This window comes from Acidovorax sp. CCYZU-2555 (assembly GCF_018413525.1).
In the GTDB taxonomy this organism is placed as follows: Bacteria; Pseudomonadota; Gammaproteobacteria; order Burkholderiales; family Burkholderiaceae_C; genus Comamonas.
Genome location: NZ_JAHCDD010000008.1, coordinates 1 through 56068 on the forward strand (window position 1 = coordinate 1; position 56068 = coordinate 56068).

56 protein-coding genes and 1 riboswitch (1 of these 57 cut by a window edge) are annotated in these 56068 nt (G+C 64.8%); of the genes, 33 read left to right on the forward strand and 23 right to left on the reverse strand.

Going from position 1 to position 56068, the window contains the following annotated elements; translation table 11 throughout:
• Positions 1–536 (reverse strand): gamma-glutamyltransferase (locus KHY18_RS04170; RefSeq protein WP_213294644.1); only part of this gene is annotated, 536 nt, incomplete at its 3' end.
• Between the two features lie 339 nt (positions 537–875).
• On the opposite strand from KHY18_RS04170, the gene gntA reads away from it, so the two are divergent.
• Positions 876–1571 carry a guanitoxin biosynthesis heme-dependent pre-guanitoxin N-hydroxylase GntA gene (gene gntA, locus KHY18_RS04175; RefSeq protein ID WP_213294647.1) on the forward strand — a complete coding sequence of 232 codons (696 nt, stop codon included), beginning with the start codon at positions 876–878 and terminating at the stop codon, positions 1569–1571.
• Positions 1564–2169, forward strand: coding sequence for a DUF1989 domain-containing protein (locus KHY18_RS04180; protein WP_213294650.1), 606 nt, complete (start codon positions 1564–1566; stop codon positions 2167–2169). The genes gntA and KHY18_RS04180 overlap by 8 nt, the downstream gene beginning before the upstream one ends.
• 11 nt (positions 2170–2180) lie before the next feature.
• Here KHY18_RS04180 and KHY18_RS04185 read toward each other — a convergent pair whose 3' ends face one another.
• Complete coding sequence (locus tag KHY18_RS04185) at positions 2181–2663, reverse strand: GreA/GreB family elongation factor (protein WP_213294817.1); 483 nt, start codon at positions 2661–2663, stop codon at positions 2181–2183.
• Positions 2664–2805: 142 nt separating this feature from the next.
• Complete coding sequence (locus tag KHY18_RS04190) at positions 2806–3711, reverse strand: LysR family transcriptional regulator (protein WP_213294652.1); 906 nt, start codon at positions 3709–3711, stop codon at positions 2806–2808.
• A 105-nt stretch (positions 3712–3816) separates the two neighbouring features.
• On the opposite strand from KHY18_RS04190, the gene KHY18_RS04195 reads away from it, so the two are divergent.
• A complete protein-coding gene (locus KHY18_RS04195; RefSeq protein ID WP_213294654.1) occupies positions 3817–4446 on the forward strand; it encodes a glutathione S-transferase family protein in 630 nt (209 codons plus the stop codon).
• A 20-nt stretch (positions 4447–4466) separates the two neighbouring features.
• Positions 4467–6533 (forward strand): 2Fe-2S iron-sulfur cluster-binding protein, encoded by a 2067-nt coding sequence (locus tag KHY18_RS04200; RefSeq protein WP_213294656.1) that lies wholly within the window; start codon positions 4467–4469, stop codon positions 6531–6533.
• A gap of 26 nt (positions 6534–6559) precedes the next feature.
• Here the strand turns inward: KHY18_RS04200 and KHY18_RS04205 are convergent, their stop codons facing one another.
• The 3 genes from KHY18_RS04205 to KHY18_RS04215 form a co-directional block, all read right to left on the reverse strand.
• Positions 6560–7450, reverse strand: coding sequence for a lipid kinase (locus KHY18_RS04205; protein ID WP_213294658.1), 891 nt, complete (start codon positions 7448–7450; stop codon positions 6560–6562).
• A 170-nt stretch (positions 7451–7620) separates the two neighbouring features.
• Positions 7621–8748, reverse strand: a complete 1128-nt coding sequence (locus KHY18_RS04210) for an oxidoreductase (protein WP_213294660.1) — start codon at positions 8746–8748, stop codon at positions 7621–7623.
• A gap of 1 nt (position 8749) precedes the next feature.
• Positions 8750–9145, reverse strand: a complete 396-nt coding sequence (locus KHY18_RS04215; protein WP_213294663.1) for a RidA family protein — start codon at positions 9143–9145, stop codon at positions 8750–8752.
• A gap of 155 nt (positions 9146–9300) precedes the next feature.
• On the opposite strand from KHY18_RS04215, the gene KHY18_RS04220 reads away from it, so the two are divergent.
• Both KHY18_RS04220 and KHY18_RS04225 read left to right on the forward strand, forming a co-directional pair.
• Positions 9301–10185, forward strand: a complete 885-nt coding sequence (locus tag KHY18_RS04220) for a LysR substrate-binding domain-containing protein (protein WP_213294666.1) — start codon at positions 9301–9303, stop codon at positions 10183–10185.
• A 4-nt stretch (positions 10186–10189) separates the two neighbouring features.
• The gene (locus KHY18_RS04225) at positions 10190–10357 is read left to right on the forward strand and encodes a hypothetical protein (protein WP_213294668.1); all 168 of its coding nucleotides are present in this window, start codon (positions 10190–10192) and stop codon (positions 10355–10357) included.
• Between the two features lie 140 nt (positions 10358–10497).
• Here KHY18_RS04225 and KHY18_RS04230 read toward each other — a convergent pair whose 3' ends face one another.
• Both KHY18_RS04230 and KHY18_RS04235 read right to left on the reverse strand, forming a co-directional pair.
• The gene (locus KHY18_RS04230) at positions 10498–11343 is read right to left on the reverse strand and encodes a LysR family transcriptional regulator (protein WP_213294670.1); all 846 of its coding nucleotides are present in this window, start codon (positions 11341–11343) and stop codon (positions 10498–10500) included.
• Positions 11340–11489, reverse strand: coding sequence for a hypothetical protein (locus KHY18_RS04235; RefSeq protein WP_213294672.1), 150 nt, complete (start codon positions 11487–11489; stop codon positions 11340–11342). Before KHY18_RS04235 ends, KHY18_RS04230 begins: the two co-directional genes overlap by 4 nt.
• On the opposite strand from KHY18_RS04235, the gene KHY18_RS04240 reads away from it, so the two are divergent.
• The 5 genes from KHY18_RS04240 (at position 11490) to KHY18_RS04260 (ending at position 19548) form a co-directional block, all read left to right on the forward strand.
• Entirely contained in the window at positions 11490–12494 is a 1005-nt protein-coding gene (locus KHY18_RS04240; protein WP_249728905.1) for a Bug family tripartite tricarboxylate transporter substrate binding protein, read from the forward strand.
• Between the two features lie 49 nt (positions 12495–12543).
• Positions 12544–13719 carry an alpha-hydroxy acid oxidase gene (locus KHY18_RS04245; RefSeq protein ID WP_249728906.1) on the forward strand — a complete coding sequence of 392 codons (1176 nt, stop codon included), beginning with the start codon at positions 12544–12546 and terminating at the stop codon, positions 13717–13719.
• A gap of 44 nt (positions 13720–13763) precedes the next feature.
• Positions 13764–14699, forward strand: a complete 936-nt coding sequence (locus KHY18_RS04250) for a dihydrodipicolinate synthase family protein (protein ID WP_213294819.1) — start codon at positions 13764–13766, stop codon at positions 14697–14699.
• 347 nt (positions 14700–15046) lie between these two features.
• A complete protein-coding gene (locus tag KHY18_RS04255; protein ID WP_349630246.1) occupies positions 15047–18955 on the forward strand; it encodes a Pls/PosA family non-ribosomal peptide synthetase in 3909 nt (1302 codons plus the stop codon).
• Positions 18943–19548: a 4'-phosphopantetheinyl transferase family protein gene (locus KHY18_RS04260; RefSeq protein ID WP_213294680.1), complete on the forward strand. Its 606-nt coding sequence runs from the start codon at positions 18943–18945 to the stop codon at positions 19546–19548. Before KHY18_RS04255 ends, KHY18_RS04260 begins: the two co-directional genes overlap by 13 nt.
• Before the next feature lie 34 nt (positions 19549–19582).
• On the opposite strand, the gene KHY18_RS04265 is transcribed toward KHY18_RS04260, so the two are convergent.
• On the reverse strand, positions 19583–20314 hold the full coding sequence (locus KHY18_RS04265; protein WP_213294682.1) for a response regulator transcription factor: 732 nt from the start codon (positions 20312–20314) through the stop codon (positions 19583–19585).
• Positions 20315–20551: 237 nt separating this feature from the next.
• On the opposite strand from KHY18_RS04265, the gene KHY18_RS04270 reads away from it, so the two are divergent.
• From KHY18_RS04270 to KHY18_RS04290, 5 genes are all read left to right on the forward strand, one after another.
• Positions 20552–22639 (forward strand): ATP-binding protein, encoded by a 2088-nt coding sequence (locus KHY18_RS04270; protein ID WP_213294684.1) that lies wholly within the window; start codon positions 20552–20554, stop codon positions 22637–22639.
• 134 nt (positions 22640–22773) lie between these two features.
• Entirely contained in the window at positions 22774–23118 is a 345-nt protein-coding gene (locus tag KHY18_RS04275; RefSeq protein ID WP_213294686.1) for a hypothetical protein, read from the forward strand.
• Between the two features lie 71 nt (positions 23119–23189).
• Positions 23190–24077 (forward strand): tetratricopeptide repeat protein, encoded by an 888-nt coding sequence (locus KHY18_RS04280; protein WP_213294687.1) that lies wholly within the window; start codon positions 23190–23192, stop codon positions 24075–24077.
• 48 nt (positions 24078–24125) lie between these two features.
• The gene (locus KHY18_RS04285) at positions 24126–24587 is read left to right on the forward strand and encodes a hypothetical protein (RefSeq protein ID WP_213294689.1); all 462 of its coding nucleotides are present in this window, start codon (positions 24126–24128) and stop codon (positions 24585–24587) included.
• 8 nt (positions 24588–24595) lie between these two features.
• Positions 24596–25024 (forward strand): hypothetical protein, encoded by a 429-nt coding sequence (locus tag KHY18_RS04290; protein ID WP_213294691.1) that lies wholly within the window; start codon positions 24596–24598, stop codon positions 25022–25024.
• A 206-nt stretch (positions 25025–25230) separates the two neighbouring features.
• Here the strand turns inward: KHY18_RS04290 and KHY18_RS04295 are convergent, their stop codons facing one another.
• Positions 25231–25926, reverse strand: coding sequence for a FadR/GntR family transcriptional regulator (locus KHY18_RS04295; RefSeq protein WP_213294693.1), 696 nt, complete (start codon positions 25924–25926; stop codon positions 25231–25233).
• Between the two features lie 185 nt (positions 25927–26111).
• Here KHY18_RS04295 and KHY18_RS04300 point away from each other — a divergent pair, with 185 nt between their 5' ends.
• Genes KHY18_RS04300 through eda form a run of 9 tightly spaced genes read left to right on the forward strand, consistent with a single transcriptional unit; the run spans position 26112 to position 34393 of the window.
• The gene (locus KHY18_RS04300; protein ID WP_213294695.1) at positions 26112–26795 is read left to right on the forward strand and encodes an amino acid ABC transporter permease; all 684 of its coding nucleotides are present in this window, start codon (positions 26112–26114) and stop codon (positions 26793–26795) included.
• Between the two features lie 13 nt (positions 26796–26808).
• Complete coding sequence (locus KHY18_RS04305) at positions 26809–27459, forward strand: amino acid ABC transporter permease (RefSeq protein ID WP_213294699.1); 651 nt, start codon at positions 26809–26811, stop codon at positions 27457–27459.
• On the forward strand, positions 27443–28171 hold the full coding sequence (locus KHY18_RS04310; RefSeq protein ID WP_213294702.1) for an amino acid ABC transporter ATP-binding protein: 729 nt from the start codon (positions 27443–27445) through the stop codon (positions 28169–28171). Before KHY18_RS04305 ends, KHY18_RS04310 begins: the two co-directional genes overlap by 17 nt.
• A 36-nt stretch (positions 28172–28207) precedes the next feature.
• Entirely contained in the window at positions 28208–28975 is a 768-nt protein-coding gene (locus tag KHY18_RS04315) for a transporter substrate-binding domain-containing protein (protein ID WP_213294705.1), read from the forward strand.
• Positions 28976–29035: 60 nt separating this feature from the next.
• Positions 29036–30046, forward strand: coding sequence for a zinc-binding alcohol dehydrogenase family protein (locus tag KHY18_RS04320; protein ID WP_213294708.1), 1011 nt, complete (start codon positions 29036–29038; stop codon positions 30044–30046).
• A gap of 5 nt (positions 30047–30051) precedes the next feature.
• Positions 30052–31197 carry a mannitol dehydrogenase family protein gene (locus tag KHY18_RS04325; RefSeq protein WP_213294711.1) on the forward strand — a complete coding sequence of 382 codons (1146 nt, stop codon included), beginning with the start codon at positions 30052–30054 and terminating at the stop codon, positions 31195–31197.
• A gap of 29 nt (positions 31198–31226) precedes the next feature.
• Positions 31227–32765: a UxaA family hydrolase gene (locus tag KHY18_RS04330; RefSeq protein WP_213294714.1), complete on the forward strand. Its 1539-nt coding sequence runs from the start codon at positions 31227–31229 to the stop codon at positions 32763–32765.
• 8 nt (positions 32766–32773) lie between these two features.
• Entirely contained in the window at positions 32774–33724 is a 951-nt protein-coding gene (locus tag KHY18_RS04335; protein ID WP_283771283.1) for a sugar kinase, read from the forward strand.
• Positions 33725–33730: 6 nt separating this feature from the next.
• Positions 33731–34393 (forward strand): bifunctional 4-hydroxy-2-oxoglutarate aldolase/2-dehydro-3-deoxy-phosphogluconate aldolase, encoded by a 663-nt coding sequence (eda, locus tag KHY18_RS04340; RefSeq protein ID WP_213294820.1) that lies wholly within the window; start codon positions 33731–33733, stop codon positions 34391–34393.
• 42 nt (positions 34394–34435) lie between these two features.
• On the opposite strand, the gene KHY18_RS04345 is transcribed toward eda, so the two are convergent.
• The 3 genes from KHY18_RS04345 to KHY18_RS04355 all read right to left on the reverse strand — a co-directional run bounded on the left by KHY18_RS04345 (position 34436) and on the right by KHY18_RS04355 (position 37381).
• Positions 34436–35416, reverse strand: coding sequence for a tripartite tricarboxylate transporter substrate binding protein (locus tag KHY18_RS04345; protein ID WP_213294719.1), 981 nt, complete (start codon positions 35414–35416; stop codon positions 34436–34438).
• 30 nt (positions 35417–35446) lie between these two features.
• A complete protein-coding gene (locus tag KHY18_RS04350; protein ID WP_213294721.1) occupies positions 35447–36106 on the reverse strand; it encodes a flavin reductase family protein in 660 nt (219 codons plus the stop codon).
• A 366-nt stretch (positions 36107–36472) separates the two neighbouring features.
• Complete coding sequence (locus KHY18_RS04355; RefSeq protein WP_213294722.1) at positions 36473–37381, reverse strand: LysR family transcriptional regulator; 909 nt, start codon at positions 37379–37381, stop codon at positions 36473–36475.
• A gap of 148 nt (positions 37382–37529) precedes the next feature.
• Here KHY18_RS04355 and KHY18_RS04360 point away from each other — a divergent pair, with 148 nt between their 5' ends.
• Together KHY18_RS04360 and KHY18_RS04365 are read left to right on the forward strand one after the other, a co-directional pair.
• Positions 37530–38513 (forward strand): DUF1852 domain-containing protein, encoded by a 984-nt coding sequence (locus KHY18_RS04360; RefSeq protein WP_213294821.1) that lies wholly within the window; start codon positions 37530–37532, stop codon positions 38511–38513.
• Between the two features lie 90 nt (positions 38514–38603).
• The gene (locus KHY18_RS04365) at positions 38604–39629 is read left to right on the forward strand and encodes a methionine synthase (protein WP_213294724.1); all 1026 of its coding nucleotides are present in this window, start codon (positions 38604–38606) and stop codon (positions 39627–39629) included.
• 26 nt (positions 39630–39655) lie between these two features.
• Here the strand turns inward: KHY18_RS04365 and KHY18_RS04370 are convergent, their stop codons facing one another.
• Positions 39656–41071, reverse strand: a complete 1416-nt coding sequence (locus KHY18_RS04370) for an ATP-binding protein (protein WP_349630247.1) — start codon at positions 41069–41071, stop codon at positions 39656–39658.
• Positions 41068–41835, reverse strand: a complete 768-nt coding sequence (locus tag KHY18_RS04375) for a response regulator (protein WP_213294726.1) — start codon at positions 41833–41835, stop codon at positions 41068–41070. Before KHY18_RS04375 ends, KHY18_RS04370 begins: the two co-directional genes overlap by 4 nt.
• A gap of 102 nt (positions 41836–41937) precedes the next feature.
• On the opposite strand from KHY18_RS04375, the gene KHY18_RS04380 reads away from it, so the two are divergent.
• Positions 41938–43923, forward strand: a complete 1986-nt coding sequence (locus KHY18_RS04380) for a TonB-dependent receptor domain-containing protein (protein WP_213294728.1) — start codon at positions 41938–41940, stop codon at positions 43921–43923.
• 355 nt (positions 43924–44278) lie between these two features.
• On the opposite strand, the gene KHY18_RS04385 is transcribed toward KHY18_RS04380, so the two are convergent.
• Positions 44279–44746, reverse strand: coding sequence for a nuclear transport factor 2 family protein (locus tag KHY18_RS04385; RefSeq protein ID WP_213294731.1), 468 nt, complete (start codon positions 44744–44746; stop codon positions 44279–44281).
• Between the two features lie 86 nt (positions 44747–44832).
• Between KHY18_RS04385 and KHY18_RS04390 the strand changes: the two genes are divergently transcribed.
• Both KHY18_RS04390 and KHY18_RS04395 read left to right on the forward strand, forming a co-directional pair.
• On the forward strand, positions 44833–45402 hold the full coding sequence (locus KHY18_RS04390) for a TetR/AcrR family transcriptional regulator (protein ID WP_249728907.1): 570 nt from the start codon (positions 44833–44835) through the stop codon (positions 45400–45402).
• Between the two features lie 1091 nt (positions 45403–46493).
• Entirely contained in the window at positions 46494–47114 is a 621-nt protein-coding gene (locus tag KHY18_RS04395; RefSeq protein ID WP_213294736.1) for a flavin reductase family protein, read from the forward strand.
• 988 nt (positions 47115–48102) lie between these two features.
• Positions 48103–48194: riboswitch (cyclic di-GMP riboswitch) on the reverse strand.
• Positions 48195–48685: 491 nt separating this feature from the next.
• Here KHY18_RS04395 and KHY18_RS04400 read toward each other — a convergent pair.
• Together KHY18_RS04400 and KHY18_RS04405 are read right to left on the reverse strand one after the other, a co-directional pair.
• The gene (locus tag KHY18_RS04400; protein WP_213294738.1) at positions 48686–49093 is read right to left on the reverse strand and encodes a GFA family protein; all 408 of its coding nucleotides are present in this window, start codon (positions 49091–49093) and stop codon (positions 48686–48688) included.
• A 152-nt stretch (positions 49094–49245) separates the two neighbouring features.
• Positions 49246–49500 carry a P-loop NTPase family protein gene (locus KHY18_RS04405; protein WP_213294739.1) on the reverse strand — a complete coding sequence of 85 codons (255 nt, stop codon included), beginning with the start codon at positions 49498–49500 and terminating at the stop codon, positions 49246–49248.
• 175 nt (positions 49501–49675) lie between these two features.
• Here KHY18_RS04405 and KHY18_RS04410 point away from each other — a divergent pair, with 175 nt between their 5' ends.
• The 3 genes from KHY18_RS04410 to KHY18_RS04420 are packed head-to-tail and all read left to right on the forward strand — an operon-like array spanning position 49676 to position 52892.
• Positions 49676–51073 (forward strand): aldehyde dehydrogenase family protein, encoded by a 1398-nt coding sequence (locus KHY18_RS04410; protein ID WP_213294740.1) that lies wholly within the window; start codon positions 49676–49678, stop codon positions 51071–51073.
• A 51-nt stretch (positions 51074–51124) separates the two neighbouring features.
• Complete coding sequence (locus tag KHY18_RS04415; RefSeq protein ID WP_213294741.1) at positions 51125–51886, forward strand: SDR family NAD(P)-dependent oxidoreductase; 762 nt, start codon at positions 51125–51127, stop codon at positions 51884–51886.
• A 28-nt stretch (positions 51887–51914) separates the two neighbouring features.
• A complete protein-coding gene (locus KHY18_RS04420) occupies positions 51915–52892 on the forward strand; it encodes a Bug family tripartite tricarboxylate transporter substrate binding protein (protein ID WP_213294742.1) in 978 nt (325 codons plus the stop codon).
• Positions 52893–52993: 101 nt separating this feature from the next.
• Here the strand turns inward: KHY18_RS04420 and KHY18_RS04425 are convergent, their stop codons facing one another.
• The 5 genes from KHY18_RS04425 to KHY18_RS04445 form a co-directional block, all read right to left on the reverse strand.
• A complete protein-coding gene (locus tag KHY18_RS04425) occupies positions 52994–54292 on the reverse strand; it encodes a HAMP domain-containing sensor histidine kinase (RefSeq protein ID WP_349630248.1) in 1299 nt (432 codons plus the stop codon).
• A 56-nt stretch (positions 54293–54348) separates the two neighbouring features.
• Entirely contained in the window at positions 54349–55041 is a 693-nt protein-coding gene (locus KHY18_RS04430; RefSeq protein ID WP_213294746.1) for a response regulator transcription factor, read from the reverse strand.
• Positions 55042–55051: 10 nt separating this feature from the next.
• A complete protein-coding gene (locus KHY18_RS04435; RefSeq protein WP_349630249.1) occupies positions 55052–55366 on the reverse strand; it encodes a hypothetical protein in 315 nt (104 codons plus the stop codon).
• A complete protein-coding gene (locus tag KHY18_RS04440) occupies positions 55359–55829 on the reverse strand; it encodes a Spy/CpxP family protein refolding chaperone (RefSeq protein WP_213294749.1) in 471 nt (156 codons plus the stop codon). The genes KHY18_RS04435 and KHY18_RS04440 overlap by 8 nt, the downstream gene beginning before the upstream one ends.
• Positions 55830–56033: 204 nt before the next feature.
• On the reverse strand, positions 56034–56068 hold the 3' end of the coding sequence (locus tag KHY18_RS04445; RefSeq protein WP_213294752.1) for an FAD-dependent oxidoreductase. 1321 nt of this gene lie beyond the right edge of the window; the window shows 35 of its 1356 coding nt (coding positions 1322–1356); its start codon lies beyond the right edge, outside the window; it ends in the stop codon at positions 56034–56036.

Genomic DNA, 56068 nt, shown 5'->3' on the forward strand with positions numbered 1-56068 from the left:
CCGGGCTGGGGCGCCGTACGGTCGGCATCGCTGACCCAGCGCAGGTAATTCTCGGTGGCGGCAGCGGGCGCGGTTTCGCGGCCGTCGTAGGCTTGGACTTTCTTCTGCGTGGCGTCGTAGTGCAGCATGAACGCGCCGCCGCCCAGGCCCGAAGATTGTGGCTCCACCAGACCCAGCACCATCTGCACCGCCACGGCGGCATCGACGGCCGAGCCGCCGGCCTTCAGCACGTCGCAGCCCGCGCGTGAAGCCAGCGGATTGGCCGTGGACACCATGTATTGCTTGGCATAGACCGCTGTCTTGCCCAGTCGGTAACCCGATGCGGGTTCGGGCGCGGCCGGATCACCCGGCAAGCCCGAACCTACGACCACCGATCCGGTGTTGCTGACCACGGCGCAGGCGCTTTCGGGGCTGCCGGTACCGTTGTCGGCATTGTCACTGCCGCTGCCGCCGCAGGCAGAAAGCAGCAACAAACAGGCCATGACCGTGGCCGTAGGGCGCCAGGTGGGCATTGATGCAGGAGTGGTGTGGTTCATGAACGTTCCTTTATAGGCTTTGGGAAGGAAATCGCGTGCCGCTGTCTCTTCGCGGCAGCTTCAGCATAAGCGCCTGGCGGCGCCGGCAGTGACATGCGCGCGACCTGAATTCACCGATGTGGTGCGTTATGGCGTGTACGCGCCATAGCTTGCAAGAACCACGCCACAAGGCACAGACGGCCCACGCAAGAAAGTGATGCCCGCGCAAGGATTGCAGGCTGGGCCTGCGTTTGGCTGCTGTGGCAAGGGGATTCCCTACAATGCCGGAGCCCGCGCTCCCACGGTGAGGTCGGCAATGGGCGCACCGAGGACGCTCGAGGATGGGCTTAACTTAGCTGCATGCACCTCCACCCCTGCGAAAATGAACCGAACGCACCTGCTGCCGCAGGCCTCCTCAAGGAATTCATCGCCGACAAGTCCTTTCCCTGCGTGGGCGCCAAGTCGGCGCTCAACAAGGGGCGCATGCAGCTGCAGGAATTCGGCGAACTCGGCGATGAATCCCTGACGCCGGCCTTGCATGCGGCGCTGGTGGACTATTCGCGCCAGTACCCCGATCCCGGCATGGTGCCCGTGAGCTTCATTGCCGTGTTCCGCGCGCCCCAACTCGATGAATTGCGCTTCGAACAGCGGATGTGGCGCCAACTGCGCGCGCTGCACGCACACGATTGCGCGCACGGTATTCCCTGGGCAAGCGGTGTCGGCGATGATCCCCTGCGCGAAGACTTTTCGTTCAGCGTCGGCGGGCGCGCGTTCTTTGTCGTCGGCATGCACCCCGGTGCCTCGCGACTCGCGCGCCGCACGCCCATGCCCTGCCTGGTGTTCAACTTCCACGAGCAGTTCGAACAGCTCAAGGCCAGCGGCAAGTACACCCTGCTGCAGGAAGCGATACGCACGCGCGATATCGCGCTTCAAGGTTCGATCAATCCGGTGCTTGCACGTTTTGGCGAGGCCTCCGAGGCGCGCCAGTATTCAGGCCGGGCGGTGGAAGCCGACTGGCAATGTCCATTCCATTCGAAAGCCCAGAAAGATGCATGAAGTTCCGCACGCCTGCACGCGTATTCCTCCCCAATCGGGCGTTGCCTTTCGCCTGCGCGCCGGCGAGATCCTGCGTATCCATGACCCCATGGGCGAGCAGGTGGCCGATTTGTTTGCGTTCAAGGACGGCGACCATGCCTGCAGCCTGTCTTCGGGGCGCAGCATCGACTACGCGTCCAAGATCTATCTGAGCAGCGGCGATACGCTCTATGCCAATGACAGCCGGGCGATGTTCGTGATTCTCGAAGACCAGGTCGGCCGCCATGATTTTCTGTTGACGCCCTGCAGCCAGGAGATGTTCGAGATTCTCTACAAGCACCAGGGCCACCACCCGAGCTGCTTCGAAAATCTGTACACCGCGCTGGCCGAATTCGGCATACGCCCGGAGCAGATCGGCACCACCTTCAATGTTTTTATGAACGTCGAAGTGGGGCCCGACGGCGTGGTCGCGGTCAAGCCGCCCAAGTCGCGGCCTGGCGACTTCATCGAACTGCGCGCCGAGATGGACCTGGTCTGTGGCCTGACTTCGTGTTCGGCGGAAAACTCCAACAACGGCAGCTTCAAGCCCATTGACTACGAAATCCTGCAGCGCGCCTGAGGCGCATGGGCTCAATCAACCCGCAGCACCTCGAACCGTTGGCGGATTGAACCTACCTGTATGGACACCTCATCGCCCTCGCCTTTACCCAGCATGGCCCTGGCCAAAGGGGCTTCGCTGCTGATGACCTGAACGAGCTGCGTGCCGCTGAGCAACTTCATGCTGCCCCCGGCCGGTCCGAGAAACAGCTGCTGCTCTTTGTCGTTGGAATCGACCAGGCAGACCAGCGCGCCAAGCTGTATGCCTTTGCTGGCGTCGTAGGGCAGCGCACGGAATTGGCGCCAATGGGCCAACGCCTCACGCATGGCTTCGGCGCGCCGCGCCTGGCCCGAGGCCAGGTAGGCGGCTTCCAGACCCAATGTGTCGTATTTGTTTTCGGCGATGTTCTCTTCGTGGGTCGCCGTTTCATGCGCCGTACGCACTGCCTGTTCGGTTTGCCGCAGATCTTCTGCGAGCTGTTCCAGCACCTGCTGCTGCAGCAAGAATTTATCCATCATGAAAGCTCGGCATCTCGCCACAAAAAAGACCGCATCGCAGCACGCGCCTGCCGGCTCGATTCCACATCGAAAGTTGGAAAAAGCCTGGAGTCTAAACCTTGGGCGCCCAGAGGCAGCTGTTTATCTGCACACCGCCGTTTCAGTCCGCATGCACCAGCGCGGGGTTGCTGCGCAGGCGCTCCACCGCCAGATCGATGAAGGCCCGTGATTTCGCCGTGACCCTGCGGCCTTCCGCATGCACCACATGCACCGGCAAGGCGGGTTCTTCGAACTGCGCCAGCACGACTTCCAGCCTGCCCGAATGGATGTCCGCCGCGACCTGATAGGACAGCACGCGCGAGATGCCCCAGCCTTGCAGCGCGGCGTCTATGGCGGCTTCGTTGGTATTGCAGAACAGGCGCGGCCGCACCTGGAGGCTGATCTGATGGTCCTGCCCAAAGCGCCATTCGAGCGATGACCAGGTGCCGACAGACGCGATGATGTTGTGCTGGCCCAGGTCGCTGGGGTGCTCAGGGCGACCTGCGGCCGTGAGGTAGCTTGGAGACGCGCAGACGACACGGCGCACGCTGCCCACCTTGATGGCGTGATAGCCCGAGGACGGCAAATGACCGATGCGCACGGCGACATCGATGCCTTCTTCGACCAGGTTGGTGTTGCGGTCCACGAACAGCGCCTGCCCGGTCATCGCCGGATGGCGGTCCAGGTATTCCGTGAGTATGGGCAGCACGTGCATGGTGCCGAATCGCGTCGATGCCGTCACCGTGAGGGTTCCGCTGGGCGTGCCGTGCGCGCCCGCGGCGCCGGCGTCGGCTTCGTCCACCTCCAGCAGTATGCGGCGGCAATCTTCCAGGTAGCGCGCACCGGCTTCGGTCGGCTTCACGGAACGCGTGGTGCGCTGCAGCAGGCGTGCGCCTATGCCCTCCTCCAGCATGGCGATGGCCCGCGTCACGGCGGGCGGGCTCATGCGCAGCGCCCGCGCCGCGCCGGCAAAGCCACCCAGTTCCACCACCTTGACGAAGACTTTCATGCACTGCAGCTTGTCCATTGATTGTTCCGATTTTTGGAATGCCGGATTCTATATTTTCTGGATTATCAATTCGACATGCAACTATCAGAATTCGGGCTGTCAACCACCACAGGAACCCATTCCATGAAGCTCTACCACTTTCCCCTGTCCGGCCATGCCCACCGCGCACGCCTGTTTCTGGCGCTGCTGGACGTGCCGCATGAAATCATCGACGTAGACCTGGCCAAGGGCGCGCACAAGACGGCCGCGTTTCTTGCCATGAACGCCTTCGGCCAGGTACCGGTGCTGGATGACGATGGAATCATCGTCAACGACTCCAATGCCATCCTTGTGTACCTCGCCAAGAAGCTGGGCCGCACCGACTGGCTGCCGGAAGACGCGGTGGGCGCGGCACGGGTACAGCGCTGGCTGTCGGTGGCGGCAGGCGAAATCGCCTACGGACCCTGCGCCGCCCGCTTGATCACGGTCTTCAAATCTTCGCACCGCGCCGAAGAAGTCATCGCCCGCGCCCATGTGATCTTCGAACGCATGGAGCAGGCGCTGGAAGGCCGCGACTGGATCGCCAGCGAAAAAACGGGGACCGCCTCGACTCCGACCATCGCCGACGTGGCGCTGTACAGCTACACCGACCGTGCGCCCGAAGGCTTTGTGGACCTGGCGCCCTATCCCAACATCCGCGCCTGGCTGGCGCGTGTGCAAGCCTTGCCGGGCTTCGTTCCATTCCAGAAGACGCCCGCCGGCCTGGCCGCTTGAACCAGGAATAAGGAATCGCCATGCCTGCATCAGTCCCCCTTCCCTCCGATAAGGCCTCTGCCTGGCACGCGGGCGAGCTGGCCATACAGCGCCAGGCCGGCGTGGTGGCGCAGGTGCATGCGTTAGGGCACCAGTACGTACGGACTTTCATGCCCGAACAGCACCGGGAATTCTTTCCGCTGCTGCCCTTCGTTCTGCTGGGCGCGGTCGATCCAGGCGGGGCTGTGTGGGCCACCATGCGTGCCGGCCTGCCCGGGTTTCTGGGCGCGCAGGACGCGCAGCATCTGAGCGTCGATACGCTGCGTGAACCCTCAGACCCCGCAGACGCCGGCATGGAAGACGGCAACGCGATCGGCTTGCTGGGCATGGACCCGATGACGCGCCGCCGCAACCGGCTCAACGGCATCATTCGCCGCAGCGCGGGCGAGCAGGGGTTTGCCATCGAAGTCGGGCAGAGCTTCGGCGCCTGCCCGCGCTACATCACCAACCGCTCCTGCGTGCCGACCAGGCCCGCCGGTCAACCATCGCCGCAAGCGGCCTACATCATCGACGTGCTCGACGACAAGGCGCGGCGCATGATACGCAGCGCCGACAGCCTGTATGTCGCCTCCTATATCCAAGGCAAGGACAGCCGCGACGGCCAGCGCCAGGTCGATGTGTCGCACCGCGGCGGCAAGCCCGGCTTTGTGCGCATCGACGCCGATGGCAGCCTCACCGTGCCGGAGTTCAACGGCAATTTCTTTTTCAACACCCTGGGCAACTTCGTGCTGAACCCCAGGGCGGGCCTGCTGTTCGTCGACTATGCGACGGGCGACATGCTGCAGATGACCGGCGTGGTCGAAGTCATCCTCGACTCCCCCGAAATCGCCGCATTCCAGGGCGCCGAGCGCCTGTGGCGCTTCATGCCCAGCAAGGTGGTGCACCGCCCAGAGGGCCTGCCGCTGCGCTGGGACCAGCGCCCGGACGGCGCATCGCCCAGCGTCTTCCTGACCGGCAGCTGGGACGAAGCGTCGGCGCGCCTGCAAGCGCAGGCGCTGCCCGGCCAATGGCGGCCGTTTCGCATCACGCGGGCGATAGAGGAAAGCAGCACCGTGCGTTCGCTGGTGCTCGAAGCGGCCGATGGCGCGGCCATGGTGCCGCATCTGGCGGGCCAGCATCTGCCGCTGCGCCTGATCGGCGGCACATTGCCGAGCCGCACCTACACCCTGTCCTGCGCGCCCGGCGACAAGGCCTATCGCATCAGCGTCAAGCAGCAAGGCCTGGTATCGCAGCGCCTGCACCGGCTACAGGAAGGCGACCTGGTCGAAGTACAAAGCCCTGCGGGCGCGTTCACGATAGACGCTGCCCAGCGGCGCCCGGCGGTGCTGCTGGCGGCGGGCATAGGCATCACGCCCATCCTGTCCATGCTGCGCCACCTGGTGCTGGAAGGCGTGCGTACGCGCCATCGCCGACCGGCGTGGATCTTCCATTCGGCAAGAACCAAGGCCGAGCGCGCGTTCGACCAGGAAATCGCCCAGCTGGTCGGTGCCGCCGAGGGCGCCGTTCGCCAGGTGCGTGTGTTGGGCTCCGACCAGGGCGCCAAGGCCATCGACGACTACGACGCCATAGGCCGCATCGACCTGGACCTGCTCCAGGCCTATCTGCCGCTGGCCGACTACGACTTCTACCTGTGCGGCCCCGCGGGCTTCATGCAGTCGCTGTACGACGGCTTGCGTTCGCTGAACATTGCAGACGAGCGCATTCACGCCGAGTCGTTCGGTCCGTCCGGCTTGAAACGCTCGGGCTCATCCGCCCTCCCCGGCCGTGCGGATGCAGCGCCTTCGGCGGTCACTGCCCAGGTGGTCTTTTCGGCAGCGGGAAAACAGGCGACGTGGAATCCGGGCGATGGATCGATCCTGGAAATCGCCGAACAGGCGGGCCTGGCGCCGGCCTATGGCTGCCGCAGCGGCAGTTGCGGCACGTGCAAGGTCAAGATCAGCGAAGGAAAGGTGGCCTATCTCACCACCCCCACAGCCCAGGTCGGCGCCGACGAAGCCCTGATCTGCTGCGCCGTGCCCGCCAGCGCGCGGGTTTCGGTGCTTTGCTAGGGCATCCGCGTGGTTGCCCTGGGTGGCTACGGCGTTTGCGGAACAAACACTTTCACGGCGCGCTCTGCGAGCTTGAACACGACCGGCGTCTGCGTGCGCAGCTCGCCGTCGAGATTGACGGGGCGCTCGGTGCGGGTGCGGATGGTCAGCGCCTTGGTCGAAAACGCCCTCACTTCATCCCATTGGCTGTGGGTGCCTTTTCTTATGGCGGGAAGAAGCCACAGAAGCCGCCACCAGTGGGACACCTCCAGACTGTAGAAATCCAGCAGCCCGTCCATGGCTGTCGCATCGTGGTGCACGGCCATTCCGCCGCCATAGTACCGACCGTTGCCCACAGAGACCTGAAAAGTCCTGAGTTTCTCGACGGTGCCGTCATGCTCCAGCGTTGCTTCAAACAAATTCGACGCCGCGAGTATGCGTGCCGCCGTGATCGCATAACCCAACTTGCCCCAGCGGCGCTTTGCACTGGCCGTAAGCGATGAAGCAAGGTCTGCGCTGAAGCCTATGCTGGCGACGTTGAAGAATGGATTGCCGTTCGCCAAACCCAGGTCCACGCGCACCGTGTTTTCACCGCAGGCGACGCGAACGGCGCTTTCCATGTCCAGAGGAATGCCCATGGTACGCGCGAAGTCGTTCGCCGTTCCCAGCGGCAGAACGCCCAGGGGAAGACCTGTCTGGATGATGCCCGCAGCCGCCCCGTTCAAGCTACCGTCGCCGCCGCCCACGATCACGCGGTCTACCTGGCTGGCATAGGCCTGGATCACATTGCTCGCCGAGACGCCTTCGGGCACTTCCGGCTGAAGCACCTCCAGCCCCGCACGCTGCAGCAGTTGCCTGCAGGGCTCGGACTCCAGCGCGCCACGGCGTGAATAGGGGTTGATCAGCAGAAGGGCTTTGCCTTTGTTCGGTGGGTTCATTGCAGTAAGTAGGACACGAGTAGACCCGCAGTCTTGACCAGATAAGCGCTCATAGAGCGAAACTGCGATTGTCAGAGGGCCATCAAGAAAAGCTCATAAAAGACCCTTTATCTTTGCAGTGCAAGCGCAAGCCCCCTGCGCGTGCGGTTGTTGCTTCTCAGCAGGAGTCTTCATGTGCGGAGCTGGGCATGGCACGCGGGAGCGTCTCGAAGACCGCGCAGCCGGTCGGCGTTCGCCAGGTCGGCGATCGGCGCCAGCAAGCCGCGATCAAAGGCGTGCAGCACCCGGCCGGCGCGCACGCGGTTCGGCCAGTCGGCATGGGTCAGCGCCCCACGGCCCAGCGCCACCAAGTTGGCCTCGCCGCGCTCTATCATTGCGGCGGCATCGGCCGGCGCGTGCAGCGCGCCATTGGCGATCACCGGCAACTTGCCATGCCGGCGCGCCAGCGCTGCCAGACTGGGCGATGCGCCGAACGCCGGCTGCCAGGCCTCGAACTCCGTCGTGTGCAGGAAATCGAGGGGCGCGGCCGACAGGGTTTCGAAGATCAGCGCCGCATCTGCCTCGCCGCCACTCCATTTGTGCGTGAAATCGTTGACCTTGCCCTGCGACACGCGGTAGCCCACAGCGAAGTCGGGCCCCACGGCGCGGCGCACCGCCTCAATGGTCTCCACGCCCAGGCGCAGACGGCGCGCCAGCGAGCCGCCGTAGGCATCGTCGCGGTGGTTGGTGTAGTCGGTCAGAAACTGGTCGAGCAGGTAGCCGTTTGCGCCATGGATTTCCACGCCGTCGAAGCCAGCCTGCTTGGCACGCAGCGCCGCGCTGGCGAATCCCTCGACGACGGCGTCAATTTCCGCGAGCGACAGCGCACCTGGCTGGCGGTACGCGCCTTCGCCGCGGTAGAAGTTCATCTGCTGGCCCCTGGGCTGCAGCGCCGAGGGCCCCTTGGGCTCGGGCCGGTGCGGGTTGCCCTGCGAGATGGCGCCCGCGTGCATCAGCTGGGCGACGATGCGGCCGGCGCTCGCATGCACGCGCTGCACCACCGGCCGCCAGGCTTCACGCTGACCGTCGTCGGCAAGACCTGGCTGGTAGCAATAGCCCTGGGCATAGGCCTGGTCGGTGTAGACGCCTTCGGTGATCACCAGGCCAAAGCCACCGGCGGCGAACTCGCCGTAGTAGTCCGCCATGCGCGCCGTGACCAGGCCCTGCGCCGTGGCGCTGACGCGCGTCATCGGGGCGACGGCCAGGCGGTTGTTCAAATGCAGCGGGCCGAGGTCGACCGGGTCGAAAAGGAGGCTCATCTCAGCGGCCCTCCTGGTGCGGCACGCAGGCAATCGCCTCGATTTCTACCAACGCCTCGGGCGTGTAGAGCGCGCGGATCTCGGCGATGGTGTCGGCCGGGTATGGCGCGGCGAAGAACTCGCGGCGCAGCGTCACCACGTCATCGAAATGCCCCATGTCGGTGACGAAGATGGTGACCTTGACGACATCCTTGAGGCTGGCGCCGCCGGCTTCGAGCGCCCGGCGCAGATTCGCGAACGCCTGCCGGCCCTGCGTCAGAAAGCCTCCGGCGACGATCTTGCCGTTGTCGCCGGCGCCGGCCTGGCCCGAGATGAACAACCAGCCATTGGCCTTGATGCCCTGCGACAGCAGGAAAGGCTCATAAGGGTCCGGATGGGTGATGACACGTTCTATCATGGTGAATTCCTCTCATTTGTGGACCGCTGCCGAAGTGGCAGCGGATAGAGGGAAGATACGCAGATGGCCGCACGCCGACAAAGGTTCATTAGTCAGCTGTAGGATGAATTGATCTCATCCATAGGCGGGTGTCGCGAGGCACCTTCCAAACGTTCATGCACCGACGATCCCTGCCGCTGTCCGCCCTGCGCGCTTTCGAGGCCGCGGCCCGGCTGGGCAGCTTCAAGGCGGCGGCCGAAGAGCTCGCGGTCACGCCCACGGCGGTCAGCCACCAGATTCGCGGGCTCGAGCAGCAGATCGGCGCGCCGCTGTTCACCCGGCAGGTGCGGCGCGTCGCGCTGACCGAAGCGGGTGCGTCGCTGTATCCCGTGCTGCGAGACGGCTTTGACGCTTTCCAGGCGGCGTTGGAGCAGCTCACGAAAGCGCGCCAGCGGCCCCAGGTGGTGATCTCTGCGACCAATGCCTTCACCGCCAAATGGCTGTTGCCGCGCATGGGCGCGTTCCGCCAGGACTTCGCGGGCATAGACCTGCAATTGCAGGCCTCGGACGAAACCGTCAACCTGCGCTCCACCACCGTCGACATCGCCATCCGCTACGGCCGCGGCCCCTATCCCGGACTGATCGTCGAGCCGCTGTTCACCGACCGCTTCGCGCCCGTCGCCAATCCACGCCTGGGCGTGCGCACGGTCGAAGACCTCGCACGCTGGCCGCTGATCTATTTCGAGTGGCGCCGGCCCCACGCGCACAACCCGACCTGGAAACGCTGGTTTGCCCAAGCCCGGCTGATGGAGGCCGCGCCTGCGGGCGTCTTGCGCTTCTCGGACGAAGGCCATGCGATCCAGGCGGCGGTCGCTGGCGAGGGCATCGCCCTGGTGAGCCAGGCCCTGGTCGCCGAAGAACTGGCCTCCGGTCGGCTCCATCAGCCCTTCGGCCCCAGCATCGAAGGCCACACCTACCACCTGGCCGTGAGCGCCGAGCGCGCGATGACGCCCAGCGCGCAGGCCGTCATGGACTGGCTCAAGGCACAGGCTGCAGCGTGAGACCGTGAACGAAGCCCTGGCCAAACCGGAGATCCGCGCCAAGCTGGAGCTCGAAGGCCGCAACGTCGCCCAGCCGATCACCGACCAGGCGCAGGCCGACCGCATGTTCGAGCAACAGCTCGATCGCATGGTGCGGCTGGTCAAGACCGTGGGACGACCGGCCAACGCATAAAAGACTGCGCAGCGGTTGCAGCCCGTCGCCAGCAGGATGGCGCAGGGCATGGCGGGAGGCGAGCGCGCGTGCTGGCCCGCAATCTGGCGTTGAAACTCACGCGCATAGATCTGGGGGGCCCGGCCGTGCCTCCTCTCGACTCACCGCAGCAGCGCATCCAGCAGCCGGCCATGGGCGGAGCCCGCGGGCCACAGCAAGCCGATTTCACGGTACAGGGGATCGGGAACCGGAAGCGCTATCAGGTGCTCCCCAAGAGGCTTGGCGCGGGCCCAATCGGGCACCAGTGACACCCCCATTCCCAGCCCTACCAATACTTCCAGGGCATCAAGTGCATCCAGTTCCACGCGCTCCGTGGGCTGGATGCGTCGGGACTGCAGGTATTGATCCGAAAGAGCGCCGCCCCAGTTCTTCCGGTCATAGCGAATGTGTGGTTGCGATGCCAGCAGTGCAAGCGGGTCGGCCCAGGCATGACTCTTGTGCGCCAGGACGACCAAGGGCTCGCGGCGCACCGTTCTCCAGCTCAGGGACTTGGGCAGCTCGAAAGGCGGCACAACGATCAGCGCCATGTCGAGTTGATCGCGCTGCACCTGGTGGTACAGATCGCGCGACACACCGGCCACCAGTTGCACATCGATGCGTGGATACAGACGGACGACTTCTCCGAGGTGCTCGGGCAACCAGCCGCTCAGGGCCGTGCTGATCGAGCCGAAGCGCAGGCTGCTGGGCAGTGCCTCACCCAGCACATTCGAACGCAATTCCCTCAGCACCTTCTGCAGGCTGCCGGCGCCGGCCGCGAGACGCGCGCCACTTTCTGTCGGCCGCACGGTGCGGCCTGAGCGCACCAGCAACTGACAGCCGAACTCGGCTTCCAGCGTCTGAACCCGCAAGGCCAAGGCCGTCGCCGTGAGGTTGAGCCGCCGAGCCGCTTCGGCGATGGAGCCGCACTCCACCACGGCGACAAAGCTGTCAATGAAGTTTGTATTCAATTGGGAATCCAGTTTTTCTTCATTTTAAACAATGGAGAAGCATGTTTTTCTTTTTTTCTTGGAACTTGAGAATGACTTCCAGGCAGGCGATCGCTCGCCAGCGCCGCCTGCTGCAAGCAGTACCAAAAAATAAAGGAGACAAACAAATGCGCATTTCATATCAGGGAACAACCCGCCGTCAGGGGCTGTGCGCCATCGCCTTGGCGGTGGCAACGCTGGCCGGCGCGAACATGGCACTGGCCGCGCCCGACAGCTGGCCCAACCGTCCGATCAAGATGCTGATCGGGTTTTCCGCCGGCGGAGCGGTCGACAACGTAGGCCGTCAACTCGCACAGGGTTTGGGCGCGCGGCTGGGTCAATCGGTGGTCGTTGAAAACAAGCCGGGAGCCACGGGAACCCTTGCGGGCGACGCGGCCGCGAAGTCACTGCCCGATGGCTATACCGTGCTGCTGGGCACGCAATCCACGATGCTGGTGGCGCCCGCGGTCTACCCCAAGATGCCCTTTCGCCCTATGGAGGATCTGGCGCCCATCTCGCTGGTCGCTTCCGTGCCATTGGTGCTGGTCGTTCACCCGTCCGTGCCGGTACAGAACGTCAAGGAACTGATCGCGCTGGCGCGTGCCCAGAAAGGCGAACTGGCTTATGCGTCTTCAGGACAGGGCGGCCCCCAGCATGTGGCCAGCGAACTGCTGAACCAGATGGCCGGGGTGAAGATGGTGCACATCCCCTACAAGGGCGAGTCCAATGCGCTCGCGGACGTGCTGGGTGCGCAGGTCACCGTCATGTTCGGCAACTTGCCCACGCTGCTGCCCTCCATCCGCTCGGGCAAATTGCGCGCGATCGCCGTCAGCAGCCTTCAACGCAGTGACGTCGCGCCTGATATCCCGACCGTCGCCGAGTCGGGCCTGCCTGGCTTCGAAGCGCTGACCTGGTTCGGCTTGTTCGCCCCGGTCGCCACGCCCAAACCCGTCATTGAGCGCCTGCACCGCGAAATCGTCACCAGCCTCGCAGACAAGGAATTCCAGTCCAAGTTGCGCGGCCAAGGACTGACGCTGGTGGGCAATGATCCCGCGCAGTTTCGCAGCTATATGCAGACGGAAACCGTGAAGTGGGCCAAGTTGGTGGAATCCGCAAAGATCAAGCCTGACTGAAGCCATCATGCTGCACCCAGAAAAGAAACGACTTCGCATACCCCGTCGCATGCTGACGACCGTGCGCTCGCTGGAAGACTATGAGTCTGTCGCGCAGCGCATGCTGCCGGCTGCCGTGTTCGGCTACATCTGCGCGGCAGCCGACGGGCAGGCCGCGGCGCGGCACAACCGGGACGCATTTGACGATTTCGAATTCCGTCCGCGGTTTCTGCGCGATGTCTCCGCGCGCACGACGGCGGTGGACATTCTGGGTCAGCGCTACGCCAGCCCGTTCGGGATAGCGCCCATGGGCTTGAGTGCATTGTCGGCCTACCGTGGCGATCTTCTCCTGGCACAGGCGGCGGCGGCCCGGAATCTGCCGATGATCATGAGCGGCTCGTCGCTGATTCCCATGGAAGCGATCGCTCAAGCCAACCCGAACGCCTGGTTCCAGGCGTATGTGACGGGCAATGCGGATCGCAATCGCGCCTTGATCGACCGCGTGGCGAAAGCGGGTTTCAAGACGCTGGTGATCACGGTCGACGTTCAGGCCCAGCCTCACCTCGAGTTGGCCGTGAAAAGCGGCTTTTCCGCGCCCCTGAAGCCCAATCTTCGGCTGGCATGGGACGGCATCACGCACCCGCGCTGGTTGCTGGGCACTTGCCTGCGCACATTGGCGTTGCATGGAATGCCGCACTTCGAGAACAACGATGCCCAGCGCGGCGCCCCCATCCTGTCGCGCTCGGTCACCCGTGACTTTTCGGACCGCGGCTCGTTCACCGCCCACCATCTGGCGGCGATACGGCGGCAGTGGCATGGTCACTTGATCGTCAAAGGCATTGCCACCCGGGAGGATGCTCGCCTGGTAGCAGACGAGGGTGTGGACGGGATCATCGTGTCCAACCATGGCGGGCGCCAGCTTCACGGCGCGCGCCCGACGATCCACGCCTTGTCAGAGGTAGTGCAAGCCTGCCCGCAGTTGCCCGTGATGCTCGATAGCGGCGTGCGGCGCGGCACGGACGTACTCAAGGCGCTGGCCCTGGGCGCGAGGATGGTGTTTGTCGGACGCCCTTTCGCCTACGCCGCAGCCGCGGCCGGGGAGGCGGGCGTGCACCACGGGCTGCAACTGCTGTCCAACGAGATCTCGCAGTGCATGGCCATGCTCGGCCTCACCGAACTGCAGGGCGTTCCTGGCGATTGCGTCGCCCATAAATACGGCCGCCAAAAATCATCTCGCCATCCGTGATGGCGGCATTTCAACTCTCTTCTTCAAAAACGATCAGGCCCTCCATGTCCCATTCCCATCGCTTCCAAGGCGTTTATTCGCCCGTGCTCACACCGTTCAATACCGATCTGACGCCGGATCCAGAGCGCTTTGTGCGCCACTGCCGCTGGTTGCTCGACCAGGAAGTGGGCTTGTCCATTTTCGGGACGAACTCCGAGGCGACATCGCTCACGCTGAAAGAGAAGCGCACGCTGCTCGACACGCTGATCAGCGCTGAGTTGCCGGCGCACCGCATCATGCCGGGCACGGGCGCCTGCGCCCTGCCCGACGTCATCGAGTTGACGCGCCATGCGGTCGGAGCCGGTTGTGGTGGCGTGCTGATGCTGCCGCCGTTCTACTACAAAGGCGTCAGCGACGAGGGACTGTTCCGCGCCTTCGCCAGCGTCATCGAAGGCGTTGCCGACGATCGTCTGCGCGTGTTCCTGTACCACATTCCACCCGTCACGCAGGTGCCGATTTCGCTGGCGTTGATTGACCGTCTGATGACCGCGTTTCCCGGGATCATCACCGGAGTCAAAGACAGTTCGGGCGACTGGGACAACACCCGCTCCATGATCGAGCAGTTTCAGCCCCGCGGCCTGGATGTTTTCGCGGGCAGCGAAACCTTTCTCCTCGCCACGCTGCGCGCGGGCGGTGCAGGCTGCATCACGGCCACAGGCAACGTCAACCCGGCGCCCATCGTGCAGTTGTTCAAGACCTGGCAAAACGCCGATGCCGACGCCCAGCAGGCGAAACTCAACGCGACCCGCGCGGCATTTGCCCAGTTTCCCATCATCGCAGCCATGAAGGCCTCCATCGCGATGAAGACCGACCGCGCCGACTGGGCCACGACGCGGCCGCCCCTGGTGGAGCTGAGTGCATCGCAGCGCGAAGCGCTGGGCGCCGCGTTGGATGCTGTCAATTTCGAGTTGGTCAACGCCTCTTCGCTGGGCCTGCGCTGACGCCATCCGCAGCCGGCCTGCACGTGGAGCGCGCCGGCATTCCGGTGCTGGCATCGCACGCAAGCGTGGTCGACAAGCACTTCTGAATGACTCATGTCGATCCACCATGGCCTCGCCGGGGCAGCATTCTGACACCGGCGACTTCTCCAAGGCACGAAATATGTCAGCCCTGACCAATCGCCAAGCGTCAATCAGGGAAAATGTGACACACGGACGTCGCGATCAGCGGATTGCGGCGGCGTCCGTTCAAGGCTACGGCTTGCCCTCCGAGCACACATGCTGAAGATGTTCGTTCGCTTATGACAATAACAAGAGGGCCGTTTCGCCAGGATTTTCTGCGCAAAGAAGTGTTGGCCGACCTTTTCGAGGCCACGGCGGCGCGCCAGCCCGCGCATGCGGCGCTGATCTGCGGTGACCTGCAACTGAGCTATCGTGATCTGGACGAACGCGCCAGTCTGATGGCCCACCACCTGATGGCCAAGGGCGTGAAACCCGGCGATATCGTGGGTCTGTGGTTGCCGCGGGGCATGGACTTGCTGGTCAGCCAGTTGGCCATCGCCAAGACCGGGGCGGCCTGGCTGCCGCTGGATGCAGACGCGCCTGCAGAGCGGGTCGCAGTTTGCCTGGAAGATGCGCAGGCGGTAGGCATCGTCACCGGCCATCCGTCGCTCGCAGCCATATGCGCGGTATGGGACCCGGCGACGCTGCTCGCGCAGACATCGGAGCCCTTGCTGCGCCGCCATGGCGCCAGGCCTGAGCATCCGTCCTACGTTATTTACACCTCGGGTTCCACCGGCAAGCCCAAGGGCGTGCCGATCAGCCAGGGGGCCATATGCCATTTCCTGCGCAGCGAGAACGCCGTGCTGGGCGTGCATGCCGACGACGTCGTGTACCAGGGCTTTTCGCTGGCCTTCGACATGTCGTTCGAGGAAATCTGGATCTCCTATCTGGTGGGCGCCACCTTGTGGATCGCTCCGCGTGAAATCACGGCCGACCCCGATGCCCTGCCGCGAGCGCTGATCGATCATGGTGTCAGCGTGCTGCACGCCGTGCCGACCTTGCTGGCGCTGTTCAGCAGCGATGTACCGGGCTTGCGGCTGATCAATCTGGGCGGCGAAATGTGTCCGCAGGCCGTGGTGGACCGCTGGGCCACGCCTTCGCGCCGGATGTTCAATACTTATGGCCCCACCGAGGCCACCGTGTCCGCCAGCATTGCCGAGCTCCACGCCGGCCAGGCCGTGACGATAGGCGCGCCGCTGCCTAACTATGGCCTGCTGGTGGTCGATGCCGACCTGAAGCTGGCCGACGCCGGCGAAACCGGCGAACTGTGCATCATCGGTCCCGGCGTGGCCCTGGGATACCTGGGACGACCGGAGCTCACGGCCGAGAAGTTCGTCGCCAACCCCTGGATGACACACCCGCACGAGCCACGCCTTTACCGCACCGGCGATCTGGCGCGCATCGACGCGCAGGGACAGGTCCATTGCCTGGGGCGGGTCGACGATCAGGTCAAGGTACGGGGGTTTCGTGTCGAGCTTGGCGAGATCGAGGCCAAGCTGGCCGAGTTGCTGCACAGCGGCACGGCCGCCGTGGTGCTCAAGCCCGTCAACGAGATCGACCAGTTGGTGGCCTACGTCGTCGACGGCGGCGACACCCCGCCTACACCTGCCGATCTGCGCGCCGGCTTGCGCGCAGTCTTGCCGCCCTACATGGTGCCTGGCCACTTCGAGATCGTGTCCGGCATTCCCCGCCTGACCTCGGGCAAGATCGATCGCAAGGCCTTGCGCGCCTTGCCCATGGGCGAGATCGCCGCGCCCACGGATTCGGATGACGCCGAAACCGAGGTGGAGGCGGCGCTGTTCGCCGCGCTGGCGCGCCTGTTTCCCGGCCAGGCCTTGCGCCGAACGGCGGATTTCTTCGACGACCTCGGCGGGCATTCCCTGTTGGCGGCGCGCCTGGTTTCGGCGCTGCGCGAAGATGCGCGCTTCGTGCACATGACAGTCAACGATGTTTACCAGAACCGTCGCCTCGGCGCCATCGCCCAAGCCATGCAAGCCGGCATGGCCAAGCTCGGCGACGCGGCGCTGGCCGACTTCGCGCCGGTTCCGCGGTGGCGCAGGATGCTGTGCGGCGGCGCGCAGGCGCTGGCCTTGCCGTTCATGATCAGTCTGAATGTCATGAACTGGCTCGCGCCGTTTTTCACCTACCACTATTTCACCGGCGAGCCCGGCGACAGCATCGCGTTTGCCGTGCTGGCTTCGGTGATGGTTTTCCTCGGCAGCCATCTTTTCAGTCTGACGGTGGCGGTGCTCAGCAGCCGGCTGCTGCTGCGCGGGCTCAAGCCGGGGCGCTACCCCTTGTGGGGTCTGCACTATTTCCGCTGGTGGCTGGCCGACCGGCTGCAGCAGCTTGCCCCGGCCTACCTGCTCTCGGGCTGCGCGCTTTACAACGGTTACCTGCGCGCCATGGGGGCGCAGGTCGGCAAGGATGTGGTCGTCGGCTCGGTCACGATCCGCCAACCCCATCTGCTGCGCATCGGTGACGGCGCCAGCATCGGCTCGAACGTCAATCTGGAGAACGTGCGCGTGGAGCGCGCTGAGTTGGTGGTGGGCGCCATCGACATCGGCGCCGAAGGCTATGTGGGCTCGTATGCGGTCATGGAGGGCGATACCGCCATCGCGCCCTGGGGCCGGCTCGAAGGTCTGGCGGCCCTGGCGCGCGGCGCACGTGTCGCTGCGAATGAAATCTGGGACGGCTCGCCGGCGAAGTTTGTGCGCCATCGCCAGTGCGGCGAGCGGCCTGCGCGCCCGCCGGTCACGCGGGCCCGGCGCATTGGCGAGTCCTTGTTCTTCGCGCTCGGCGCCGCGCTGACGGCGGTGTTGTTCTTTCTGCCCATCTTCCCGGCGTTTGCGTTGATCGATGCCCTCGAAGAACGGGTGCTGGCGCCGTCGCTGGAAGCGCACGGCTATGTGCTCGCGGTATTCCAATACGCCTTGCTTGCCCTGCCCGCCAGTGCCGTGCTGATCGTGGGAACAGCGTTGATCGCGGCCGCGATACGCTGGGCCGTGCTGCCAAGGCTGCGCCCCGGAACCTGGCCGGTGCACAGCAACCTGTACTGCCGCAAGTGGTTGGCCAACCAGATCCAAGTGGCAAGTCTGCATGTGCTGCATGGCGTCTATGCCACGGTTTTTGTGCCGTACTGGTATCGCCTGCTGGGCGCGAAGATCGGCCGCCATGCCGAAATCTCGACCGCCATGGGCCTGATTCCGGACATGCTGACGCTGGGCGACGAGTCCTTCATCGCCGATGCGGTCATGCTGGGCGACGAGGAAGTCGACGGCGGCTGGATGTCGATCGACTACACGGTCATAGGCCGGCGCAGTTTTGTCGGCAACGGCGCCTATGTGCCAGACGGCACGACCTTGCCGTCGGACGTGCTGCTCGGCGTGCAGTCCAAGGCCCCGGCGAGCGAGAAGATGCAACCGGGGCAGACCTGGGTGGGCTCGCCAGCGATCAGCCTGCCGTCGCGTGAAGTGCTCACAGGCTTTCCTGAGTCCCTGACTTTCCACCCGTCGCGCTGGCGCTGGCTGGGCCGTGCGCTGGTGGAAGCGATGCGCATCGTGCTGCCGCTGTCGCTCATCATCGGCGCAGGCTATGTGATCGTCCAGCATCTCATGCCCGTGGCCGCCGAGGACGCATGGCTTGAACTGGTGTTCGACCTGGGCGTGGCTGGCATTTATTACGGCATTGGCTGCTTCCTGTTCGTGGCGGCGCTCAAGTGGCTGCTGATTGGTCGTTACCGGCCACGGGCCATGCCGATGTGGACGCCGTTCGTCTGGACCAGCGAAGCGCTGACCAGCATCTATGAGTCGATTGCCGTGCCCAACTTCCTCGAGTACCTGCGCGGCACGCCCATGATGCCGTCGATGCTGCGGCTCATGGGGGTGAAGATAGGCCGCGACGTCTACATGAATACGACCGACATCACCGAATTCGATTGCGTCGAGATCGGTGAACGCAGCGAACTCAACGCCTGGTCCGGTCCGCAGACCCACCTGTTCGAGGACCGCGTCATGAAGATCGGCCGTATCCAGATCGGCGAAAGAGTGACGCTGGGCATTCGCAGCACCGTGCTGTACGACACCGTGATCGGCGATGGCGTGCTGCTCGGGCCGCTGACCCTGGTCATGAAGGGCGAGAAGCTGCCGCCCGACAGCGCCTGGCACGGCTCACCCGCGCAGTCATGGTCGCCTTGATGCAGTGGGCGCCAATGGCCCCGGATCAACGGCCGGCATTGCGCGCGGCCCAGCCCGCTGTGTGGGTGCTTCAAGGCCCGGGCCAGCATCTGCGCGCCGGGGCCAGGGATCTGTTGAGGGCTCTTCTGGCGGACTATTTGGGGACGGCACCCGAAAAGACGCGCCTGCATTTCGTACCCGGCCAGGCACCGTGCGTGGACTTGCACTGGCAAGGCCTGCCTTTGTCGATCAGCATGAGCTACAGCCAGGACCTGGCACTGATTGCCATCTGCCCCGGTGCGCACATCGGCATCGATGTGACAGAGATTGCTTCCATGCCGGATTGGGCACAGGTGGCGAAGCTCTATCTGGGCGTTGAATCGATTGCGCGCCTCGCAGCAATCGACGGCATGCCACGCGACAGGGTGTTTGCGCTGGAATGGGCCGAGCTCGAAGCGCGCTGCAAGTGCGTCGGTCTGGGCCTGCAGGAATGGTCGCCCGCCAGGCACAAGCGCTTGCACGCGGATTCCATCGAAGTGAGCACCATGGCGCTGGGTGGCTTGCGCTCAGGCCTGGCCTATGCCTTGGCGCTCGCGCGGGATTCGGCCAGGTGACGCACAGTTGGCGGGTCCTGGCTTGCATAGCGCTTCAGAACAGCGTCTCGACATCGCTGGCCAGCCGATAGCCCGCGCCGCGTTCGGTGACGATCAGCACCGGCTTGGCCTGATCGGGCTCGATCTTCAGGCGCAGTCGCCGGATCTGCACGTCCACGGTGCGGTCATAGACCTCGGCCTCGTGCAGGCGCGACATCGACAGCAGCTGATCGCGGGTGAGCACCCGCTGGGGGGCGCGGCACAGCGCATTCAACAGGCTGAATTCGCCATTGGACAATTCCACCGAGCTGCCATCCGGCGCCAGCAAGCGCCGGGTGCGCAAATTCAGCTCCCAACCCGAAAAACGGAACGCGCGGCGCGTGTTGTCGCGCTCGGGCAGCGTGGCCTGCACCTGGTAGCGGCGCAGCACGGCGCGCAGGCGCGCCAGCAGCTCGCGCGGGCTGAAGGGCTTGGTGACATAGTCGTCGGCGCCCAGCTCCAGACCCATCACGCGGTCGGCCTCCTCGTTGCGCCCGGTGAGCAGCACGATAGGCACGGTTGCGCGTTCGCGCAGCTGGCGCGCCAGGTTCATGCCGTCTTCGCCCGGCAGCTTCAAGTCGAGCAGCACCAGGTCGATGGCCTCGCGGTCGAAGACCTCGAACATTTCCTTGCCCGAACTGCCGACACTGACCCGCATATCGTTCTTGCCAAGGTATTCGACCACCAGTTCGCGGATGTCGGGGTCGTCGTCGATGACGAGAATATGCGGGTCAATACGGGTGTTCATGGATCTCGTCGCTGTAGAAAGGCACAAGTACGCAGCGTTGGTTGTACAGCCTTCAGGGCTGATGCGCATGGTAGCGCAAGGCCGCAGCGGTTCAGGCCGCCAGGCCAACGAAAGCACGCTGCATGTCATGATGCGTGCCTGCCCGGTGGGCATGCCCGGCATGGAGTGCGCTTCATCCGGGGGATGCCGCCAGATTCCCTTGATCCCTTCTTGCACGGCCTGAGCCGCCCACAGCGCATGGAACCCGAAATCGAAGCCAGTTCACGCAGTCTGCGCCGCCCCTGGTGGATTGCGCTCGGCTTGTGGCTGGCACTGGCGGCGGTCACCTCCATAGGCCTGTGGCATCTGCGGCGCGACGCCGTGCAAAGCCAGTCCCGCGAGCTGGGCCTGCTGTCGCTGACGCTCACCGACGGCATAGAACGCGGACTGAGCGGCGCCGATGAGGGCCTGCACGCCTTGCGCGCCGAGTTGCTCGAAGGCCGCCGCGGGCTGGCGATGGCCGGCCCCGGCGGCGACGCGCGCCAGGCACTGCGCACGCGCGCGGCCTTGATGCCCCTGGTGGATACCTTGTGGCTGCTCGACGATTCCGGGCGGACCATTGCGGCGTCGGACCAGACGCCGGCCCCCGATTTGTCGGTATTCCACCCCTCGCCCGGCACGCTGGCCGAGGGGGCCGCCGCGCTGAGCCGGCCCTTCGACGGCCCTGGCGACAAAGGCCCGCTGATCGCGATGGCAGTCCGGTTTCCGGGCACGGCCTATGCGCCCAGCGGCTGGATTCTGGCCGGCATGCAGGCCAGCGCACTGCTGGGGGCGTTCAGCTCGGCCATACCCTCCACGGCCACCAGCGCCTGGGTGGTGCGCGGCGATGGCGTTCGGCTGACGGGCGTGAATGCCCAGGAGCCCACGCTGGATGCCTCCACCTTGGCGCGGCATCTGGCCAGGCGCCCGGAGCTGGAGCTGCGCCGGTTTGAGGACGGCAGCGACAAGCTCGTGGCCTTGCACACCGTGTCCCGCTACGACGTCAAGGTGCTCATCTCGCGCGATCTGGAGTCGGTTCTGGCCTCGTGGCGCCAGGCGGCGACGGTGTCCGGCGCCGCGCTGGCGCTGCTGGTGCTCGTCATGGCCGCGGCCGTCCATTGGGTGCAGTTGGCCGACCGGCGCCGCGCCGAGGCGCAGCGCGCGCTGCAGGCGCAGATTTCCCGCGCCGCCAAACTGGAGTCGCTGGGCACGCTGGCCGGCAGCGTGGCGCACGACTTCAACAATCTGCTGGCCGGCATCGTCGGTTTCGGCGAAATGGCCCAGGATGCGGCACCCGCGGGCAGCGACCAGGCGCGCCACATCGACAAGATTTTGCAGATCGCCTTGCGCGGCAAGTCCCTGGTCGGGCGCATCCTGACCTTCAGTCACGCCGGGGCCAAGGCTTCGGCGGTGTTCGAGCTGGAACCCGTGGTCGAGGAAGTGCTGAGCGTGCTGTCGGCTTCGCTGCGCGGCGGCATTGTGCTGGAGCGCGTGCTGCAAGCCCCAGGCGCTTGCCTGCGCGGCGATGCGACCCAGGCCTTTGAAGCGGTGATGAACCTGTGCACGAATGCCATGCAGGCCATGCCCCAAGGCGGAATGCTCAGCGTGCAGCTGGACCGTCTGCAGGTTGCCGAGCCGCGCGTGCTGTCGCACACCCAGCTGCCGCCCGGCAACTACCTGCGCCTGGTCGTCACCGACCAGGGCAAGGGCATCACGCCCGATGTGATGGAGCGCTTGTTCGAGCCGTTTTTCACCACCCGCGCGGCGCAATCAGGAACCGGCCTGGGCCTGGCGGTGGTGTTTGGCGTGGTCGCCGAGCTGGGCGGTGCCATCGACGTGCAAAGCAGGCCGGGGCAAGGCGCGCAGTTCACGCTGTACCTGCCGGAGTCCAGCGAGGGCGTGGACATCCCGACACCAGGCGCGCTGCAGGTCCACCCCGGCGCCGGACAGCGGCTGCTGGTGGTGGATGACGAACCCGAACTGGTGGCGCTGACGAGTGAATTGCTCACGGGTCTGGGTTACACGCCCGAGGGCTACACAGACCCGGGCGCGGCCTTGCAGGCACTGAACGACGATCCGCAGCGTTTCGCGGCGGTGATCACCGACGAGGTGATGCCGGGACTGACAGGCACCCAGCTGACGCAGGCCCTGCGCCAGCGCGCACCGCATATCCCGGTACTGCTGGTCAGCGGCTATGGCGGCGCGCTGCTGGCTCAGCGTGCCGGCGCCGTCGGCGTGACCCGGCTGCTGGCCAAGCCGCTGCAGCGCAACGACCTGGCGCGCGCGCTGGCCGAAGTGCTGCGCTGATGGCGACGGCGGCCTGTGCGCCGCCATTTTTCGCCAATGTTGCAAATGTCATGTGGCAAGCAGTTCATGTCATTTGCAGGGGACTGTAGGCGCCCATAGTGAACTCCATACACCGCACTTCAAGGAGTTCCACCATGTTCAGCAACACTTCCACTACCCGGTTTGTCGGTGCTCTGGCCGCTGCAAGCAGCTACGTCCCCGCTGTGTCCGCTACCGCCGCCGAGCCCGTTTCGGCCTACGCCGTGGCCGAGCTTCAGAAGGCACGTGTCGAAATCTACTGCGGCCACAACAACCAAGCCGTGGCCGGCATCCGCGCCGTGCGCCGCCAGCTGCACGCTTCGTCGATTGCGAGCTCGTCGCCGATTTTCGCCACATTGGATGAAGCTTCCTGGCTGACCCGCCACGACCAGTATCTGCTGGCCGAGCACGCGCTCGAAAAGGCCTTGGATCAGCTCGCCATGGGAACCGCATTGAATTGAGCCCAGCGACATCGCCAGGCGGCGGTGTCGCGGCGGCCCAGCCGCCGCATTGCCTCACTCAAGGAATTTTCATGAAACGCTTTCTGGTGGCGGCGTCCTTCGCCGCGCTCACGTGCTCGGCCTTCGCCTTGCCAACCATAGGCGAAGTGCAGACAGAAATAGGCAAAGGCCATTACGCCCGTGCCGAGGAAATGACGCGCGAAGTGGTCGCGGCCAAGCCCGACAGCGCCAGGGCGCGCTATGTGCATGCCGAGATCCTGGCGCACAACCAGCGCTTTGCGCTGGCCGCCGAAGAGGCCGCCCAGGCCCGAAAGCTCGATCCGAAGCTGTCGTTCACCGATCCGGAAAAATTCAAGACGTTCACGCAGTTGCTGGCCCGACAGCAGTCTGCAGGAACTGCCTCACCCGCCGGCATCACATACAAGCCCTCGCAGTTCGCCGAGACCGCGCCTGTAAGCCATGGGAGCGGCATGCCCGCTTGGGCTTGGGGAGGCGTCGTTGGCTTGCTGGCAATGTTGGCATGGCGGGCCTTGGGCACCAGACAGCCGGCGCGCACGCAATGGCCGCAGGCCATGCCGGCAGCGGCGGGGCCGCTGCCCACAGGCACGCCCGGCGGTATGGGCGCAACCGGCTTCAGCAGCTATGCACCTGCTGCCTCGCCCATGCCCGCGCCTGCGCCTGCGGCTGGCAACGGACTGTGGGGCACAGGCATGGCGGTTGCCGGCGGCGTCGCGGCCGGCATGCTCGCGGAAAAGCTGTTCGAAGGACACCGCGAGAGCGCCACACCCTCCGCATTCGCGCCCGCCAACCGCGCGCCTGAATCCTCCAGCGTCGACGACCGGTGGGCTCGCAATACAGCGGCAGACGAGTTGGAACAGCGCTCCATTGACATGGGCAAGGGAGATGACTGGGGTGGCGATGGCAGCGCTGGGGAGACGTCCAGCGACGACGGCTGGTGAGCCACCGCCCGCCAAGCGCCTTGCCTTCTTCAACGCAAAGGAGTCAACATGCATGAAGATGACCAAGTCAGCAGGGGCGGCGCTATCCCCGGCGCCGACGAGCTGAGCGCCTCCGCGCTGGACGTCCAGATCCCGGAACTGCTCGCCCAGGTGTACGAGGCGGCTCCCACGGTGGAACGTTGCCACCTGCTGGAACCGCTGCTGCAGCCCCTGGGCCTGCTGTCCCTGGCCGCGGTCGCGGGTGGCGTGTTCACCAATATCCGCTTGCGCTGCGGCTGGCATCAGCTCGATGTCCGGCCCGACGACATCCAGAACGTGCATGCGGTGGACGTGGTGGCGCTGGTCGATTACGCCCAGCAGGTGAGCGTGGAAGCCGTGGATGGGCTCGCACAGCTGCTTCTCTCGACGCCGCTGCTTTCGGCATCGGCCACGGCCGCCTTGCTGGTGGCCATGCTGCTGCGGCGCGCACGCTCGCGCCAGTCTGCCAATGCCGGCGCGCAAGAAATCTGAAGTCGATCATGCTGCAAACCCCCTTCACGCGCCGCATGCTGCATGCCGGCCCCAAGCCTGTGCGTGCCTGCGCTGGCGCATACGCACAAGCTTTGGTCGCGGCTGACGGGCAGGCCTGCCCCGCCGATTCGACCATGGCCAGGCTGCACATTCATGCGACGCAAGCAACCGCTGATGAACGCGGAACGCTGTCGCTGGTGCTGCGCCGCCTCAGCCCCTGGACCATGGACGCCACGCAGCCCGCACTCAGCGGCTTGCGCATTACCGACCTGGACGGCCGCAATTATTTCAGCGCCGATGAACTGCCGCCCGTCATAGCCCTGTCGCTGCCCGCAGGGATCTACCACGTCACCGTAAGCCATGGCACTCAGCAGCGGCGTTACACCGTGGCGCTGGACCAGGGGGTTGCCGTCCATCTGCAGTTGCGCGGAGACTAAAACTTGGGCGCCATCGACGCAGCCGTATCCCGCCCAAAAATTTCAGTTCACAGGGACAAGTGCTCGCAACCACCCGCCAGCGAATTCACGAGGCATGCTGACGGCCTGACCAGATGATGACTGTGGTCAGGCCAATTAACCGTTTGAAAAAATTGGCCTGACAATTTCCAGCCACTTCATCGCACGACGGGCCTGACCAAACGCCTTCAAGGCGTGACCCAGCGCTCCGCCGCCGCGCGTATGTGGGAGCGTATCGCCGCCTCCGCCGCCAGAGGATCGCGCGCCTGCAAGCAGCGCAGGATCTGCTCATGCTCGGCCAGCGCGGCACTCCACACCGGCTCGCCCTCCAGCAAGATGCGCATGTGGCTGGCCAGCGGTTCGCGGCGCATGTCGAACAGCGTGCCGACCAGGCCGACCATCACCGAATTACCGGTCATCTCGGCGATGCGCACGTGGAATTCCCGGTCGTGATCGAGCACGTCGCGGCCGGTGGCGATATCGGCGCGCATGCCGTCCAGGCTGTCCTGCAAGCGCGCCAGGCCTTGCGGCGTGGCATGCATGCAGGCTTGCACGATCACCGCGCCCTCGAAGGCGGCTCGCGCATGCATCACCTCGACAGGGCTCTCGCCCATGGAGGCCGGCAGCCGGTTGCGCCACGTGTCGCGCTGGCACACATATACCCCCGATCCCATGCGGATCTCCACCTGGCCCTCGATTTCCAGCGCGATCAGCGCTTCGCGCAGCGAAGGCCGCGACACCCCCAGTTGTTGCGCCAGTTCGCGCTCGGGGGTCAGACGCTGCCCCTCCTTGAAGTGACCCTGCTGTATCAGCACGCGCACCTTGTCGGCAATCAATTGGTAGAGGCGCCGCGAGGGGTCGGTCGGCTTGAAAGTGTCGTCCATCCGGGATGAAGAGTGAGTTGGGGTTCAGTAGAAGCAGGCAATAGCCTGCAATGTCGAGTATCGGTCTTACCAGTTTGCGGTCACTCAGGGTAAATACGGTAAGGCCAAATTCTCTCATGGGTTAAATTGGCCTTACCAGATTCCTAAAACAGACAAGCGGTTGCGACCGAGCACGGATCCCCACCTTGAAATACGACTTCGACTTCAGCGCCCCGCTGGCCTATTGGCCAGACCTGCTGGCCGGCGCCTGGACCACACTGGCCCTGTCCCTCTCCTCCACCTTCTTCGGTTTCTTGCTGGGCGTCTTCTGCGCGCTGGCCAGCACCGGGCGCAGCCTGTGGCTGGCGCGGGTGGCCACCGTCTACATCGAGGTGATACGCAACACGCCGCTGCTGGTGCAGGTCTTCATCGTGTATTTCGGGCTGTCCTCGCTGGGCCTGCAGGTCGGCGCGTTCACCGCCGCCACGGTGGCCCTGGTCGTCAACGTCGGCGCTTATACCAGCGAGATCGTGCGCGCCGGGGTGGAGTCCATTCCCAAGGCCCAGCTCGAAGCGGCCGAGACCCTGGGGCTGAGCCGCTGGCAGACGCTGCGCCACGTGGTGCTGCCACCCGCGATCGAGCGCGTGTTCCCGGCGCTCACCAGCCAGTACGTGCTGCTGATGCTGGCTTCCTCCATCTGCTCGCAGATTTCGGCCGAAGAGCTGACGGCCGTGGCCAACCGCGTGCAGTCGGACACCTTCCGCTCGGTGGAAACCTATGTGCTGGTGGCCGGCGCCTATCTGCTGATGTCGCTGGTCATGCGTGCGGTGTTCTGGCTGGTGGCCATGGTGGCCTTCCCCCGCCTGCGCCGCCTCGGCACACCTCTTTGAACGGAGCAGCACCATGGGTTTCCTGAATGCCGCACACATGCAATTTCTGTTCGACGGCCTGCTGTGGACTGTCGGGCTGTCGCTTATCGCCTTTGCCGGCGGCGGCACCCTGGGCTTTCTGGTGGCGCTGGGCTCGTCGTACGGGCCGCGCTGGTCGCGCCTGCTGGTTTCGCTCTACGTCAAGCTGATCCAGGGCACGCCGCTGCTGGTGCTGCTGCCGCTGGTGTATTTCGGCCTGCCTTCGCTGGGCCTGAACATCGCCCCGCTGGCCGCCGCCGGCATCGCGCTGTCGGTCTATGTGTCGGCCTATCTGGGCGAGATCTGGCGCGGCTGCCTGGCCTCGGTGCCGCGCACCCAGGCCGAAGCCGCCGAATGCCTGGCCCTGCGCTGGCACCAGCGCGTGCTGCACGTGCTGCTGCCGCAGGCCATCAAGATCGCCACCCCGCCCACCGTGGGCTTCATGGTGCAGATCGTGAAGAACACCTCGCTGGCCTCGGCCATCGGTTTCGTGGAGCTGGCCCGCGCGGGACAGATCATCAACAACTCCACTTTCGAGCCCTTCATCATTTTCATGATCGTCGCGGCCCTGTATTTCGCCTTGTGTTATCCGCTGTCGGTGCTGAGCCGTCGCCTGGAGAGGAGCTTCCATGTCGCAAATCGTTGAGATCAAGAACATCTCTAAATGCTTCGGCAGCACGCGTGTGCTGGAAGACGTTTCCTTCACCGTCAACAAGGGCTCGGTCGTGGCCATCATCGGCCAGAGCGGCTCGGGCAAGAGCACCGCGTTGCGCTGCATAGACCGGCTCGAAACCGTGGACCAGGGCCATATCCGCGTCTGCGGCCACGAGGTCACCGCGCCCGGCCTGGACCTGCACCAGTTGCGCCGCGACGTGGGCATCGTCTTCCAGAGCTACAACCTGTTCCCCCACCTCACGGTGGAGGAAAACATCATGCTGGCGCCGCGCCTGGTGCAAAAGGTCAAGAAGACCGAAGCACGCGAACGCGCCCTGAAGGTGCTGACCCAGGTGGGCTTGGCCGAGAAGGCCAACAACTATCCGTCGCAGCTCTCGGGCGGCCAGCAGCAGCGCGTGGCCATTGCGCGCTCGCTGGCGATGCAGCCGCAGCTGATGCTGTTCGACGAAGTCACCTCCGCGCTCGACCCCCAGCTCACCGGCGAAGTGCTGCGCGTGATGGAGAAACTGGCCGCCGACGGCATGACCATGATCCTGGTCACCCACGAGATGGCCTTTGCGCGCAAGGTCGCCGACGAGGTGGTCTTCATGCACAAGGGCCGCGTCTGGGAGCACGGCCCGGCCTCCATCCTCGACAACCCGGCCACCACCGAGCTGCGCGACTTCGTCGGCAACGGCCTCTGATTTTCCCGCACCCCGTTCCACAACAAGGAGACAACTATGAAAAAGACGACACTTCGCTTCGCCACCGTGGCAGCCGCAGCCGTCATGCTGCTGGGGACGGGCGCTGCCCGCGCCGACCTGCTCAAGGACATCCGCGAGGCCAAGAAGATCCGCATCGCGCTGGACACGGGATCGCCGCCCTACGGCTTCGTCAACGACGCGATGAAGCCCATTGGCTCCGACGTGGAGACCGCCCAGATGCTGGCCCAGGACCTGGGCGTGGCGCTGGAGATCGTGCAGACCACCAGCCCCAACCGCATCCCCTTCCTGCAGACCGGCAAGGCCGACATCGTGGTGGCCTCGCTGTCGGTGACGCCCGAGCGCGAGAAGGTGATCGACTTCTCCACCCCCTACGCCCAGATCCTGGCCGTGGTGGCCGGCCCCAAGGGCGTGAACATCAGCGGCTTTGACGACCTCAAGGGCAAGCGCGTGGCGACCACGCGCGGCTCGAACAACGACAAGGTGGTGACGACCGGCGCCAAGGATGCACAGATCGTGCGCTTCGACGACGACGCCACCCTGGTCACGGCCGCCGTGAGCGGCCAGGCCGACATCATCGCCACCTCGCCGGCCATCGTCAGCACCGTGCTGCAGAAGGCGCCGCAAAAGGACATGGTCACCAAATTCACCATGTCCACCGTGCCCCTGGGAATCGGCCTGCGCAAGAACGAGCCTGAGCTGAAAGCCTGGATCAACGACTGGGTCACCAAGAACACGGCCAACGGCAAGCTGGTCGCCATCTACAAGAAATACCACGGCTCCTGAAGCGAGCCTGCTTCTCCCCGCCGGCCCGCCGGCACAACCCCCAAGCCCCCTGGAACCACCATGCTGACCGTAATCTGTGAAACCCCCGGCACCCTGCGCGCCGAGCAACGTGAACGCCCCCTTCGCGGCGAAGGCGAAGTGCTGCTGCGCGTCAAGCGCGTGGGGGTGTGCGGCACCGACTTGCACATCTTCACCGGCAACCAGCCCTTCCTGCAGTACCCGCGCGTGATGGGCCACGAGCTGTCGGGCGTGATCGAGGAGGCGCTGCCGGGCGGCCGGCTGCAGGTCGGCGATGTCTGCTACGTCATGCCCTACCTGTCGTGCGGCACCTGTGTCGCCTGCCGCCAGGGCAAGACCAACTGCTGCGTCAACATCCAGGTGCTGGGCGTGCACCGCGACGGGGCCTTCACCGAATACCTGTCCCTGCCCGAAGCCTTCGTGCACCGCGCCGAGGGCGTGTCGCTGGACCAGGCCGCGATGGTCGAGTTCCTGGCCATTGGCGCCCACGGCGTGCGACGTGCCGACGTCAAGCCCGGCCAGCGCGTGCTGGTGGTCGGCGCCGGGCCCATAGGCATGGCCGCGATGATCTTCGCCCGCGCCCGCGGCGGCATCGTCACCGCCATCGACGGCCGCCAGGACCGCGTCGATTTCTGCCAGCGCGAGCTGGGCGTGACCCACGCCGTCACCCTGGGCGAAGGCGACAGCGAAAAACTCTCCGCCGTGACCGATGGTGAATTCTTCGACGTGGTGTTCGACGCCACGGGCAACGCCAAGGCGATCGAGCGCGGCTTCGGCTTCGTCGCCCACGGCGGCACCTATGTGCTGATCTCGGTGGTGCGCGACACCATCAGCTTCTCCGACCCCGAATTCCACAAGCGCGAGACCACGCTGCTGGGCAGCCGCAACGCCACCACGGAAGATTTCGAGACCGTGATCGCCGCCATGCGCGACGGCCTGGTGCCCACCGCCGCGCTCAACACCCACCGCATGGCGCTGGCCGATGTGCCCACCGACTTCGCGCAACTGCTCGACCCGGCGCGCGGCGTGGTCAAGGCCATCGTCGAGGTCTGAAGAACATGGCGCAGGCGATCCTCCAATTCGGCACCAGCCGCTTTCTGCAGGCCCATGTGGACCTGTTCGTGCACGAAGCCCTGGCCGGCCTCGCCGGTGCGGGCGACGCGCTGGGCGGCATCACGGTGGTGCAGACCACGGACCGCGCCGACGGCGCAGCGCGCATCGCCGCGCTGGCCGCGGGCGGCGGCTACCCGGTGCGCATCCGTGGCCTGGCGGGCGGCGAACGCATAGACCGCAGCGTCATGTGCACCGCTGTGCGCGAAGCCTGGCAGGCCGGCGCCCAGTGGCCCGCGCTGCGCGCCGCGGTGGCGGGCGAGGTGCAAGTCATCGTCTCCAACACCGCCGACAAGGGCTATGTGCTCGACGAACGCGACGGCCCGGCCGCATTGGCCACGGGCAGCGCCGCGCCGCACAGCTTCCCGGCCAAACTGCTGGTGCTGCTGCACGGCCGCTGGAACGCCATCCCGCAGGCGCCGCTGACGCTGCTGCCTTGCGAGCTGATCGAACGCAATGGCGAAGTGCTGCGCGATGTGGTCGTGGGCCTGGCGCGCGACTGGCAGGCGCCACAGGAATTCATGGACTGGCTCGCACAGCATTGCGTGTGGGCCAACTCGCTGGTCGACCGCATCGTGTCCGAGGCCATAGCGCCCGTGGGCGCGGTGGCCGAGCCCTACGCGGTGTGGGTGATAGAGCGGCAGCCGCGGCTGCTGCTGCCCTGCACCCACCCCTGCATCGTGTTGACCGACGACCTGGACTTCTACGAGCGCCTCAAGCTGTTCCTGCTGAACGCCGGTCACACCTGGCTGGCCGAACGCTGGCTAAGCCAAGGCCTGGCGCCCGGCCTGACGGTGCGCGAAGCCATGGCCGACGCAGGCCTGCGCGCGGGCCTCGAAGCGCTGTGGGCCGACGAGATCCTGCCGGTGTTCGACACCCTGGGCCCAGCCGCGCGCGCGCAGGCCGAGGCCTATCTGGTGGATGTGCGCGAGCGCTTCTCCAACCCCTTCCTGGACCACCGCATCGCCGACATCGCGCAAAACCATGCGCAAAAGAAGCAGCGCCGCCTGGGCCCCATCGTGGCGCTGGCGGCCGAACGCGCGCCGCAGCTGGCACAGCCCGGCCTGAAGGCGGCGCTGGCCTCTCCCCTCTGACTTGATTCGCCCCACCCTAAGCCCCGACGATGAAGCCCGAACAAACCTCCCCGCCCCAAGCCATTCAGTTGGCGGCGGCCGACAACGTCGCCGTGGCGCGCCAGGATCTGGCGCCTGGCAGCAGCGTGCTGGTGAACGGCCTGGCCGTGACCGTGTCCGAACCCATCGCCGCCGGCCACAAGCTGGCCCTGGCGCCCATCGCCCAGGGTGAACCGGTGCTCAAATACGGCCAGGGCATAGGCGTTGCCACGGCCGACATCGCCGCCGGCCAGCATGTGCACGTGCACAACGTGGGCATGGCCGAGTCCAGCCACGCGCATGCCGCGGGCGCGGGCTACCGCCCCACCGCGCCAGCCGCTGCGCCGCTGACCTTCGAGGGCTATGTGCGGGCCGACGGCCGCGTGGCCACGCGCAACTACCTGGGCGTGATCTCCAGCGTCAACTGCTCGGCTACGGTCTGCCGCCACATCGCCGACGCGTTCAAGGGCGAAGCCCTGGCCGCCTTCCCGCATGTCGACGGAGTGGTCGCCATCACCCATGGCAGCGGCTGCGGCATGGGCGGCAACGGCGAAGGGCTGGAGCTGCTGCAGCGCACGCTGCGCGGCTATGCCAACCATCCCAACTTCGCCGGCGTGCTGGTGATAGGCCTGGGCTGTGAAGTCAACCAGATCGCTCCGCTGGTCGAAACGCTGCAGGCGCGTGCGCCCGGCATGTTCGCCACCCTCACCATCCAGGACGAAGGCGGCACGCGTGAAACCATCGCCCAGGGCAAGCAGCTGATCGCCGAGATGCTGCAGCAAGCCAACCAGGCGCGGCGCGAGACCGTGCCTCTGCGCCATCTGGCCGTGGGCCTGCAGTGCGGCGGCTCGGACGGCTATTCCGGCATCACCGCCAACCCGGCACTGGGAGCGGCGGTGGACCTGCTGGTCCAGCATGGCGGCACGGCCATCCTGTCGGAGACCCCCGAAATCTACGGCGCCGAACATCTGCTGACCCACCGCGCGGCCACGCCCGCCGTGGCCGACAAGCTGCTCAAGCGCCTGTCGTGGTGGGAAGACTACGCGGCCCTGCACGGCGGCGATCTCAACAACAACCCCTCGCCCGGCAACAAGGCCGGCGGCATCACCACCATCCTGGAAAAGTCCCTGGGCGCGGTCGCCAAGGCCGGCAACAGCGGTCTGATGGAGGTGCTGGAATACGCCGAGCCGGTGCGTGCGCACGGACTGGTGTTCATGGACACGCCGGGCTACGACCCGGTATCGGCCACGGGCCAGGTGGCGGGCGGCGCCAACCTCATCTGCTTCACCACGGGCCGCGGCTCGACCTACGGCTGCAAGCCCACGCCTTCGCTCAAGCTGGCTACCAACACGCCCATGTTCGAGCGCATGCGGCTGGACATGGACTTCGACTGCGGCGGCATCGTCGAAGGCCGCCAGAGCATAGAAGAAGCCGGCGCGGCGCTGCTGCAGCTGATGATCGCCACGGCCTCGGGTCAGGCCAGCAAGAGCGAGGAAAACGGTCTGGGCGACAACGAATTTCTCCCCTGGCAGCTTGGAGCGGTGATGTGATGGCGCATTTGAACGACACACTTTTTGACGTACTCACCGTGGGCGAGCCCATGGCGCTGTTCATGGCGACCGAGCCCGGCGACTTGCACGCCGTGCATGACTTTCGCCGTGCGGCGGCCGGCGCCGAACTCAACGTCGCGACCGGTCTGGCCCGCCTGGGCCTGCGCACCGGCTACATCACCCGGCTGGGCGATGACTCCTTCGGCCGCTTTCTGGCGAACGAACTCGCCCGCGAAGGCATAGACCGCAGCCTGGTGCAAGTCGACGCCACGCGCCCCACCGGCTTCATGCTCAAGACCCGGGCCGCCGACGGCAGCGATCCGCAGATCGAGTACTTCCGCAAGGGCTCGGCGGCCAGCGCCCTGGGCCCGGACGACGCACCCGCAGGCGCCTTTCCCGCGCGCCACCTGCACCTGACCGGCATCACGCCCGCACTGTCGCCCAGCGCGCTGGAGCTGGTGGTGCATCTGGCGCGCCAGGCGCGTTCGGCCGGCGCCACCATCTCTTTCGACCCGAATCTGCGGCCAAGGCTGTGGCCCAGTCCCGAAGCCATGGCGCAAACCATCAACGCCCTGGCGGCGCTGGCCGACACGGTTTTGCCCGGCCTGTCCGAAGGCACGCAGCTCACGGGCCACACCACGCCCGAAGCCATCGCCGACTTCTATCTGGAACGCGGCGCAAGCCAGGTCGTGGTCAAGCTCGGTCCCCAGGGCGCGTTCTACAAAAGCAAGGACGGCCTGCACGGCATCGCCGATGGCATCCCTGTCGAACGCGTCGTCGACACCGTAGGCGCGGGCGACGGCTTTGCCGTCGGTGTGGTCAGCGCCCTGCTCGAAGGCCTCGATCTTGCGGCCGCCGCGGCCCGGGGCAATGCCATAGGCGCGCGCGTTGTGGGATTTCCCGGCGACTCCGACGGGCTGCCGACACGCGCACAACTGGGCCTGGCCACTACTTCCTGACTGATGATGAACACTTCTACCCAGCGGCTCAGCGCCGAGGACGTCATGCGTGACGCGCCCGTGATTCCCGTGATCGTGTTGCACGACGTGCAGCATGCCGTCCCCTTGGCCCGCGCCCTGGTCGCTGGCGGCATCCGCATGCTCGAAGTGACTTTGCGTACGCCCCAGGCGCTGGCCTGCATAGAAGCCATCGCCCAGCAAGTGCCTGAGGCCGTGGTCGGTGCCGGCACCGTGCGCAGTGCCGCCGACGCCATCGCGGCCAGCCGCGCCGGCGCACGCTTTGCGGTCAGTCCGGGATTCACGCCCGCCGTCGCTCGCCAATGCCGTGACCTCGATCTGCCGCTCTTGCCGGGCGTCGCCACCGGCAGCGAAATCATGCAGGCGCAGGAAGAAGGCTTCAAGGCGCTGAAATTTTTCCCGGCGCTTCAAGCGGGTGGCTTGTCCATGCTCAAAGCCTGGCAAGGACCGTTCGGCGATGTGATCTTTTGCCCCACGGGCGGCATTCACGCCGGCAACGCCCAGGAGTTCCTGGCACAGCCCAACGTCGCCTGTGTGGGCGGATCGTGGCTGGTGCCAGGGGATGCCATGGCGCGCGGCGATTGGAGCGCGATCACGTCATTGGCGCGCGCTGCGTGTGAACTGAAGCGGCCAGGATCGGTCGCAGCTTGAGACGGCCGCAAGGGTCACAACCCTTGCCCAAGTTTCACGCGGCTATTTCGCCAGCGACCCCATGGCGTCGAGCAGCCGCGTCATCTGGCGCTGGTCGTCCTGCACAAACGCGGTCGTGGCGGCGGGCGACATCACCAGCCGCTCGGAGCCCTGCGACAGCAGGAACTGCCGGAAGCTTTCGTCGGCCAGCGTGGCGTCCAGCGCCTGCGTCAGCTTCTGCAACACGGGCGCAGGGGTGGCGTGCGGCGCCGACAACGTATACCAGGTCGATGACTCGGCATTCGCGATGCCGGCTTGCGCCAGCGTCGGCACCTCGGGCAGCAGTTCCGAGCGCTGGCGCGAGGAATAGGCCAGCGCCTTGAGCTTGCCCTCTTTCACAAAGGGCAGCACCGCCGCCAGGTTGAGCATGGCCAGCTGCACCTGGCCGCCGAGAACATCCTTGAGCGCTGGGGCCGCGCCGGCATAGGGCACATGGGTGAGCTTGACGCCGGCCCGCTGCTGCAGCAGCACGCCGCCCAGATGGGTGGCGCCGCCAGTGCCGGCCGACGCGTAGTTGAGTGCTTCTGGCTGCTTTTTCGCCAGCGCGAGCAGTTCGGCCACGCTGTCCACCTTCAGCGCCGGGTTGCTCACTAGCACGTTGGGCTGGTTGGCGACCACGCCGATGAAGTCGAAGTCAGCCACGCCGTCGTAGGGAATTTTCTGCATCAGCGGCGTGACCACATGGCCGGCCGAAGTGCTGATCAGCAAGGTATAGCCATCGGGCTTGGCACGGGCCACGTAGCCGGTGCCTATGGTGGCGCCGCCGCCCGCCTTGTTTTCGACGATGACCGGCGTCTTCAGCCGGCTCTCCAGTTGGCGCGCAAGCGTGCGTGCGAGGTTGTCGGCAGGGCCGCCCGCGGCATAGGGATTGACCAAGGTGATGGCGCGCGCCGGCCAGGGGTCCTGGGCCGCGGCCAGGCCGCAAGCGGCAAGGGCGGCCAGCGCCAGCACGCTGCGGCGTAGGCAAAGTGAAGTGGCAAACATGTCTCTTTTTCTTTCTTGGAGTTGAACTGGTCAGTCCGCCGAGCCTTCGCCGCCAGGAGGCTTTTGCAGCATCGGGCGGTGAAAGACTTCTCCCAGGCCGCTGTAGAACGGACCGCCCAGCCGCGCCACGGGTCGCATCTTCTGGGCATCAACACGGTGGCCGTCATAGACCGCGTTCGACAGGTGAAACGCCACCACTTCACCGATGTAGAGGGTGTTCACGCCGCGCCCCAGCGTCACGGCCTGGTCGAGCCGGCATTCCATCTGCACCGGCGACGACGCAATGCGCGGTGCGCGCACATGGCGGCTGGGCAGCAGCGGCAGGCCCAGCGCCTGGGCCTCGCTGATGTCCGGCGGGTACTCCCAGGCGCTCTGGTGCATCTCTTCCATCGTTGCTTCGGTGGCCACGTTGACGACGAACTCGCGGCTGGCAAGGATGTTGCGCGCGGTGTCCTTGATGGCGCCGTCGCCGGCGCGCAGCGCAATGTTCACCGCCAGCATCGGCGGGCTGGTGGCGACGTAGTTGTAGGAGCTGAAGGGCGCCACGTTGACGCGCCCCGCGGCATCGACCGTGGTGATCCAGGCAATGGGCCGCGGCACCACGCAACCGACCAGCAGACGGTAGGCGGTTTCGGTGTCGAGCGCATCGTGCTCGACGCAGGTGAAGTCAGTGGGTTGTGGGCGGTTCATGGCGCCCGATCGGTCTGTTGCACGCTTGTCTCCTGGTGAATTCCTCGCCCTTGTGGACCGGGCGCTGCATTGCTGCATTGTGGAAGTCGCACCCGCGCGCAGCCATGCCCTCGCAGCGCAAAGCTGGTATGCAAAGACTGTGGGTCGCATGGAACCCGGCGTTGCGCGCCAGCGCCTTGCAAGTTTTCGGCTGGCGGCATGGTCCGCAGCCGCTGCCTGCCTATTCGGGCCTTGCGAGCGACCGGCCATGCGTTCATGGAGACCGGCAACAGCGACGCGCTGATCGCGTACAAGCTGCGCAAATAAGCGCCTAGCGCCGGCCTGGGTTGGGCGCTGCCCAGGCGGCGCAAGCGGTTGGCGTTTTGCTCAGCCGGCTGCTTGCGCCATGGCGGCGTTGCGCTGTCGGGCCAGCTCGATGAAAGCGCGCACATAGTCGATGGACGTATCCGCCTCGCGCGCTCCCAGGAAAATCTGTTTGGCGATGCCGTGCACGCCCAGGCGAACCGGCACCACGTCCATCTTGGCCGCGTATTCCTCGACCAGCCAGCGCGGCAGCGCGGCCACGCCGCGGCCGCTGGCCACCATCTGCAGCATGATGTCGGTGGTTTCAATGGCTTTGTGGCGTCTGGGCGTGACGCCGGCCGGCAGCAGGAACTGGTTGTAGATGTCCAGACGCTCGATGTCCACGGGGTAGCTGATGAGCACTTCCTTGGTCAACTGCTGCGGCTCCACATAGGCCGCGCCAGCCAAGGCATGGCCCTTGGCCACGACCAGCACCTGCTCGTAGTCGAACACGGGCTCGAACTTCAGCCCGGGTTTGAACAGCGGGTCGGGCGTGACCAGCAGGTCGATCTCGTAGCCGAAGAGCGCGCCCAATCCGCCGAACTGGAACTTCTGCTTGACGTCCACATCCACGTCGGGCCATGCAGCCAGATAGGGTGAAACCACTTTGAGCAGCCACTGGTAGCAAGGGTGGCATTCCATGCCTATGCGCAGTGCGCCGCGCTCGCCCTGTGCGAACTGGCCCAGGCGCTCCTCGGCCAGGTCCAGTTGCGGCAGCACGCGGTTGGCGACCGCCAGCAGGTACTGGCCGGCCTGCGTCAGGCGCAGGCTGCGCCCTTCGCGCAGCCAGACGTCGCAGCCCAGTTGCTGCTCCAGCTTCTTCATGCTGTGGCTCAGCGCCGACTGGGTCAGGTTCAGCACGCCCGCGGCGGCCGTCAGCGAGCCTTGTTTTTCGACCTGCTGAACGATGGAAAGGTGGATGCGCTCAAGCATTCAGATGAGCCTTATTCATGGATTTATGAAATAAGACCATTTTACTTCATTGATCTTCCTGCCTACCATCGGCGCACTGGCCTGGAAAGTGATCTTGGTCTGCAACAAGCACCGTCCTTTCTCGCAAAAACAAGCCCACCCGATCGCAATGAACCAAGAACTCAGCTTCAATATCAAGCGCATCTGTTTCGATGAGAACTATCAGCCATCGGACAGCACGCGCATCACCACCAACTTTGCCAATCTGGCACGGGGAACGAGCAGACAACAGAATCTGCGCAACACGCTGCGCATGATTGACAATCGTTTCAATGACCTGGCGCATTGGGACAATCCGACGGGAGATCGCTACGCCGTCGAACTCGAGATCATCTCGGTCGAGATGGGCATTGAAGCCGCGGGCAGCAGCAATGCATTTCCGTTGATCGAGATACTCAAAACCGGCATTCTCGACAAGAAAGCGAACAAGCGCATAGCCGGCATCGCGGGAAACAACTTCTCTTCCTATGTGCGCGACTACGATTTCAGTGTGCTGCTGCCCGAATACAACGCCAATCGAGCGGAATTCAGCACGCCAGCCGATTTCGGCGACTTGCACGGCAAGCTGTTCCAGCAATTTGCCAACTCGAGCGCTTACAAGCAGTGCTTCGACAAGCCGCCCGTGATCTGCATCAGCGCCTCGACCAGCAAGACCTATCAGCGCAGCGGGAACCAGCACCCTGTATTGGGCGTCGAGTACCAACAGAACGAGCTGTCTTCGACCGACCGATACTTCGCAAAAATGGGCCTGCAGGTTCGATTTTTCCTGCCGCCGAATGGCGTCGCACCCTTGGCTTTCTACTTTCAAGGCGACCTGCTGGCCGACTATTCGAATCTCGAGCTCATAGCCACCATCAGCACCATGGAAACCTTCCAGCGGATTTATCGCCCTGAAATCTACAACGCCAATTCGGTGGCCGGGAAACTCTATCAACCGAGCCTGAAGAACCAGGATTACTCGTTGACGCAGATTGTCTATGACCGCGAAGAACGCGGCCAGCTGGCAATCAAGCAGGGCCAATTTGCGCAGGAGCATTTCATCAAGCCGTACAAGAACGTGCTGGAAAAATGGGCGGCGAATTTCGCGTTCTGATCCGCCAAACATTCTCTTCCATTCGAATAGCACGGCATCGCGCAGCCTGCCGTCATATTCCCCAAAACATGTCTTCAAAGGAATTCTCAGATGTTTGAAACCTCCATCGCCGGCAGCCTGCCCAAGCCCGAATGGCTCGCTGAAACCAACAAGCTCTGGCCTCAATGGAAGGCTGAGGGCGATGCGCTGCGCCAGGCCAAGACCGACGCGACCCTGCTGTGGATCAAGGCCCAGGAAGACGCAGGCCTGGACATCGTCTGCGACGGCGAGCAATCGCGCCAGCATTTCGTGCATGGCTTCCTCGAGCAGGTCGAGGGCATAGACTTCGAGCACAAGGTGAAGATGGGCATACGCGACAACCGCTACGACGCCATGGTTCCGCAGGTGGTGTCGGCCCTGCGCCTGAAAGGCCGCGTGCATGCCTTCGAAGCCCAACTGGCGCGCGCGCACACCAGAAAGAAGCTGAAGTTCACGCTGCCCGGCCCCATGACCATCGTCGACACCGTCGCAGACCGCTTCTACGGCGACAAGATCAAGATGGCGTTCGCCTTTGCCGAGTTGCTCAATCAGGAAGCGCTCGCGCTGCAAGCGGACGGCGTGGACATCATCCAGTTCGACGAGCCCGCCTTCAATGTCTACATGAAGGACGCCGCCGACTGGGGCGTTAAGGCGCTGGAGCGCGCGGCCCAGGGCCTGACCTGCACGACGGCGGTGCACATCTGCTACGGCTACGGCATCAAGGCCAATACCGACTGGAAGAGCACTTTGGGCGACGAATGGCGCCAGTATGAAACGGTGTTCCCCGCGCTGGCCCGCAGCCGCATCGACCAGGTGAGCCTGGAATGCATCAACTCCCATGTGCCGCCCGACCTGATGCAGCTGCTGGCCGGCAAGGACGTGCTGGTCGGCGTCATCGATGTCGCCAGCGACGTGGTCGAGACGCCCGAGCAGGTGGCCGACACCATAGGCCGGGCACTGCAGTTCGTGCCGAAAGAGCGGCTGTTCCCTTGCACCAACTGCGGCCTGGCGCCCATGGGACGGGACGTGGCTTGGCGCAAGCTCAAGGCGCTGGCCGAAGGCACGAAGCTCGCAAAGGAGCGATTGGCCGCGGCGTGACGCCCAGCCAGCCGCAGCGCCGCGTGCTACAACGGCAAGCGCAAACTTGCGCGCAATCCCGTGGGCGCGCGCGGCGTCAACACCACATCGCCGCCATGTGCATGCGCACAGGTGCGCGCGATCGCCAGGCCCAGCCCCAGGCCGGCGCTGCGCTCCTGGTTGCGCGCTGGATCGGCGCGAAAGAAAGGCGCGAACACTTTCTCCAGCAGCGCCGGGTCTATGCCCGGCCCCTCGTCCTCGACATGGATGCACAGCATGGGCTCGGGGCCCTGGGTTTCCATGGCGATGGCCACGCGCGCCTGGCCGCCATGGCGCACCGCGTTGTCTACGAGATTGGACAGCGCGCGTTTGAGCGAGACCGGACGCCCGCGGAACACGGCCATCACCGCGTCTGCGGGCAGGGGCACCAGCTGCACGGGGCAGGGGCTCGTCAGCCGATACGGCCTGGCGACAGACTCCAGCAGCGCCCAAGGATCGACCACTTCGGTAGGCTCCTCGGCCGCATCGTCGCGCGCGAAATTGAGCGTTTCTTCGACCATGGTGCGCATGTCCGTCAGGGTCTCGATCATGTCTTCGCGCAGTTGGGGGTCGTCGACCAGGGCGGCTTGCAGGCGCAGTGACGTGATGGGAGTGCGAAAGTCATGCCCTATGGCGGCGAGCATGCGCGTCCGGTCCTGCACGAAGCGCAGCAGCTGGTGCTGCATGCGGTTGAACGCCGCCGTCAGCTCCCGGGCTTCGCGCGGACCGACGACCGGCAGGTTCTCCACCCGCTCCCCGCGCCCCAGGTGGCCCGTGGCATGTACCAAGGCCTTGACCGGCCGCAGGATGCGGCGCACGAACAGATAGCCGATCAGCAGCACGGGAAGGATGCTCACCGGAAGCGAAAAGCGCAGCATCTGCCACCATTCGTAGCCGCCCGAGGGCAGCTGCCAGCTGTTGAGCCAGCGCCCGTCGGGTAGCGCAATGGAAATGCGCATTTGCAGCGCCGACCATTGGCGCAAGGCCAGCAGCTGGTCGCGCGCGGGACCGCCGTCGATGCGTTCGAGTTGCACCCAGACGGCCGTGGTCGACGCCAGGCCCAGCCGTTCGCGCAGCAGAGCGGCCATGGCCAGCTCCTCGGCCTGCATCGCGTGCGGCGCCACTTCGGCCTGGTCAGACACCCACACGCGCTGGCCGTTGGCATGCATCGCGCGCAGTCCCGCCGACGGCTGTGCCGGGTCGCCATGCAGCACCAGGGCCTGGGCCACCGCATGGCGCTCGAGCACCTGCTGCTGCGAAATGGGGTGCACCAAGGCCCCCACCTGTTGCAGAAACAAAATGGCAATGCCGTGCGTGGCCAGCGCCCCAACCAGCAGCAGCAGGCCCAGCTGGTGCGCCATGCTGCTGGGCCAGTGCAGCCACGCCGGGCGCAGGCGCCAGCGCGCTTTCAGCGGCACCCTCACGGCAGGGCGACGCTGTCGACGGCCAGCATGTAGCCATCGCCCCAGGCCGTGCGCAGCAAATGGGGCTCGCGCGGGTCATCTTCGAGCTTGCCACGCAGGCGGCTGACCTGGCGGTCTATGGTGCGTTCGAACCCGGCACGCGCCACGGCACCGCATTGCTCCTGAAGCTCCAGGCGACTGACGACACAGCGCGCCTGGCGCACAAACACGCCCAGCAGCCGCAGCTCGGTCGCGCTCAAGGTGACGACATGGCCATCGGCATGCGTCAGCCGGGCGAGGTCTTCGTCCAGCGTCCAGGGGCCGAAAGCGTGGCGCGTGGGCGCGCGCGCCACGGCTTCATCCGCGACCGCTGCGGGGCGCTGGACGGCGGCGGTGCGCCGCAGCACCGCGCGGATGCGGGCCAGCAGCTCGTCCGGCTCGAAGGGCTTCACCAGATAGTCGTCGGCCCCGCGCTGCAGACCCGCAATGCGGTCCTGCACTTCGCTGCGTGCGGTCAAAAGAATCACCGCCGGCCCGTTCTGGGCACACAGTTCGCCGCACAGCGCGAAGCCGTCGCCATCGGGCAGCATGGCATCGAGCACCACCAGGTCGATGGGAGCGTGGCGCAGGATGGTCCACATCGCCGCCGCGGTGTCGGCCACACGCACATCAAAGCCCGCGCGGCGCAGCAGCACGGCCAGCGGTTCGCGGATCTTGCGGTGGTCATCGACGACCAGGATGCGCTGGGCCGCGGCAGGTAAATCGGTCGGAGGGAGGCGGCTCATGCGGTTGTCACAACTTGTCCAAACCGCAGTATCTCATTACGTACGATTCTCATTCCCTTTCGCAATTACTGCCAATCCTGACCGCTGTCAGGTGGCTCCGCCATGTCCACCCTTTTCAAACCCACTGCCCTATCCTTTCGCGCGACCGCCGCGGCCACCGCGCTGCTGGCCTTGCAAGCCAGCCCTGGCGCCTTTGCGCAACAAACCACAAGCCACTCCGCCGATGCCGCCACGCTGGGCGACGTGGTGGTGACGGCTTCGGGCTTCGAGCAACAGCTCAAGGACGCGCCGGCCTCCATCACCATCGTGACCGGCGAGGAACTGCGCCAGCGGTCATTTCGCGACCTGACCGATGCCCTCAAGGATGTGGAAGGCGTGGCCGTCACCGGCACGGCCAACGAGAGCGAGATTTCCATCCGCGGCATGCCCGGCGACTACACCTTGATCCTGGTCGACGGCAAGCGCCAGTCGACGCGCGATGCGCGTGTCAATGGCAGCGCCGGCATGGAGCAAAGCTTCATTCCTCCGGCCCAAGCCATCGAACGCATCGAGGTGGTGCGCGGACCCATGTCTTCGCTCTACGGCTCCGACGCCATCGGCGGCGTAATCAACATCATCACGCGCAAGGTGCCGACAAAATGGGGCGGCGGCCTGAGCACCGACTACACGGCGCAGCAGCACGGCGAATACGGCAACGGCAACCAGACCCAGTTCTCGCTGGGCGGCCCCGTGAAGGACGGCTTGCTGGGCCTGCAGATGTGGGGTCGGCTGCTGAACCGGCAGGCCGACGACGACCTGACCAACGGCGGCTATGCCAAGGCCCGGCATACCGACGTCACGGCGCGTCTGTCGCTGACGCCGAACAGCAGCAACGACATCATCCTGCAAGCCGGCAGCGCCCGACTGCACAACGGTGTAGGCGTGAGCGCGAACTGGGCGACGCGCGAACAGGACAACGACCGCGACCACGCCTCGCTGACGCACAAGGGCCGCTGGGGCTGGTCGGCGTCGGAAGTCTCGCTGGCCTGGGAACAGGCGTCGCGCTCGGGCGTCAGCGACGGCACGGCCGCGCAAAACGAGTTCTCCGACCGCCGCCCCGAAGTCACCAACACCGTGTTCGACGCCAAGCTGACCATGCCCTGGCGCAAACACCTGATCACGACCGGCGTGCAGTGGAACGACACCGCGCTCAAGGACTGGAACCCCGGCCTCAACGACCGCGTGACCTACACCTTCGGCACCGTGCAAAAAGCCGTCTTCGTCGAAGACGAATGGTCGCTGACCGACAGCCTGGCGCTGACCAGCGGCGTGCGGCTGGACCACCACGACAAGTACGGCGCCCATGTGAACCCGCGCCTGTATGCGGTCTGGCATGCCAACCAGGAATGGACCATCAAGGGCGGCGTGTCGCGCGGCTTCAAGACGCCCGAGCTGCGCGCGGTGATTCCCGACTATGGCTACCTGCGCCGCAACCGCTTCGTGATGCTGGGCAATCCCGACCTCAAGCCCGAAAGCAGCATCAACTACGAACTGTCCACTCTCTGGACCAACAACCGCAATCTGTCTGGCGGCGTGACCGTGTTCTACAACGACTTCAAGGACAAGCTGTCGTCCGTCACCACCACGGACACCTGGAACGGCTACATCGTCATGGACCGCATCAACATCGACCAGGCGACCATCGCCGGCGTCGAGCTGAACGGCAAATGGGACGTGACGCGCGCCCTCCAGCTCAAGGGCAACCTCACCTACACCGACTCCCAGCAAAAAAGCGGCGCCAACATCGGCGCACCGCTGGCACTCACGCCCAAGCACATGGCCAACCTGCGCGCCACCTGGAAGGCGAGCTCCGCGCTGACCGCCTGGAGCGGCATCAACTACTACGGCAAGGAATACGGCAGCACGCTGACCGGCGTGCCTTCGCCCGGCTACACCACGGCCGACATCGGCGCGGCCTACCGCTGGAGCCCGGACCTCACATTGAACGCCGCGGTCTACAACCTGTCCGACAAGCGTCTTGACAGCGCAACCTACGGCAAAACCAACTATGGCCGCCGTCTGTGGGTCAGCGCCAGCCTGCAGTTCTGAGCGCGGGCTGTGGCGGATGGGATTGGGTGCATGGCCCTCACTTGGCGCAGCGCGCAAGTTGTCTGGTCATACGCTCAGTCCCATGCCTGTGCGGGAGATAGGCGCTGGACCGTGTCGGGGGATTCGAAGGGCCGGTCCTGCCACACGCCGCTGAAACCGCTTCGCGCCCATCTCGTCGCCAATGGCGGTTTAGTGAGGCCTCTGTCTGGCAGAAGCAGTCATTGAAAAGTATCTGCTACTGTCGAGCGTGGGCCATACGAAAGCAGGCTCATCAGATGGCGCCGTCTCGGTGAATCGTGTGCGATGCACGACTCTGGCAAGCACGGCACACGCGGTGAACCCTCCGTGCTGTACCTCACAGACCGAGGTCAGACAGTCCAGGATGGTCATCGGGTCGGCGACCCAGCGGCCAGTGGAACTTCCGCTCCGATTCTTTGATGGGCATGTCATTGATACATGCATAGCGACGCCGCATCAGTCCATCGGCCTCGAATTCCCAGTTCTCGTTCCCATACGAGCGGAACCAATTTCCCGCGTCATCGTGCCACTCATACGCGTAACGAACTGCGATCCGATTGCCTTCATGCAGCCACAGCTCTTTGATGAGGCGGTAGTCAAGCTCCTTGTTCCACTTCCTCTCAAGGAAGGCTTGAGCCTCAGCCCGGCTATTGGCGAACTCCGCTCGGTTGCGCCACTTCGTGTCAGGTGTATATGCCAACGCGACCTTGGCCGCATCGCGCGTGTTCCAGCCGTCCTCCGCCAAACGGACTTTTTGTTTGGCAGTTTCGAGTGTGAATGGTGGCAGGGGCGGGCGAGTTTCCATGATATGACCTCACTAAAGACATGTAGAACGATTTGTCTACAAGCGCAATGCTAGCTACGGTAGAACGATCTGTCTACAATATCCCCATGAAAATGGTAGAAACGCATCTTGGCTCGCTGCCTCCGCGGGAACGCATCCTGGTCGCCGCGCACGCTCTCTTCTATAGAGAAGGCATCAGGGCGACGGGTGTTGACAAAATCATTGACCAGTCGTCAGTGAGCAAAGTCACGTTCTACCGCCAATACGCAAGCAAAGATGCGTTAATTCGGGCGTACCTCGATTACAGGCACGAGAAGTGGATTTCTTGGTTCCAGACCAGCTTGATGGAAGCCACAAGCGACGGTTTGCCTGCGGCGGATGCTCTCGTTGCCACTATGAGAGCGTGGTTCAGTAGCCCTGACTTTCGGGGGTGTGCTTTTCTCAATGCCGCTGCTGAGCTGGGCTCGACAGAGCCCGAAATACTGGAAGTCGTACGTCGACACAAGCAAGAAATGTCATCTGTGTTGGACAACCTATTTGTTGTCGATGCTATATCTGCGGGACGGACGCTATCGCTGGTTATAGACGGCGCCATCGTCCATGCCCAAATGGGCCAAGCAGTTGACGACGTGATGGAGAATTTCAGAGTCGCTATTGAAGGGATTCTGCGAAAATAAGCTAGTCGTGCGCGAAGTTCAGTCCTGCCTGTACGCGACTTGAACCTGCTAGCGTGTAGGGGGCAGGTGACCGCAATGCCCGCGCCCTTGTCAGCTGAACTACAAAGCATAGGTAAACGACCGCTGCTACCGTGAATTCGCGCGAAGCTCCCACAGCAGGCATTTGATTGGGAAGGCAAAGAGGCCAGGGGCTGCTTTCAGCTGCTTCAATGGAATGGCGCTCACGGCCAGAACCAGCCACTCGTCTGCAGCTTTGAAATCGGCCAAAATCAAACAATCGTCAACGGAGGAAAAATGAATCGGTCCTTAGCTCGCATTCATCTTGGCTTGGTCATCTTCTATGGGCTTATCGCGGCATTCATCTGCACCGTGTATTTGACTGACGAAAAATCGGATACCACGGGTACTCTGATTCTTCTTACTATGTTCGGAGTTCTCCCCGCTTTGCATTTTTTAGCTTTGCAGGGTGTTCGTACTGGTCAGCCATGGGGGCGCTGGCTCTCTCGCACCCTTGGTTTCTTCCTGCTCTTCGCTGTGCCTATAGGCACCATTCTTGGGACCTTCGTTCTTATGCGAACAGGGCGCAAGGATTGGGAGCATGCGCCGTAATCATGGTCAACCATTTCCGCATGGGTTCTTAACCTGCGCAATCCGGTCAGGTTCAGCCCTTGAATGTATTCACGCAGGCGACGGCTTTGGGTCGATAGTGTGACATCAGTCTGCACAGAAGAGGTCAGCGGCAAAGTGCTGATGCTGTCGCGAAGGGTCTACGGCCTCTGCACCCCGCACCTCTGTCTTTTACGCCGCCCAAGTTCACCAGTCCCGACGAGCGCTTGCCGGTCAACGCGAATTTGCCGTGCGAAGATCTGCGCCGGCACCCGCTGCAAAGCAGTGGTTGGCACATGAGGACCTGATTGGCTGGTCGCCGGCGGTCAGTACTCGCCTACCGAGTGACCATCGCCTTCCAAACCGGTCATTCTTGGTGGAGCTCCCGGCGGCCCGATTTACCCCATCGCGCCGTTAGACTCGCACCATCGCCCACGGACTCAGTTGGGCATCTCCCCACAGGCTAAACGCTAGAACAACCAGCGATGAAAACTGACTCGCATACCTACGAACCCCGCCACGGGCACGGACTGCCGCATGATCCCTTCAACGCCATCGTCGGCCCGCGACCGATCGGGTGGATTTCGAGCAGGAGCGCGAGCGGACGGGTCAATCTCGCACCCTATAGCTTCTTTAACGCCTTCAACTACGTCCCTCCCATCATCGGCTTCTCCAGCATCGGTTGGAAGGACACGGTGCGCAATATCCAGGAGACTGGCGAGTTCGCGTGGAATCTGGCCACGCGTGAGCTGGCCGATGCCATGAACCAGACCTGTGCCGCCGTCCCGCCGGAGGTGGATGAGTTCGAGCTGGCAGGGTTAGACACCGTGGATTCGGAGTTGATACGGGTGCCCAGAGTCGCACAGAGCCCGGTGACCTTCGAATGCCGATTGACCGACATCCACCAGTTGCGTACCGCCAGCCATGACCCGATTCCGTCCTGGCTCGTGCTGGGGGAGGTGGTAAAGGTCTACATCGATCATCGGCTGCTCAAGGACGGTGTGTTCGACACCGCCAATGCCGGAGTGATTCTGCGCGCGGGGGGGCCAGCAGACTATTTCTCGATCGGCCAAGAGCAGAAGTTCCGCATGTATCGCCCCAAATAGCAGATGGCATTCGCCAACTCTAGGAAGCCTGCTTGAGTCAAATATCGGTTGCTTGGGAGTCTGCAGCATGACCGACACCGTGATTCAGGACTTCACTACGTCAGGCGGCAACCGCTGCACAGCCGGCATCGCCAATGGCCAGTACGCTTCAGGCTGCCTGCAGCCTTCACAATAGCGATGCAAATGTCTGCTGATGCGCGAAACAGACATTGCGAAGACGCTTGCTTGGAGTTCCGCTGTGCACACCAAAGCGGTCACCGGCTTCTGATGAGCCCCGAGTGACAGCTTTGACGTGTGTTGAACCGGTGTGATCGACCGGCTTAAGACATTCGCATCCGCTCAAAGCGCACGCTGAGCGTCCGGCGCAACCATCTTCATGTGGCTCACGCAGCCTCGCATCATCGTCCTTACCCAAAGATTCAAGACGCCTGCTTTTGCCACTTTAACGGCTTAGATAGTGGCAATACTTTTTACTTTGGGATGTCTGCCGCCGAGAATTCATCCTAGCGTTCTGGAGAGTAGTAAAGAGTTTCACCACAGCTATTGCAAAAATGCGAGCGGTGGAAAGTTTGGTTCATAATATTTCGTGTCGAAATATGGCGACCGGAACAATGCCTACAACTGATTCGGCCCTCGGCACGTACATTTTCCGGGAAATTTTGCGAGTACCACCGGTAGCCATATTGCTTGAAGTGCTGCCTCATCCGAAGCTTCGCGGCTAAAATTCCGATGGAAATCGATAGAAAAAACGCTAAAAATATGACCTGGGGACCAAAAATATAATAACCCAAAATACCAAACCCAATGCATGTGACAAAGGTAATCAGAAATGTTTTATATACAACTGATAAGTAGTTAGGCCCTGCGAGGATGCTTGTTTCTTTCATGTGCGCGCGAAGTTATAGTGTTTCTAAATGCAGCTTGAGCGCGTCACGCAGTCCTTGAGGTCGTTTGGATGGCGAAGCCTTCCAACCCGACACATTGACATCAGGGCAACCCAGCGTCCCTCATGCCGGCTTAAGGCTGTCGGGTCTGTGGCTTTGCGTGGCGCGGTTCTCACCGCGTTTGCCAAGTTACGCTATATCGCTAAATTGTTACACTTAGAACCAATTCGGCGGTTGATTGCTTCGCCGATAGGTATGGACTTGGTCTGGCCTTCCTTGCCTGAATTTCGTACTACCTTAATAGAAGAGACGCAGGGATGTCTCAATGTGGCCGACAGCTCCGTTTCACTCATGCCCCCAAAAGCTCTCACCGGCTGATTTCCCATTTACATCGAACGTCCGTTCTAGGGCTTCATGTGATCCTCACACTCCCGGCCAGAAATCAACAGTTGCCACGATGTACCGACTCGCTTCTTCTGACTGGGAAGCTGACCATCAATGAAACAGCGTGAACGACTGAATTGGGTGCCCAGCCGCCAAACCAGGCCGGTAGCAACCCACCTCCAGCGGCCCGCTGAGAGGACGCGACAGTCGTCGACAACTCCTGGCCGCATTCTCCCGGACATGCCCTGGGTCTGGTCCACACAAATGCTCCCGGTCGGCCGCAGGCTTCAAATGCCTTTTACCTCACGGCTGGCCGTCGTACGTTTCGTTCACCCCGGCAAGCCCCACCCACGGTCGACGCCGTTTGGTCCAAATTTCCCGCTGCGGTGTTCCCAATTCGCCCCTTTGCTTCAGTACGCCGGTGCGCAACGAATAGGCCTGCGGATTTTCTGCGGCGCAGGCATAGAGCGGACTGCCGCAGTTTTCACAGAATGCAAGCAGGCGCTTCGCACCGCTGGCGGCGGTCTTGACGAAGGTGCGAGGCACACCTTTTGTCAATTGAAAACCGGCCGCGGGCGCAGAGATATTGGCGCGAAAAGCAGAGCCTGAGTGCGTTTGGCAGTCGAGGCAATGACAGATAGTCACGCTGCCTGGTTGAACTTGCGCCTCGAATTCAATGGCGCCGCATTGGCATTGGCCTTCTACTTTCATTTTGTTCCTCAGTTGGGAGGGTCCAGCCCCATGGCCGCTCCTGGCAGATAGTACCAACCCAACGATTCTTTACCTGCAGCGACATTTCCGGCGCCGACAGGCCCAGGTGTACGAGCACGGGACCGCGCAGCGCCCCATCGATACGCATGCCATCACGGAACCCCCATGGTCCACAACCGCGCCTCCATCTGTCGCTCCCACAGGCGCGCATACAGGCCTGAGCGAAGCAGCAGCTGGTCATGCGTTCCCTGTTCGACCAGACGCCCCTGGTCCAGCACCAGGATCTGGTCGGCATGGCGCACGCTGTGCAGACGGTGGGCGATGGCCACGACCGTGCGCCCGCGCGTGAGCGCGCCAGCCAAGCTGGCCAGGCCGGTCCGCGCATCGCGAAGTCTCCCTCGAATCATCCATCAAATACCATCCGCGCAAATTTCCCCGTAAGCATTGGGTATGACTTGCTTGAACGCATGAGGCATGCGCTGAGCGAATACCTGCAACCCGTTTAGGAAGGGTCGACTCCCTTCCTTGCTCCATAAACTGGTCGCTCGCATTCCTTCACCGCCCCTGCATTCGAGGAGACATATGACCGCATCGATTCCCGTGCGCAATCCGCGCACCGGCCAATACGACTTCCAACTGGTCAGCACCGAACCGACGGCCCTGCCGGCCCTGGCCCAAGAGCTGCGGGCCAACCAATCCCATTGGGAAAGCCTGGGGCTGGAGGGACGCCTGGAGGTGCTCGACGCCTGGCGCAAGGTCTACCTGGAGTCGTATGACGAAATCCTGGCCGCGCTGGTGGCCGACACCGGGCGCCTGGGCGAGTCGCAACGCGAGATGCAGCGCCTGCCTTCGAGCATAGACAAGCTGGCCATCATGGCGCGTGAAGCGTTCAAGGAGCGCTCGCTGCACTTGCGCTCCATGCAGTCGGTGCAAGTCAGCGGCGGCTTCAGCCCGTTCCAGCTGGTGGGCGTGATCAGCCCGTGGAATTTTCCGCTGTCGAGCTCGCTGCTCGACACCATCCCCGCGCTGATCGCGGGCTGCACGGCCATCGTCAAGCCCAGCGAGATCACGCCGCGCTTTGTCGAGCCGCTGGTCAGGACCCTGCAGAAGGTGCCCGAAATGCATGCCGTTCTCCGCTATGTGCAGGGCGACCAGCACATTGGCGCGGCGCTGATCACCCAGGTCGATGCGGTGTGCTTCACCGGCAGCGTGCCCACGGGCCAGAAGGTCGCCGAGGCCGCGGGCCGCGCCTTCATTCCCGCCTTCCTGGAGCTGGGCGGCAAGGACCCGGCGATCGTCACCGCGAGCGCCGACATCGACAAGGCCGCGGCCGCCCTGCTCGCGGGCGCCACGGCCAATGCCGGCCAGGTCTGCGTCTCGATCGAGCGCATCTACGTGGCCAAGCCCATCCTGGACGCGTTCGTCCAGCGCCTGGTGGAAAAGGCCGGCGCGCTGAAGATCGCCCACCCCACGGTCAACGACGGCACGCTGGGCCCCATCATCCTGGAGCGCCAGGCGCACGGCATCAACCGCCACCTCGAAGACGCGCAGAGCAAGGGCGCGAAGATCGAATGCGGCGGCATGGTGACGCAGCGCGACGGCGGCTGGTATGCGCCGGCCACGGTGGTCACCGGCGTGGACCACAGCATGGCGCTGATGACCGAGGAAACCTTCGGTCCGATCATGCCTGTCATGCCCTACGACACCGTCGACGAGGCGGTCGCGCTGGCCAACGACAGCATCTACGGCCTGAGCGGCGCGGTGTTCGCCGGCTCGGCCGACGAAGCCATGGCGATCGCCCGCCGCATGCAGGTGGGCGCCGTGAGCATCAACAGCACGGGCCTGGGCACGGCGGCCATCGGTGAAGGCGACGTGCATGAGAAGAACGCGTTCAAGCGCTCGGGCCTCGCGGGATCGCGCCTGGGCTACGACTCCATCACCCGCTTCATGCGCAAGAAGGCCTACCTGGTGCAGCACTGAGCACGCCTCCGCCCTTCCCCACCTCGCAACTCCAGCCCAGAGACATCCAACATGCTTGATTTCAACGACAAAGTGGTATTCATCACGGGCGCCAGCGGCGGCCTGGGCAGCCAGATGGCGCGCGATTTCGCGCGCGCCGGCGCCACCATCATTGCGCACGACTTCGGCCTGGCGAGCGCCGCCGCAGCGCTGATGAAAGAGCTCGCGGCCACGGGCGGCAAGCACCTGCTGGTCGAAGGCGATCTGACCGACCCGGTCAAGGTCAAGGCCATTGCCCAGCAGATAGGCGCGCACTTCGCGCATCTGGACGTGCTGGTGAACAACGCCGGCGCCTCGCCCGACAAGACGCCGTTTCCCGAGGTGGCCGCCGATTTATGGGACAAGGTGATCGCCATCAATCTGCGCTCGGTGTTCCTGGTGACGCAGGCCTGCCTGCCGCTGCTCGAACGCTCGGCCAAGGGCCGCATCATCAACATCAGCTCGACCGCCGCGCGCAATGGCGGCGCGCCCGGCGGCCATGCGTATGCGAGCTCCAAGGGCGCGGTGTCGTCGCTGACCAAATCGATGGCCAAGGACTTCTGCGCGAAGAACATCCTGGTGAACGCGATCGCGCCCGGACTGATCGACACGCCGTTCTACGGCGACGTGAAAGTCGCCGAGAAATATGCCGAGCGCCTCAAGTCCATTCCGCTGCGCCGCGCCGGCATGCCCAGCGACATCTCGGGCCCGGTGCTGTTCCTGGCCTCGCCGCTGGCCGACTACATCACCGGCGAAGTGATAGAGGCCAGCGGCGGCCTGTCGATGATGGCCTGACGCTGTCTGGAAAAAACAAGGAGACAACATGCACAGCAGAAGAAGTTTCGTCGCCCGTTCCGGTCTGGCGCTGGCCGCCGGCCTGCTGCCGGTGAAGCACGCGCTCGCGGCGCTGAAAGGCAGCGAGCCCATCCGTCTGGTCGTGCCGTTCGCCGCCGGTGGCTCGTCGGACACGGTCTCGCGCACGCTGGGCGTCAAGATTGCCGACCTCATAGGCGCGCCGGTGGTCGTGGAGAACAAGCCGGGCGGCGGCGGCGTGATCGGTGCGATGACCACGCTGGCGGCCAAGCCCGACGGCCGCACCCTGTTCGTTGCCTCCAACGGCGCGATGGTCATCAACCCGGCGATCCGCAACGACCTCAAATACAACCCGGACAAGGACTTCAAGCTCGTGGCCAGCATGGTGCGCGCGCCGATCTGGCTCTGGGTGCGCGCCGATCTGCCGGTGAAGAACGTCGCCGATTTCCTGCGTCTGGCCCGGCAGCGCTCGCTGTCCGCGGGCTCGGCCGGCAACGGCAACATCACCCACCTGGCGATGGCCAACGTGGCCCACATTGCGGGACTGCAGCTCAACCATATTCCGTTCAGCGGCGACACGCCCGCGCTCACCGCGCTGGGCAGCGGCACGCTGGATGTGAGCTTCAACGCGCTGATCGCCGCCCTGCCCATGTACCAGGCGGGCCGCATCCGGCCGCTCGCCGTGCTCGACAACCAACGCGACCCGGCCCTGCCCGACGTGCCGACACTGGCCGAATCAGGCCTGGCCGGCACCTCGGCTGCCGCCTGGTTCGGCCTGGCCGCGCCCGCGGCCACGCCCGACGAAGCGGTGCGCGAGATCAACAAGTCGGTGAACGAAGCCCTGGCCATGGCCGATGTGCGCGAGCGGCACAAGGGCCTGGGATTCACCGCCCTGCCGGGCTCGGTCGCCGATTTCCAGCAAATGTACGACAGCGAGGTCGCCGTCTGGCGTCCGCTGGTCAAGAAGCTGGGGCTCAAGCCGGATTGAGCCGAGAGGCCCAACGCCGGCAAAAACGCGCAAACGGCTGCGACATCCCGCCCACCCGAGATAACCTGCGTCGGCACACATCGCGCAGCGTGGGCGTGCAGTCAGTCCAGCGGCAGGGTGACGGTGGCGCGCAAGCCGGGCTGGGCATTGCCCAGCACCAAGCTACCGCCATGCGCCTGGGCCACCAGGCGGCACAGATACAGGCCCAGTCCCACGCCGCCGGTGCTGCGCTGGCGGGCGGCATCCGCGCGGTAGAAAGGATCGGCCAGGCGCTCCATCTGGTTTTCGGGCACGCCTGCGCCAAAGTCACGCACCGCGATCTCCAGCCCCGCTGATGTCCGCAGCAAGCGCAGTTGAACGCCCTGTTTGTCGCGCCCGCCATAGCGCAAGGCGTTGTCCAGCAGGTTGCGCATCAGCAGCCGCAAGCGCGCCGCGTCGATCAGCACCGGCGGCAGGGCCGCGTCGACTTGCAGGTCGATGTCAGGGTGGTCGGGATGGCTGGCGTTCATCTCCTGGGCCACGGCGCGGGCCAAAGCGCCGATGTCGGTCGGTTCTTTGTGCAACGCGGTGTGGCGCCCTGCCAGGCGCTCGCTTTCCAGCAGATCAGAGATGAGACGCGCCATTTCTCCCAGATCACGCAGCAAGGCGTCGCGCTGGGGCTGCAGCTCGGACGTCGCCGGCAGCAACTCGGTATGCAGGCGCGCCCGAGTCAAGGGGCTGCGCAACTCGTGGCTGATGGCCAGCAACAGCGCACGCTTGGCCTCCAGCATCTGGTGAATGTCCTGCCCCATGGTGTTGATCGTGGCGGCCAACTGGCCCAGCTCGTCGGGCCGCTGCGCATGGCGCACCGGAATGGCCGCGCCGAAATCGCCCGCACCAAAGCGCAGGGCGCCCTGGCGGATATCGTCCAGCGGGCGCAGCAGGCGGCGCACGTAGGCATACGCCAGCGCGGTCAGGAAAAGCAGCCCGCCCAGGGTGAACCACACGGCGCGCGAACGCTGGGCCGCGTCCATCACCGCGCGGTTCAAGGCAAATTCGATCGTATGCCCGTCGGCCATCTGCTTGCGCAGCAACTCGCCGTGGTCATCGCCCCATGGGCCGCGCCCGCCGCGCCAGCGCGCCACCTCGCCGTCCGCAGGGTGCGATGTCCATTGAACCTGCGGTCCTTCGATGCGCAGCATGATGGGCAAGCGCTGCACAATGGCCTGCGCTCGCTCCACGCTCGGTGGACTGCCGATCTCGCTCGCCAGCCTATCCACGTAGTCTGCGAGCAAGGGCCGCGCGGCGTCACGCCAGCCTACCGAAAAGGCACTTTTCACGCCGCCCATGAATGTGACCGTCATCGCCAGCGCCAGCAACATGAACAGCAGCACCAGCCGCAGATGGATGGATCGCCGCACCGCCCGGCGCGCGCGGCTATGCCAGGGCCCCGAGGAGGGTGGGCGGCATGCGCGGCTCAAGCGACGCTCCGCCGCAGAGCCAGCGAGTATCCCGCATTGCGCAGCGTCTTGATGCATTCCAGCGGCTCGAGCTTTTTGCGCAAGCGGCTCACCACGATGTCGACCGCGCGGGTGTACAGATCGGCCTCGCGCCCACGCAGGTGGTTTAGGATGTCGTCACGGCTGAATACGCGGCCGGGCTCACGCGCGAGCAGCAGCAGCAACTCGAACTCGGTGCCGGTCAGTTCCAGCGCCATGCCCTGACGCAGCACGCTGCGGCGCACCGAATCGATCAGCAGCCCTTCGAAGCACAGCGACGCCGCATCGGCCACCGCCGCGCCCGACGCCGGGCGGCGACGGCGCAGCACGGTCTGCATGCGTGCGACCAGCTCGCGCGGCTCGAAGGGTTTGGGCAGATAGTCATCCGCGCCCAGTTCCAGCCCCACCACACGGTCCATCACGTCTCCGCGCGCCGTGAGCATGATGATGGGCAGATCGCTCTCGCGCCGGATGGTGCGGCACAACTCGAAGCCATCCATCTCGGGCAGCATCACATCCAGGATCGCGGCGTCGAATCCGCCCGCCCGCAGCAGCGCCAGACCGTCGCTGGGGCGCAGCGCCTGCAACAATTCAAATTCAAAGCGCAGGAAGTAGGTGGCCAGTGGTGGACCCAGTTGGTCGTCGTCATCGATGAGCAGAATGCGTTGCATGTCCCGATTCTCACCGCATCCTGGCCCGCTGTTCATGGCGCAGGATGAGGCGGCGTACACGGCGCTTGCCTTCCAAGGCCAGGCCGTCGAAGCGGTCGGCAGCGGCCATGACCTCGGGCAGCGCCAGCGCTGCGCTGGCAGGCCGGCCCGCCAGCAAGCGCAGGGCGTGGTCCCTATCGAACAGCGATCCCCAGACGAGAGACATCCATTCCTCGTGCGGTGTTTCGACACCGGCCACCAGCCATGCGCCATGGGCCCGGGCACTGCGCGCCAGCTCGCGCGTCGCGGCCCAGGCATGCGAAGGCGGCTTGAGGGGCTCAGCCACGCTGGAACCACCCATGGCGGCGCTGCATCATGTCGCGCACCTGTTGCTGCTGCACGGGGCGCAGGCTGTTGTAGAACTCGGCCATGGCGGAGACCACGGCCGGCGAATGCGACTGCACAGCGCGGATCTTTTCATCGATCAGGGTCTGGGCGGACGCGCTGTCAAACACCTCGCCGGACACCAGGGCCTGGATTTGTTCGCGCGGCTCGGCCGCCTGCGCGCCCTTGAACGCCATGCGCTGTGCCTGCAAGGCGTCGGCCAGCGCCTGGAGCTTGAGCTGCTGTGCGCCATCCAGGTACAGCTTGCTGGTGATGCGGTTCACCATCTTGCCGCGCATCTCGGCCATGCGCTCCGCCGACATGGGGCCACGGTGGTGAGAGGCGCTGGAGCAGGCGGACAGGCTGCCGACCAGCAGGGATGCACCAAAGATACCCAAGAGGGTTTTACGGGTCCAGGCTTTCATTGCGCACATCCTTTTCAGGCAAACAGAAGATGCCTGATGGTGCGCGCTCCTGCTCCCCCAAGGGTATCGCCGAGGTTTCGCTTCTTTTCGTTTTGTTTCAGCCGCCAGGAATGGAACGGCCACTGCAAGGGCCGACCCATTTTCCAAGGCGCCCTGATGTCGCCGCCACGGCATGAATAGCCTGGGCTGAGTATTGATGCGCAGTCATGGCTCGAGCAAGCCGCCGTTCTCACGCAGGG

Bases quoted from the DNA above. Each gene is read 5' to 3' on its own strand.
- gntA (WP_213294647.1), top strand. From the start codon at position 876: ATGCACCTCCACCCCTGCGAAAATGAACCGAACGCACCTGCTGCCGCA.
- KHY18_RS04180 (WP_213294650.1), top strand. From the start codon at position 1,564: ATGCATGAAGTTCCGCACGCCTGCACGCGTATTCCTCCCCAATCGGGC.
- KHY18_RS04185 (WP_213294817.1), bottom strand. From the start codon at position 2,663: ATGGATAAATTCTTGCTGCAGCAGCAGGTGCTGGAACAGCTCGCAGAA.
- KHY18_RS04190 (WP_213294652.1), bottom strand. From the start codon at position 3,711: ATGGACAAGCTGCAGTGCATGAAAGTCTTCGTCAAGGTGGTGGAACTG.
- KHY18_RS04195 (WP_213294654.1), top strand. From the start codon at position 3,817: ATGAAGCTCTACCACTTTCCCCTGTCCGGCCATGCCCACCGCGCACGC.
- KHY18_RS04200 (WP_213294656.1), top strand. From the start codon at position 4,467: ATGCCTGCATCAGTCCCCCTTCCCTCCGATAAGGCCTCTGCCTGGCAC.
- KHY18_RS04205 (WP_213294658.1), bottom strand. From the start codon at position 7,450: ATGAACCCACCGAACAAAGGCAAAGCCCTTCTGCTGATCAACCCCTAT.
- KHY18_RS04210 (WP_213294660.1), bottom strand. From the start codon at position 8,748: ATGAGCCTCCTTTTCGACCCGGTCGACCTCGGCCCGCTGCATTTGAAC.
- KHY18_RS04215 (WP_213294663.1), bottom strand. From the start codon at position 9,145: ATGATAGAACGTGTCATCACCCATCCGGACCCTTATGAGCCTTTCCTG.
- KHY18_RS04220 (WP_213294666.1), top strand. From the start codon at position 9,301: ATGCACCGACGATCCCTGCCGCTGTCCGCCCTGCGCGCTTTCGAGGCC.
- KHY18_RS04240 (WP_249728905.1), top strand. From the start codon at position 11,490: ATGCGCATTTCATATCAGGGAACAACCCGCCGTCAGGGGCTGTGCGCC.
- KHY18_RS04245 (WP_249728906.1), top strand. From the start codon at position 12,544: ATGCTGACGACCGTGCGCTCGCTGGAAGACTATGAGTCTGTCGCGCAG.
- KHY18_RS04250 (WP_213294819.1), top strand. From the start codon at position 13,764: ATGTCCCATTCCCATCGCTTCCAAGGCGTTTATTCGCCCGTGCTCACA.
- KHY18_RS04260 (WP_213294680.1), top strand. From the start codon at position 18,943: ATGGTCGCCTTGATGCAGTGGGCGCCAATGGCCCCGGATCAACGGCCG.
- KHY18_RS04265 (WP_213294682.1), bottom strand. From the start codon at position 20,314: ATGAACACCCGTATTGACCCGCATATTCTCGTCATCGACGACGACCCC.
- KHY18_RS04270 (WP_213294684.1), top strand. From the start codon at position 20,552: ATGGAACCCGAAATCGAAGCCAGTTCACGCAGTCTGCGCCGCCCCTGG.
- KHY18_RS04275 (WP_213294686.1), top strand. From the start codon at position 22,774: ATGTTCAGCAACACTTCCACTACCCGGTTTGTCGGTGCTCTGGCCGCT.
- KHY18_RS04280 (WP_213294687.1), top strand. From the start codon at position 23,190: ATGAAACGCTTTCTGGTGGCGGCGTCCTTCGCCGCGCTCACGTGCTCG.
- KHY18_RS04285 (WP_213294689.1), top strand. From the start codon at position 24,126: ATGCATGAAGATGACCAAGTCAGCAGGGGCGGCGCTATCCCCGGCGCC.
- KHY18_RS04290 (WP_213294691.1), top strand. From the start codon at position 24,596: ATGCTGCAAACCCCCTTCACGCGCCGCATGCTGCATGCCGGCCCCAAG.
- KHY18_RS04295 (WP_213294693.1), bottom strand. From the start codon at position 25,926: ATGGACGACACTTTCAAGCCGACCGACCCCTCGCGGCGCCTCTACCAA.
- KHY18_RS04305 (WP_213294699.1), top strand. From the start codon at position 26,809: ATGGGTTTCCTGAATGCCGCACACATGCAATTTCTGTTCGACGGCCTG.
- KHY18_RS04310 (WP_213294702.1), top strand. From the start codon at position 27,443: ATGTCGCAAATCGTTGAGATCAAGAACATCTCTAAATGCTTCGGCAGC.
- KHY18_RS04315 (WP_213294705.1), top strand. From the start codon at position 28,208: ATGAAAAAGACGACACTTCGCTTCGCCACCGTGGCAGCCGCAGCCGTC.
- KHY18_RS04320 (WP_213294708.1), top strand. From the start codon at position 29,036: ATGCTGACCGTAATCTGTGAAACCCCCGGCACCCTGCGCGCCGAGCAA.
- KHY18_RS04325 (WP_213294711.1), top strand. From the start codon at position 30,052: ATGGCGCAGGCGATCCTCCAATTCGGCACCAGCCGCTTTCTGCAGGCC.
- KHY18_RS04330 (WP_213294714.1), top strand. From the start codon at position 31,227: ATGAAGCCCGAACAAACCTCCCCGCCCCAAGCCATTCAGTTGGCGGCG.
- eda (WP_213294820.1), top strand. From the start codon at position 33,731: ATGAACACTTCTACCCAGCGGCTCAGCGCCGAGGACGTCATGCGTGAC.
- KHY18_RS04345 (WP_213294719.1), bottom strand. From the start codon at position 35,416: ATGTTTGCCACTTCACTTTGCCTACGCCGCAGCGTGCTGGCGCTGGCC.
- KHY18_RS04350 (WP_213294721.1), bottom strand. From the start codon at position 36,106: ATGAACCGCCCACAACCCACTGACTTCACCTGCGTCGAGCACGATGCG.
- KHY18_RS04355 (WP_213294722.1), bottom strand. From the start codon at position 37,381: ATGCTTGAGCGCATCCACCTTTCCATCGTTCAGCAGGTCGAAAAACAA.
- KHY18_RS04360 (WP_213294821.1), top strand. From the start codon at position 37,530: ATGAACCAAGAACTCAGCTTCAATATCAAGCGCATCTGTTTCGATGAG.
- KHY18_RS04365 (WP_213294724.1), top strand. From the start codon at position 38,604: ATGTTTGAAACCTCCATCGCCGGCAGCCTGCCCAAGCCCGAATGGCTC.
- KHY18_RS04375 (WP_213294726.1), bottom strand. From the start codon at position 41,835: ATGAGCCGCCTCCCTCCGACCGATTTACCTGCCGCGGCCCAGCGCATC.
- KHY18_RS04380 (WP_213294728.1), top strand. From the start codon at position 41,938: ATGTCCACCCTTTTCAAACCCACTGCCCTATCCTTTCGCGCGACCGCC.
- KHY18_RS04385 (WP_213294731.1), bottom strand. From the start codon at position 44,746: ATGGAAACTCGCCCGCCCCTGCCACCATTCACACTCGAAACTGCCAAA.
- KHY18_RS04390 (WP_249728907.1), top strand. From the start codon at position 44,833: ATGAAAATGGTAGAAACGCATCTTGGCTCGCTGCCTCCGCGGGAACGC.
- KHY18_RS04395 (WP_213294736.1), top strand. From the start codon at position 46,494: ATGAAAACTGACTCGCATACCTACGAACCCCGCCACGGGCACGGACTG.
- KHY18_RS04400 (WP_213294738.1), bottom strand. From the start codon at position 49,093: ATGAAAGTAGAAGGCCAATGCCAATGCGGCGCCATTGAATTCGAGGCG.
- KHY18_RS04405 (WP_213294739.1), bottom strand. From the start codon at position 49,500: ATGATTCGAGGGAGACTTCGCGATGCGCGGACCGGCCTGGCCAGCTTG.
- KHY18_RS04410 (WP_213294740.1), top strand. From the start codon at position 49,676: ATGACCGCATCGATTCCCGTGCGCAATCCGCGCACCGGCCAATACGAC.
- KHY18_RS04415 (WP_213294741.1), top strand. From the start codon at position 51,125: ATGCTTGATTTCAACGACAAAGTGGTATTCATCACGGGCGCCAGCGGC.
- KHY18_RS04420 (WP_213294742.1), top strand. From the start codon at position 51,915: ATGCACAGCAGAAGAAGTTTCGTCGCCCGTTCCGGTCTGGCGCTGGCC.
- KHY18_RS04430 (WP_213294746.1), bottom strand. From the start codon at position 55,041: ATGCAACGCATTCTGCTCATCGATGACGACGACCAACTGGGTCCACCA.
- KHY18_RS04440 (WP_213294749.1), bottom strand. From the start codon at position 55,829: ATGAAAGCCTGGACCCGTAAAACCCTCTTGGGTATCTTTGGTGCATCC.